38 protein-coding genes are annotated in these 47,761 nt (G+C 71.1%); 8 read left to right on the plus strand and 30 right to left on the minus strand.

The window, feature by feature from the left end; all coding sequences use genetic code 11:
• Positions 1-165 precede the first annotated feature (165 nt).
• The 4 genes from ACFWP5_RS28565 to ACFWP5_RS28580 form a co-directional block, all read right to left on the minus strand.
• Entirely contained in the window at positions 166-1,263 is a 1,098-nt protein-coding gene (locus ACFWP5_RS28565) for a PDZ domain-containing protein (protein ID WP_384162455.1), read from the minus strand.
• Between the two features lie 53 nt (positions 1,264-1,316).
• The gene (locus ACFWP5_RS28570) at positions 1,317-1,481 is read right to left on the minus strand and encodes a hypothetical protein (RefSeq protein ID WP_384162458.1); all 165 of its coding nucleotides are present in this window, start codon (positions 1,479-1,481) and stop codon (positions 1,317-1,319) included.
• Between the two features lie 173 nt (positions 1,482-1,654).
• The gene (locus tag ACFWP5_RS28575) at positions 1,655-2,116 is read right to left on the minus strand and encodes a molybdenum cofactor biosynthesis protein MoaE (protein WP_384162461.1); all 462 of its coding nucleotides are present in this window, start codon (positions 2,114-2,116) and stop codon (positions 1,655-1,657) included.
• A gap of 113 nt (positions 2,117-2,229) precedes the next feature.
• Entirely contained in the window at positions 2,230-3,342 is a 1,113-nt protein-coding gene (locus ACFWP5_RS28580; protein WP_266772347.1) for an SDR family oxidoreductase, read from the minus strand.
• A gap of 192 nt (positions 3,343-3,534) precedes the next feature.
• Here ACFWP5_RS28580 and ACFWP5_RS28585 point away from each other — a divergent pair, with 192 nt between their 5' ends.
• On the plus strand, positions 3,535-4,974 hold the full coding sequence (locus ACFWP5_RS28585) for a zinc-dependent metalloprotease (RefSeq protein WP_384162464.1): 1,440 nt from the start codon (positions 3,535-3,537) through the stop codon (positions 4,972-4,974).
• Positions 4,971-5,492 carry an NUDIX hydrolase gene (locus tag ACFWP5_RS28590; protein ID WP_384162467.1) on the plus strand — a complete coding sequence of 174 codons (522 nt, stop codon included), beginning with the start codon at positions 4,971-4,973 and terminating at the stop codon, positions 5,490-5,492. Before ACFWP5_RS28585 ends, ACFWP5_RS28590 begins: the two co-directional genes overlap by 4 nt.
• Positions 5,493-5,568: 76 nt before the next feature.
• On the opposite strand, the gene ACFWP5_RS28595 is transcribed toward ACFWP5_RS28590, so the two are convergent.
• From ACFWP5_RS28595 to ACFWP5_RS28610, 4 genes are all read right to left on the minus strand, one after another.
• A complete protein-coding gene (locus ACFWP5_RS28595; protein WP_384162470.1) occupies positions 5,569-6,324 on the minus strand; it encodes an AIM24 family protein in 756 nt (251 codons plus the stop codon).
• A gap of 17 nt (positions 6,325-6,341) precedes the next feature.
• Positions 6,342-7,022: an AIM24 family protein gene (locus ACFWP5_RS28600; protein WP_384162473.1), complete on the minus strand. Its 681-nt coding sequence runs from the start codon at positions 7,020-7,022 to the stop codon at positions 6,342-6,344.
• A gap of 11 nt (positions 7,023-7,033) precedes the next feature.
• Complete coding sequence (locus ACFWP5_RS28605) at positions 7,034-8,716, minus strand: TerD family protein (protein ID WP_384162475.1); 1,683 nt, start codon at positions 8,714-8,716, stop codon at positions 7,034-7,036.
• Positions 8,717-8,829: 113 nt separating this feature from the next.
• Positions 8,830-9,426 carry a M48 family metallopeptidase gene (locus tag ACFWP5_RS28610; RefSeq protein WP_384162478.1) on the minus strand — a complete coding sequence of 199 codons (597 nt, stop codon included), beginning with the start codon at positions 9,424-9,426 and terminating at the stop codon, positions 8,830-8,832.
• Positions 9,427-9,645: 219 nt separating this feature from the next.
• Between ACFWP5_RS28610 and ACFWP5_RS28615 the strand changes: the two genes are divergently transcribed.
• Together ACFWP5_RS28615 and ACFWP5_RS28620 are read left to right on the plus strand one after the other, a co-directional pair.
• Entirely contained in the window at positions 9,646-10,872 is a 1,227-nt protein-coding gene (locus ACFWP5_RS28615; RefSeq protein WP_384162481.1) for a ThiF family adenylyltransferase, read from the plus strand.
• Positions 10,865-12,247 (plus strand): ABC1 kinase family protein, encoded by a 1,383-nt coding sequence (locus ACFWP5_RS28620; RefSeq protein ID WP_384162484.1) that lies wholly within the window; start codon positions 10,865-10,867, stop codon positions 12,245-12,247. The genes ACFWP5_RS28615 and ACFWP5_RS28620 overlap by 8 nt, the downstream gene beginning before the upstream one ends.
• 25 nt (positions 12,248-12,272) lie before the next feature.
• Here ACFWP5_RS28620 and ACFWP5_RS28625 read toward each other — a convergent pair whose 3' ends face one another.
• From ACFWP5_RS28625 to ACFWP5_RS28645, 5 genes are all read right to left on the minus strand, one after another.
• The gene (locus ACFWP5_RS28625; RefSeq protein ID WP_384162487.1) at positions 12,273-12,482 is read right to left on the minus strand and encodes a hypothetical protein; all 210 of its coding nucleotides are present in this window, start codon (positions 12,480-12,482) and stop codon (positions 12,273-12,275) included.
• Between the two features lie 135 nt (positions 12,483-12,617).
• On the minus strand, positions 12,618-12,944 hold the full coding sequence (locus ACFWP5_RS28630; protein ID WP_366489738.1) for a hypothetical protein: 327 nt from the start codon (positions 12,942-12,944) through the stop codon (positions 12,618-12,620).
• Positions 12,941-13,309: a WhiB family transcriptional regulator gene (locus tag ACFWP5_RS28635; protein WP_019058340.1), complete on the minus strand. Its 369-nt coding sequence runs from the start codon at positions 13,307-13,309 to the stop codon at positions 12,941-12,943. The genes ACFWP5_RS28630 and ACFWP5_RS28635 overlap by 4 nt, the downstream gene beginning before the upstream one ends.
• 173 nt (positions 13,310-13,482) lie before the next feature.
• A complete protein-coding gene (locus tag ACFWP5_RS28640; protein WP_384162490.1) occupies positions 13,483-13,803 on the minus strand; it encodes a hypothetical protein in 321 nt (106 codons plus the stop codon).
• Positions 13,804-13,971: 168 nt separating this feature from the next.
• A complete protein-coding gene (locus ACFWP5_RS28645; RefSeq protein ID WP_384162493.1) occupies positions 13,972-16,167 on the minus strand; it encodes an ATP-dependent DNA helicase UvrD2 in 2,196 nt (731 codons plus the stop codon).
• Positions 16,168-16,351: 184 nt separating this feature from the next.
• On the opposite strand from ACFWP5_RS28645, the gene ACFWP5_RS28650 reads away from it, so the two are divergent.
• Complete coding sequence (locus ACFWP5_RS28650; RefSeq protein WP_318018708.1) at positions 16,352-16,609, plus strand: mycoredoxin; 258 nt, start codon at positions 16,352-16,354, stop codon at positions 16,607-16,609.
• A gap of 72 nt (positions 16,610-16,681) precedes the next feature.
• Here the strand turns inward: ACFWP5_RS28650 and ACFWP5_RS28655 are convergent, their stop codons facing one another.
• From ACFWP5_RS28655 to ACFWP5_RS28680, 6 genes are all read right to left on the minus strand, one after another.
• A complete protein-coding gene (locus ACFWP5_RS28655; RefSeq protein WP_384162496.1) occupies positions 16,682-17,284 on the minus strand; it encodes a class I SAM-dependent methyltransferase in 603 nt (200 codons plus the stop codon).
• A gap of 31 nt (positions 17,285-17,315) precedes the next feature.
• On the minus strand, positions 17,316-18,260 hold the full coding sequence (gene nudC / locus ACFWP5_RS28660; RefSeq protein WP_384162499.1) for an NAD(+) diphosphatase: 945 nt from the start codon (positions 18,258-18,260) through the stop codon (positions 17,316-17,318).
• A 155-nt stretch (positions 18,261-18,415) separates the two neighbouring features.
• Entirely contained in the window at positions 18,416-19,828 is a 1,413-nt protein-coding gene (locus ACFWP5_RS28665) for a dipeptidase (protein WP_384162502.1), read from the minus strand.
• A 10-nt stretch (positions 19,829-19,838) separates the two neighbouring features.
• Positions 19,839-23,423 carry a UvrD-helicase domain-containing protein gene (locus ACFWP5_RS28670; protein WP_384162505.1) on the minus strand — a complete coding sequence of 1,195 codons (3,585 nt, stop codon included), beginning with the start codon at positions 23,421-23,423 and terminating at the stop codon, positions 19,839-19,841.
• Positions 23,424-23,523: 100 nt separating this feature from the next.
• Positions 23,524-26,976 (minus strand): ATP-dependent helicase, encoded by a 3,453-nt coding sequence (locus ACFWP5_RS28675; RefSeq protein WP_384162508.1) that lies wholly within the window; start codon positions 26,974-26,976, stop codon positions 23,524-23,526.
• Between the two features lie 311 nt (positions 26,977-27,287).
• Entirely contained in the window at positions 27,288-27,722 is a 435-nt protein-coding gene (locus tag ACFWP5_RS28680; protein WP_384162511.1) for an MGMT family protein, read from the minus strand.
• Between the two features lie 186 nt (positions 27,723-27,908).
• On the opposite strand from ACFWP5_RS28680, the gene ACFWP5_RS28685 reads away from it, so the two are divergent.
• The 3 genes from ACFWP5_RS28685 (at position 27,909) to ACFWP5_RS28695 (ending at position 34,007) form a co-directional block, all read left to right on the plus strand.
• Positions 27,909-30,674, plus strand: coding sequence for a YbhN family protein (locus tag ACFWP5_RS28685; RefSeq protein WP_384162514.1), 2,766 nt, complete (start codon positions 27,909-27,911; stop codon positions 30,672-30,674).
• A gap of 96 nt (positions 30,675-30,770) precedes the next feature.
• Positions 30,771-32,315: an alpha/beta hydrolase gene (locus ACFWP5_RS28690; protein ID WP_384162517.1), complete on the plus strand. Its 1,545-nt coding sequence runs from the start codon at positions 30,771-30,773 to the stop codon at positions 32,313-32,315.
• A 138-nt stretch (positions 32,316-32,453) separates the two neighbouring features.
• Positions 32,454-34,007: an alpha/beta hydrolase gene (locus ACFWP5_RS28695; RefSeq protein WP_384162520.1), complete on the plus strand. Its 1,554-nt coding sequence runs from the start codon at positions 32,454-32,456 to the stop codon at positions 34,005-34,007.
• An 80-nt stretch (positions 34,008-34,087) separates the two neighbouring features.
• Here the strand turns inward: ACFWP5_RS28695 and moeZ are convergent, their stop codons facing one another.
• The 11 genes from moeZ to ACFWP5_RS28750 form a co-directional block, all read right to left on the minus strand.
• Positions 34,088-35,266, minus strand: a complete 1,179-nt coding sequence (gene moeZ, locus ACFWP5_RS28700; protein WP_384162523.1) for an adenylyltransferase/sulfurtransferase MoeZ — start codon at positions 35,264-35,266, stop codon at positions 34,088-34,090.
• A gap of 63 nt (positions 35,267-35,329) precedes the next feature.
• Positions 35,330-36,079, minus strand: a complete 750-nt coding sequence (locus tag ACFWP5_RS28705; RefSeq protein ID WP_384162526.1) for a spherulation-specific family 4 protein — start codon at positions 36,077-36,079, stop codon at positions 35,330-35,332.
• Positions 36,067-37,026 carry an NAD-dependent epimerase/dehydratase family protein gene (locus ACFWP5_RS28710; RefSeq protein ID WP_384162529.1) on the minus strand — a complete coding sequence of 320 codons (960 nt, stop codon included), beginning with the start codon at positions 37,024-37,026 and terminating at the stop codon, positions 36,067-36,069. The genes ACFWP5_RS28705 and ACFWP5_RS28710 overlap by 13 nt, the downstream gene beginning before the upstream one ends.
• Before the next feature lie 143 nt (positions 37,027-37,169).
• Positions 37,170-38,702: a hypothetical protein gene (locus tag ACFWP5_RS28715; RefSeq protein WP_384162532.1), complete on the minus strand. Its 1,533-nt coding sequence runs from the start codon at positions 38,700-38,702 to the stop codon at positions 37,170-37,172.
• Positions 38,699-40,435: a DUF3492 domain-containing protein gene (locus ACFWP5_RS28720; RefSeq protein ID WP_384162547.1), complete on the minus strand. Its 1,737-nt coding sequence runs from the start codon at positions 40,433-40,435 to the stop codon at positions 38,699-38,701. The genes ACFWP5_RS28715 and ACFWP5_RS28720 overlap by 4 nt, the downstream gene beginning before the upstream one ends.
• Before the next feature lie 281 nt (positions 40,436-40,716).
• A complete protein-coding gene (locus ACFWP5_RS28725) occupies positions 40,717-42,318 on the minus strand; it encodes a dipeptide ABC transporter ATP-binding protein (RefSeq protein ID WP_384162535.1) in 1,602 nt (533 codons plus the stop codon).
• Positions 42,315-43,313 (minus strand): ABC transporter permease, encoded by a 999-nt coding sequence (locus ACFWP5_RS28730; protein ID WP_384162537.1) that lies wholly within the window; start codon positions 43,311-43,313, stop codon positions 42,315-42,317. Before ACFWP5_RS28730 ends, ACFWP5_RS28725 begins: the two co-directional genes overlap by 4 nt.
• On the minus strand, positions 43,310-44,413 hold the full coding sequence (locus tag ACFWP5_RS28735; protein WP_384162540.1) for an ABC transporter permease: 1,104 nt from the start codon (positions 44,411-44,413) through the stop codon (positions 43,310-43,312). The genes ACFWP5_RS28730 and ACFWP5_RS28735 overlap by 4 nt, the downstream gene beginning before the upstream one ends.
• A 4-nt stretch (positions 44,414-44,417) precedes the next feature.
• Complete coding sequence (locus tag ACFWP5_RS28740) at positions 44,418-46,136, minus strand: ABC transporter substrate-binding protein (RefSeq protein WP_384162543.1); 1,719 nt, start codon at positions 46,134-46,136, stop codon at positions 44,418-44,420.
• 193 nt (positions 46,137-46,329) lie between these two features.
• Positions 46,330-46,422 carry an Ms4533A family Cys-rich leader peptide gene (locus tag ACFWP5_RS28745; RefSeq protein WP_317886218.1) on the minus strand — a complete coding sequence of 31 codons (93 nt, stop codon included), beginning with the start codon at positions 46,420-46,422 and terminating at the stop codon, positions 46,330-46,332.
• Between the two features lie 56 nt (positions 46,423-46,478).
• Entirely contained in the window at positions 46,479-47,570 is a 1,092-nt protein-coding gene (locus ACFWP5_RS28750; RefSeq protein ID WP_384162550.1) for a DUF3152 domain-containing protein, read from the minus strand.
• Between the last annotated feature and the right edge of the window lie 191 nt (positions 47,571-47,761).

Below are 47,761 nucleotides of genomic sequence, written 5' to 3' on the forward strand. Positions count from 1 at the left end.
ACAACGCTGTGATACTCCCCGACCAGCGCAACCACACCCAACCGACCCAATTCGTCTACGGCCGCCACGGCCCTCTTCGGATCAGCCGCCGTATCTCGCCGAACTGACCGCGAAGCCCCGGGATGTCTCGTCGCTCACCCGAGGTCTTCTTAAGAAGAGGCTTGTTCAGCCCTTGGTGGTGCACTTCGGCAGGCCGTCGGTCTTGCCGCTGTTGATCAGCTTCAGGGAGCTGATCGCGTCCTTGATGGTGTTCACCTTGACGAGCCTGAGGCCGCCGGGGGTGTCCTTGGCGGCCTCCGCGCAGTTGTCGGCGGGGGTCAGGAAGTACTGGGCGCCCTTGCTGCGCGCGCCGACCGTCTTCATCGAGATGCCGCCGATCGGGCCGACCTTGCCGTCGTCGTCGATCGTGCCGGTGCCGGCCACGAACTTGCCGCCGGTGAGGTCGCCCGGGGTGAGCTTGTCGTAGATGCCGAGCGCGAACATCAGGCCGGCGCTCGGGCCGCCGACGTCGGCGAGCTTGATGTCGATGGTGAACGGGAACGTGTGATCGGTTCCGGCCGAGATGCCGACGATGGCGCGCTTCGTACCGGTGTCGTCGGAGGTCGCGGTGGTGATCGTGATCTTCTTCGTCGCGGTCGCCGTCTTGTTCGCCTTCACGGCGGCGGCCTGCTCCTTGGCGGGCACGATCGTGAACACCACGTTCTCGCCGGGCTTGTGCTTGGTGACCAGCTTCGCGACGTCGTCGGGCTGCTTCACCGTCGTACCGTCGACGGCCTTGATCACGTCACCGGCGTGCAGCTTGCCCTCGGCCGGGGTGCTCTTGACGACCGTCGAGACGATCACCCAGGACTTCACCGGGACGCCCAGCTGGTTCAGGGCGGCGACCTTGGCGCTCTCCTGGGACTGGCTGAACTCCTCGGCGTTCTCCTGGGTCGACTGCTGCTCCGTCTTGCCGTCGGGGTACAGCGTGTCGTGCGGGACGATCTTGTCGTCGTGGGCGAGCCAGCCGTACACGGCCTCGATGAGGTTCATGTTGTAGTCGGCGCTGGTGACCCGGACCGTCGTCATGTTCAGGTGGCCGCTCGCCGCGTAGGTCTTGCGCCCGGTGATCTGCAGCACCGGCTCGCCGTCGTGGTCCCCGAGCGTGTTCACCGTCGGGCCCGGCGACATCTCCGCGTACGGGACGTTGATGAGGACTCCCGCGCACAGGAGCGCGATCAGCATCAGGGTGGAGGCGAGCATCGTCGCGGTGCGGCGTGGCATGGCACGACAGTACGGGACGGTTCTGTCAGCGCACCGTCAGGGCCGCCTTCCGATCACGTGCCGGAGTGGGACTTCTCCATCGCCTCGCGGAAGCGGGCATAGCCGTCCAATTCCGGGCCGTCGCTCCGTGCCTTGCGGGTCCGGTTGGCCCAACTGCCCCACAGGCCGGCACCTATCGCGGCCATCAGCGGAATCAACAACCAGGCGAGTGCCGCCATGCCGACCTCCCAACCCCGGATGAGTGACCTCAACTGACTGATCAGCAGGTTAACCAGCCCCACTGACAACGCTCGTGCCCAGGGGGCGGTTACGCAACCGGAGGGCGGTGGGAAATCCTTCAACGTAGGTGAGAAATGGGTGAGCGATCGTCAGCGGGCGCGGTGAGTGGGCATCAGCAGGCGCCGACCCACTCCTCGGTGCCGTCGGAGAACTTCTGGTGCTTCCAGATCGGCACCTCGTGCTTGAGGTCGTCGATCAGCTTTCTGCACGCTTCGAAGGCCTCACCCCGGTGCGGACACGACACGCCGACGACGACCGCCAGGTCCCCGATGCCGAGCTCCCCCACACGGTGGACGGCGGCCAGCGCCCGCACCGGATACTCCGCGACGACCTTCTCGGCGATGCGCCGCATCTCCGCCTCGGCACTGGGGTGGCACGAGTACCCCAGCTCGTCGACATCGGCCCCGCCGTCGTGATTCCGCACGGTCCCTACGAAGAGGGCGATCCCACCGGCGGCTTCGTCCCCCACGGCCCGGAAGACCTCGTCCACGGAGAGCGGCGTCTCCCGGATCCCGATCAGCTTGATGGGATCCTGCGCGGCCTGCTCACCGGGATGGTCGATCGTGGGTGCCATGCCTCCATCGTGCCTCACCCCGCCGACAGCGAGGAATAGCACTTTCACCAGGCACGCGCGTGTGCCTGTTTGGAGCGTCCTACAGGTGCACGCGTCCTAAAGGAGCACGCTTCTCAGATCCGCCGCCGGGCTTTCCGCGCCCGCCGTACGACCGCCGCCGCGCCCAGCAGCGCGACCGTCGCGCCCGCGGCACCCGCCGCCGTCGCGTCCTTGCGGCCGAGCCGTCGTCCGACGACCGTGTGCCGCCCGGAGACCTCCTCCAGCAGCTCCGCGAGCACTTCCTCGTTGGTCCACTGCGGCCGCCAGCCCGCGTCGTGCAGCCGGCTCCCGCTCACCACCCAGGGGTACATCGTGTACGCCAGGTCGCCCGCCGGGGACGGGGTGAGCCCGATCCGGTGCAGCCGGGCCGCCGCGCCGAGCGCGACCGCGGACGGCAGCTCCATCCGGCGGATGCCACTGAGCTCCTCGACCTCCTCCTGCTCCAGCCACCCGTCGCACCCGACGGCCAGCTCCCCCTCGACCTTCTCCAGGACGGCGTACTCCAGGGCACTGCACAGATCCTCGACGTGGCAGAACTGCCAGGCGGGCCGCGACCCGGCCACCACCAGCAGCCGAGGCGACTCGAAGTACCTGGTCAGCGCGGTGTCGGTGCCTCCGACGAGCACTCCGGGGCGGACGACGGTCACATTGAGCCCGGGATGCGCCCGGGGCGCGCGCCGCGCGAGCCGCTCGACCTCCAGCAGGTCGCCGACGCCGGTGGCTTCCGCGGTGGCGCGCAGTTCGGCGTCCTCCGAGAGCGGCAGTTCGTTGTCGGGCAGCGCTCCGTAGACCATGGCCGAGGTGCACAGCACGACCCGGTGGACACCGGCCGCCGCGGCGGCGGTCAGCACGGTCTGCGTCCCCCGCACGTTGTACGCCGAACGGGCGGCCGGGTCGGTCTCCAGATCGAGATCCAGCGCCAGATGGACGACGACGTCCGCGCCGCGCAGCTTCTCCGCGATGGCCGGATCCCGTACGTCGAGGATGTGCCACTGCGCCGCCGCGCACTCCCCGCGCCGCTCGTCGATGGCGATGACCTGCTTGATCTCCTCGGAGGCGGCGAGCCGCTCGGTCAGCAGCGCCCCGATCCCGGACGCGGCGCCGGTGACCGCGACGACGGGCCCGCGCACGGCGGGACTGGTTGAGTGGTTTCGCGCTGCGCGAACCTGCGGATCTGGGGAACTCACCGGGCGTCTCCAGCGGTTGTCTTCAGTACGGATGCGCGTGACGCGTCCGGACCAGGTGGCATCCATCCTGCCGCAGGCCGGGTCTCGGCGAAGCATCGAGGCCCGATCGGCCCGCGGTGTCTACGCTGGGTGGTGTTGAAGGGCAGTCGTGCCGTCGGAGAGAACCGGCGGCCTTAACAGCCGAGGAATCCCGTGAGTGACACCCCATTCGGATTCGGCCTTCCGCCGGAGGAGCCGGACGACGGCGACGAGGGCAAGAAGAAGGACCAGGAGAGCGGTGGTGGTCAGGGACCGGCCAACCCGTTCGGTTTTGGCGGGCTGCCCGGTGCCGGGGGCTTTGGCGGCCCCGGTGCGGACAATCCGCTCGCAGCCATGTTCGGCTCCCTGAACCCCAACGACCTGGGCGCCGCGTTCCAGCAGCTGGGCCAGATGCTCTCGTACGAGGGCGGCCCGGTGAACTGGGACATGGCCAAGCAGATCGCCCGCCAGACGGTCTCCCAGGGCACCCAGGACGGCGTCAAGGACGCGAGCATCGGCCCCGCCGACCGCAGTGCGGTCGAGGAGGCCGTCCGGCTGGCCGACCTGTGGCTGGACGACGCGACCTCGCTGCCGTCCGGCGCCGGCACCGCCGTGGCGTGGTCCCGCGCGGAGTGGGTCGAGGCGACCCTGCCCGCGTGGAAGGAGCTCGTGGACCCGGTCGCCGAGCGCGTCGGCGCGGCCATGGGTGACGTCCTGCCGGAGGAGATGCAGGCCATGGCGGGCCCGCTGATCGGCATGATGCGCTCGATGGGCGGCGCCATGTTCGGCACGCAGATCGGGCAGGCCGTGGGCGTGCTCGCGGGCGAGGTCGTCGGTTCGACCGACATCGGCCTGCCGCTCGGCCCGGTCGGCAAGGCCGCGCTGCTGCCGCTGAACATCAAGGCGTTCGGCAAGGACCTGGGCGTCCCGCAGGAGGAGGTGCGGCTCTACCTCGCCCTGCGCGAGGCGGCCCACCAGCGCCTGTTCGCGCACGTCCCGTGGCTGCGCTCGCACCTGTACGGCGCGGTCGACGGGTACGCGCGCGGGATCAAGGTCGACACCGCCAAGCTGGAGGACGTGGTCGGCCAGTTCGACCCGCAGAACCCGGAGCAGCTGCAGGACGCCCTCCAGCAGGGCATGTTCCAGCCGGAGGACACCCCGGAGCAGAAGGCCGCCCTGGCCCGTCTGGAGACGGCTCTGGCGCTCGTCGAGGGCTGGGTGGACGCGGTGGTCCACGCCGCCGCGAAGCCGCGTCTGACGTCCGCCGACGCGCTCCGCGAGACCCTGCGGCGCCGTCGCGCGACGGGCGGTCCCGCCGAGCAGACGTTCGCCACGCTGATCGGCCTGGAACTGCGCCCGCGCCGGCTGCGCGACGCCTCCCGCCTGTGGGCCTCGCTCACGGACGCGCGCGGTGTCGACGGCCGGGACGGTCTGTGGGCCCACCCGGACATGCTGCCCACGGCCTCCGACCTGGACGACCCGGACGGCTTCGTGCACCGCGAGCAGCTGGACTTCTCCGAGCTGGACAAGATGCTCGGCGAGGCGGCGAGCGGCACCGCGGAGAAGCCGAACCTCAAGAAGGACGAGGACTCCAAGGACGACGACACCGAGTGAGCCTGTACGACGACGCGGTCCTCGTACTGAAGAACTACGAGGACCAGACGGACCTGCGCCAGGCCTACCTGGACCACCTGGCCGCTCACCCGGACGGCATGTGGAAGTCCTGCCACGCCGGCCATGTCACGGCGAGCGCCCTGGTGATCGACCCGGAGCACGGCAGGGTCCTGCTGACGCTGCACAAAAAGCTGCGGATGTGGCTCCAGATGGGCGGTCACTGCGAGCCGGAAGACACCTCGCTGGAGGCGGCGGCGCTGCGCGAGGCCACGGAGGAGTCCGGCATCCCCGGACTGACCCTGCTGCCGGGCGGCCCGGTCCGCCTGGACCGGCACCCGATCCCCCCGCCGTGCCACTGCCACTACGACGTCCAGTACGCGGTGCTGGCACCCCCCGGCGCCGTCCAGGAGATCAGCGACGAGTCCCTCGACCTGCGCTGGTTCCCCTACGACGAGGTGCGGTCCGTAGCCGACGAGTCGGTTGTACGGCTGCTGGAGGCGACGCGCGCCAGGCTCTGAGCGGGGTGCGGTAGGCGTTGAACGTGTAAGGGGCGCCCGCGATGGCGGGCGCCCCTTACGTTGGTTTTCCGGACGCTCAGCTCCAGGCGTTGCCCTGGTTCTGGGCGTGTGCGCCGTGCTGGCCCATGCCGAACTGGGCGGCGACGCCCTGGCCGATCGCGGCGTTCTGCGGCGGCAGCAGTTCGCTGGGCTGGACGAGCGCGTAACCGCTGCCCATGAAGCTCAGCTCCCAGCCCTCACCGGTGTTGCCGCGGCGGCGCCACACCCCGGAGGAGTGCGTCTGGGCCTGCATCTGGACGCGCAGACCGGTGGACCAGGCGACAATCGCGTCGGCGTCGCAGTTGACGTATTTGTCGGGCGTGACCTGCATCATCAGGGGCGCGCCCGAGGTCATCAGGGCGACCTTGCCGCGGCCGGTGATGTTGAGCTGGTACTTCCCCGAGCCGGAGATGCCGTACAGGCTGTCCACGGCGATGACCTCGTGGTGCAGCGAGGAGTCCATCGCGAGGACGTAGCTGCTGTCGACGGTGAGGCCGTCCTGTTCCACGTCCACTACGTGGATGTGCTGGGCGAGGTTGGCGAGAAAGACCGTGCCCTGCCCGTGGCAGCGCATCAGGCTGAGGCCCTCGCCGGTGTAGGCACGCGCGCGTCCCTGCTGGTTGCTCTGGTACTCGGCGTCGAACTCGACGAGCCCCTGGTAGGCGACCATGGTGCCCTTGCGGGCGAGGATGTCGTCGTGGCCCTCCAGGACGACGCGCAGCATCTGCTTGTTCTGCAGGCTGTAGCGGTCCTGGGACTGCGAGTCGTTGAACGCGAAAAGCGGGCTCTGCATGGTGTCGTGTTCCCCCCTCAGCCCCGGAACCGGAGACGGTCGGTGCTGTCCTCGCTGGGCTGGACGACGACGATGCCCGTCCCGGAGAAGGCCATCTGATAGGCCTCGCCGCTGCCGCGGCCGATCAGCGACTGCGCCTTGAAGCTGCGCTTGCCCTTCACCTTCAGGTTCGGGGACCAGGCGACGAGCGCGTCCGGGTCGACGTACGTCTCATCATCGCCGCCGCCGCAGTCGACGACGATCGGCTTGCCGCGGGAGGTCAGCGCGACCCAGCCCTGGCCGGTGATCTTGGTGTTCCACAGGCCCTGTCCGGCGAACTTCGCCAGCCCCTTGACCCGCTCCACGCCCCAGGTGAGGTGGGCGTCGAAGGCGAGCAGGTTGGTGGCGTTGACGGAGATCCCGTCGCCGTTGAGGTTGATCACGACGACGTCCGCGCCGTAGTCGGCGAGGTAGAGCAGCCCGTCCCCGGAGCACTTCATCAGGGGCGCGCCCTCGCCGGTCATCCAGTCGCGCGCGATCTGGCGCACGGCCGGTGGGTTGGGCTCGTACTGGATGAAGCCTTCGTAAGCGATCATCGAGCCCACGCGCGCGAAGAGGTCGCTTCCGGTCTGCATGGCGACCTTCAGCATGTTGTTGCCGTGGTTCTCCATACGGGCGGAGACGGGTGCGGGGGCATAGCCCGCGAGCGGCTGGTTCATGACGGGCTCCCTCAGACCTCGTACGGCTGGACGACGATGAAGTTGCCGGGGGCGGCCCGGAACTGCAGGTTGACGCTCTCCCCGGTGTCGCCCGGATAGGCGTTGCGGCGCATCCGGACCTGGCTGGAGACGATCACCTGGGCGGCCGCGGACCAGGCGACGACCGCGTTGCAGTCGGCGAACGTGGTCGGCGTGACCGGCAGCACGACGGGCGAGCCGTGGGTCTTCACGACGATGGTGCCGGTCCCCTGGAACTGCATCGTGAACAGCGCACCCCCTGGGATGCCGTGTCCCTCGATGCGTCTGACCTCGTACTGGAGGCTCTCGTCGAAGGCGAGGACGTTCTCGGCGGAGACACAGATCGCGTCCCCTTGGAGCTCTACGGGGTGCAGGTGCGTGGAGTTCTCGGCGAGGAACACCTGGCCCTGGCCCGTGCAGCGCATCAGCTGCATCTCCTGGCCGGTCGCGCCGCCCACGATCCGTCCGGCGAACCCGGCGCCCTTGTAGCCGAAGTCGACCTTGCCCTGGTAGAGCACCATGCTGCCCTGGCGGGCGAGCACGGGCTGGCCGCCGATGCCGAGGTCGACGCGGACGAGCTTCTTGTTCTGCTGCGTCCAGCGCTGCCCGGTGGGCGTCTCCTTGAACTTCTCCAGCGCGGCCGACACACCGGCGCCCTGGGGAGCGCCCTGGGGCACTCCGTAGCCGGCCGCCTGACCCGGGACCTGCCCGAAGGGAGGCTGCTGCTGCCCGTAACCGGGAGGCGCGGGTGGCTGACCGTAGCCGGGGGGCGGAATCGGCTGGCCGTAACCGGGCGGCGGGCCCGGCGCGTGCGGAGCCTGGGGCTGCGCGTAACCGGGCGGCGGAGGCGGGCTCTGGCCAGGGGCCTGCTGTCCGTACGGCGCCTGCGGCTGGCCGTAGGGCGCGGGCGCGGGACCCGGGGGTGGCACGGTGCCCGCTCCGGGCGGGGTCATGGGCGCGATGATGGTCGGCGCGGCGTGCACGGAGGGCGCGGGCGCCGGAGAGGGTGTGTACCCCTGCGCGACGGGCTGGGGGGCCTGGGCGGGTGCCGGGGCCGCAGGGGCGCCGAACGCGGGCGGGGCGAAGCCGGGGGCGGCACCGGACTGCGGCGGCGCGGGCTGCGACTGCTGCGGCTCGGGCGCCTCCTCCTCCGCGACCTCGCCGCCGAAGTTCTTCAGCAGCGCTTCGAGGCCACCGTCGAAGCCCTGGCCGACGGCCGCGAACCGCCAGACGTCCTTCAGGTAGAAGTCACCCAGCATCACGGCCCGCTCGGTGGTGAACTCCGAACCGTTGAACGAGTAGCGGGCCACCTCCTCACCACCCGCGACGATACGGACGTACCCGGGGGCGATCTGCGACATCTGCCCGGCGCCGTCGAGGGTCGCCGTGAACGCCAGTTTTTGGATCCGCGGCGGGACCCTGTCGAGCGTGACCCGGAAGGACTCCGAGTCGCCCGCCTGGGAACCCAGGAGCTGAATGGACTCCTCCGGGGACTTCGGCTGGTTGAAGAACACGAAGTACCGGTCGTCCGAGAGCCGCTCCTCGGCGTCGAGACCGAAGCAGCTGATGTCGAACGTCAGCCCGGGGCCGGTGATCTGCACACCTACGTACAGATCCGTGCCCGCGGTGAGGTCACTGATCTTGGCCTTGTGGCCGCGTTGGAATTCCCTGGCCATGCGTAACGACCGTCCCCCATCCCGATGCAACTGCGTCGCGTCAGGCTAACGGCAATCTCCGACACCGGAGGAAGTCGGTACAGACCCGGTACACAATCCCCCACAAGAGGGCCTCACTCGTCGCGGGCGCCCGGCGGATGGGGCAGCCGCTCGGCCGCGACCACGCCTTCGAGGTAGCCCTTGGCCCGCTCGGTGCGCGGGTACGCCTCCAGGAGCCGCCAGAACCGCGGACCGTGTCCGGGCACCAGGAGATGCGCCAGTTCGTGCAGCAGCACGTAGTCGACGACGTACTCGGGCATGCCCTGCAGCCGGTGGGAGAGGCGGATGCTGCCCTCGGAGGGCGTGCAGGAGCCCCAGCGCGTGTTCTGGTTGGTCACCCAGCGCACGGAGGTGGGCCGGGCGCGGCCTTCGAAGTACTGGGCCGACAGTCGCTCGGCGCGCTCGGACAGCTCCGCGTCACCGAGCACGCGTTTGCTTTCCTGGGCGGCCAGCTTGTCGAGCATGACGGTGACCCAGCGCTTCTCCTCCGCCTCGGACATGCGGGCGGGGATGAGCACGACGGTGCGATCGCCCTCGCGGTACGCGGAGACCGTTCTGCGCCGACGCGCGCTCCTGCGTACCTCGATCGCGCTCGCCCCCGAGCCGCTTGGCGGCTGGCTCGTCGTACTGCGCTGTGGTTTTCCGGCGCTGTGCAGTGGGTCGGCGGGCACGCCACGACGTTACCCTCTGCACACGCGGGAAGTCCCGCCCCTGGGACGGTTCGGTGTCGATCCCCCACCGAGCGTTTGATTTGTACGACGAATCCTCACCGCCTGTGGACAACTTTCGGCACCCGACGCCCGAGCCGGGCAGGCTGGCATCGCAGGCGGAGCACCGACCGGTTCCGCCGGCACACGGGACGTACTTCCTAGGGGCTACGGGGGGCTGTCATGCATCCGATGGTGAAGCCCGCGCTGCGGCGCGGCTGGCGCGATCTCAACACCGTGCAGTTCGGGATGACACCGGCGCACGCGATGACGCTGGGCCCGATGGACACGGCGACGGGCAGTTTCCTGGACCTGCTCAACGGCACGCGTGGACTGCCTCTCCTGCGCGAGGAGGGCCATCGGATGGATCTGTCCGAGGAGCATGTGGACCAGCTGGTGGAGGGGCTGACGCACGCGGGTCTGCTCGACGACGCGAAGGGCGGTGGCCCCGCGGCCGACGCCCTCCGCGCGAAGAAGGACGTCCTCGACCGGCTGCGCCCGGACCTCGCGTCGCTCTCCCTGATCACCGGCGAGCCGGGCGAGTCGATGGGCCGTCTGGCGGCGCGTCGCGAACTGCGTGTCCAGGTGAGAGGCGCGGGCCGGGTGGGCGCGGTGCTGGCCGCGCTGTTGTCGGGCGCGGGGGTCGGCGAGGTCGACGTACGCGACGGCGGTCACACCGAGCCCTGGGACGTCGCACCGGGTGGGCTGCCCGCGGAGTCGGTCGGCGAGCGCAGGGACGAGGCGGCACGCCGCGCGGTACGCCGGGCGGCACCGGACCGCCCGCCCCGCCGGACCTCGCACGCCACGGCGGAGGAGAGCGACCCCGGCTTCTCCCTGGTGATCCTCGCCCCGCGCGACGACGTCGCCGTGCACGCGCCCGACCCGGCCGCCGCCACTGGCCTGATCGTCTCGGGGACCCCTCATCTGTACGCCGGTGTCGTGGAGGGCACGGGAGTCGTGGGCCCGCTGGTCCTGCCCGGCGAGACGTCCTGCGCCGGCTGCCTGCACCACGCACGCACCGACCGCGATCCGACCTGGCCCCGCCTGGTCGCGCAGTGGCGCTCCGGCAAGCAGCCGCAGGTGCGGCCGTGCGACCTGACGCTGGCCACGACCGTCGCCGGGCTGGCGGCCGCGCACGCGCTCGCCTTCCTGGACGGGCAGTCGCCGTCGAGCGCGGGCGCTCGATGGGAGGTCTCGCTGCCCGGTCTGCACTGGCACGCGCGTCCGGTCTGGGCGCATTCCGCCTGCACGTGCGGAGCCGCGGAGAAGGGTGCGGAGAAAGGTAAGGCGGGACACACCTCTACGGACGAGGATCGACACGCGACAATGGCAGGGGACCGGCCGTCGAGGGATGTGCGCCGTAAGGCAGACTCGGCCCGGCCGGCCGGGACTTGGAGGGCGCATGTCTGATCTTCCGCGCAAGGCGGTCACCCGTACCGCCAAGCTCGCCGCGCTCCCGCTCGGCTTCGCCGGGAGAGCGACGTGGGGGCTCGGGAAACGGATCGTGGGCGAGTCCGCGGAGATCGTCGGCCGCGAACTGCAACAGCGCACGGCGGAGCAGCTGTTCAAGGTGCTCGGCGAGCTCAAGGGCGGCGCGATGAAGTTCGGACAGGCGCTGTCCGTCTTCGAGTCGGCGCTGCCCGAGGAGGTCGCCGGTCCCTACCGTGCCGCGCTGACCAAGCTCCAGGAGGCGGCGCCGCCGATGCCGACCCGCACCGTGCACGGTGTGCTCGTGGAGCGGCTCGGCGAGGACTGGCGCGAGTTGTTCCTTGAGTTCGAGGACAAGCCGTCGGCCGCGGCGTCGATCGGCCAGGTGCACCACGCGGTGTGGCACGACGGCCGCGAGGTCGCGGTCAAGGTGCAGTACCCGGGCGCCGGCGAGGCCCTCCTGTCCGACCTGACCCAACTGAGCCGTTTCGCCCGCCTCCTGGGCCCCCTCATCCCCGGGATGGACATCAAGCCCCTCATCGCCGAGCTCCGCGACCGGGTCTCCGAGGAGCTGGACTACGGCCTGGAGGCGCAGGCCCAGCAGGCGCACGCCGAGGAGTTCGAGGGCGACCCGGACGTCGTGGTGCCCGCCGTGGTCCACCAGTGCGACCAGGTCCTGGTCACGGAGTGGATCGACGGGATTCCGCTGTCGGAGGTGATCGCCGACGGCACCCAGGAGCAGCGTGACCGGGCAGGCCAGCTCCTGGCCCGCTTCCTCTTCTCCGGCCCGGCCCGCACCGGCCTCCTCCACGCGGACCCGCATCCGGGCAACTTCCGTCTGCTGCCCGCCGACCCGGACGGCAAGGGCGGCGACTGGCGTCTGGGTGTCCTGGACTTCGGCACGGTCGACCGCCTTCCCGGTGGCCTGCCGACGCCCATCGGTGACTCCCTGCGCATGACTCTCGACGGCGACGCCGAGGCGGTCTACGAGCTGCTGCGCACGGAGGGCTTCGTCAAGGAGTCGATAGAGCTCGACCCCGACGCCGTCCTCGACTACCTCGTGCCGATCATCGAGCCGGCCCAGGTCGACGAGTTCACCTTCAGCCGCGGCTGGATGCGCAGCCAGGCCGCCCGTATCGCCGACCCCCGCTCCCCCGCCCACCAGTTGGGCAAGCAGCTCAACCTGCCCCCGGCGTATCTCCTGATACACCGGGTGACATTGAGCACAATCGGCGTCCTGTGCCAGTTGGGCGCGACGGTGCGGCTGCGCGAGGAGCTGGAGGAGTGGCTGCCGGGGTTCGTGCCGGAGGAGTACGAGGAGTTCCTGGACGAGGAGGACCCCGCGGCGGAGGCGTGAGCCGGGCCGCGGGTGGCGCGCGGGCCTACCACCAGGCCGAGTCCAGCCGTCCCTCGATCGCCCTGAGGTTCTCCCTGGCGCAGGTGTCGCAGAAGTAGTGCCGGGTTCCGTTCTCCACGGAGCAGGTCCAGGTGGGCTGTGGGCCTTCGGGCCGGGTGCCGCAGCGGGCGCACACGAGGGGCCGGGGCTCCGCGGTGGAGGCGCTGGTGTCACTGCCTCCGGGAAGACTCGTCACGCGGCGACGATATCTCCGTGGCCGGGGATCGGCGGGCAGAACGCACCGCGGGGGCCGGTCCGTTCGGACGGACCGGCCCCCGCGTGGAGCTTTCGCCTCCCGAGGTCGGGAGGCCACCGCTTCAGGTGTGATCGGTTACTGCATGACGGCCATGGCGAGCGCACGGCGGGCACGCATCGAGGCGCGCTCGGCCCTGCGCTGCATCCGGCGGGCGGTCACCAGGCGCACGGCCCGGCGTTCCCGCTCGGCCTCGTGCAGGCGCTCGTGCATATGCGCACGGGCCAGCGCTTCTGGGATGAGTTGCATCTCTCGGGTCCTGTTCTGGCGCGACTCGGTCGCACCCGGGGTGGTGAAGTCTGGGATCGCGGAGCCCGCGGGCTCGCTGGGAGTGGACGGCTTCATCGGGGCCTGCTTCTTGGGGTCGTGCGTGAGGGGGCGGTCGATCGTTCCGAAGATGTTCATGCCGTGACCGGGTTCTTGCGCGGACGGCCACGCGGCCGCTTGCGGGCCACGACGACACCCTGGACGAAGAGCTCGCCACCCCAGACGCCCCAGGGCTCACGCCGCTCCTTGGCGCCGGCGAGGCAGGCCTCGATCAGCGGGCAGGTGCGGCAGAGGGACTTGGCGTACTCGACATCGGCCGGCGACTCGGCGAAGAAGACCTCCGGGTCGTAGGAACGGCAGGGGACGGGCACGCCCAGGTTCTCGATGGCGTCGTCGAGCGCGGTGAGCGTAGTGAGCGGAGTCAAGGTGGAGTCCTCCGTGAGGCCGGGCGGGGGGATCGTTTCGGAAGGCGGTACGGACGGGGCGTGCGCTTCGAGTTGCACGGTTGTTCTTCCTCGTCTGGTCGGTCCGGCCCTGTTGGGCCGGTTGTCGGCTTGGTACCGGGTTCTTTTCTTGTCCCGAGGCCCCTTCGCTCCGTCGTCCCCGTTCGGGGAAAACAGAAGGGCCGCGGATCCCGGATGGGGTTCCGCGGCCCTGAAGGCGCCGGCCTGATCAATCAGGCTGGATCACTCCAGGGTTCTGGCCCACGGAAGGCCCACATCTGGTGGTGCTGCGTCGTCGTCTGCTTCCGGCCCCCGGCACCGGCCGCAAAGGCATAGGCCTGCGCCTGTGCCGCTACTGCTTCCAGTGCCTTGGTCGGTCGCTCATTGCGCTCACGGATGGGAAGAACCGCGAGAGACACGGCGGACGCCGGACGGGCGGCGGAAATGCCGGACAGACCGGTGCCCAGGTTCGAAACGCCGAGCACGCACAGGGAGACGACCGAGGGATCGGTCATTTTCACGGTGCTGGCGGAGCTGGTGTTGATGCTGATCACTGGAATCGCCTCCTCTCGGCGTCTCGGGGGACCGGGGGTGAGACCGGTCCTTCGGATATGCAAGTACAGCACGGAATCAGGGCCTTCGAGAAGGCCCCCTGTTCCCGTGTCTAAGAACCTATGGGGATTGCTGGGGCATGCGCAAACTATTTTCTCGACGAGTTTGAATCAGTCCTCCCCGGCACACTCCGCAGGCTCCTGACCGCCGCAGATGGCCAGGACATCGGCCCCGTAGCGGTTGAGCTTGCGGACGCCGACGCCGGGGATCCGCGCGAGTTCGCCGTCGTCGTCGGGGACGGTCTCGGCGATCGCCATCAGCGTCTTGTCGGTGAAGACGCAGAAGGCGGGCTGACCGCTGCGCTGCGCCTGGACCTCCCGCCACTCGCGCAACCGCTCGTAGAGGCCCTCGTCCATGTCGGAGGGGCAGTCCTCGCAGCGCATCAGCTTCATCTCACCGGCTTCGGTGAGGGTGCGGCCGCAGACCCGGCAGCGGGCCACGGTGCGCTGCGTCCGGCGCGGTACGGCCTTGGGCGTGCCCGTGAAGCCGCGCTCGATGCCTCCGGGAGCGACCGTGCCGGGTCTGCCCGCAGCGCCGGTCGAGCCGGGGCGCAGGCCGTCCAGGAAGCGGCTGGGGCGGCGGTTGGGGCGGCCGCCGGGTGAGCGGGAGAGGGCCCAGGAGACGTGGAGCCGCTCCCTGGCGCGGGTGACGCCGACGTAGAGGAGGCGGCGCTCCTCCTCGATCTGTTCGTCGGTCTTCGCGTAGGTGATGGGCATCATGCCCTCGGCGACGCCGACCAGGAAGACGACGTCCCACTCCAGGCCCTTGGCCGAGTGCAGGGAGGCGAGGGTGACGCCCTGGACGGTCGGGGCGTGCTGGGCGTTGGCCCTCTCGTCGAGTTCGGCGACCAGGTCGGCGAGGGTGGCCCCGGGCTTGGCCGCGGCGAAGTCCTGGGCGAGGTTGACGAGGGCCGCCAGCGACTCCCAGCGCTCTCTGACGGCGCCGGAGCCGGCCGGGGGCTCGGTGGTCCAGCCCTCGCCGGAGAGGACGGCACGGACCTGGGAGGGCAGGTCGATGACGTCGTCCAGGAGGGAGTCGTTGCCGCCGAAGCGGGCCGCGCCGCGCAGGGCGATGCCGGCCTTGCGGACCTCGGGGCGGTCGAAGAACCGCTCGGCGCCGCGCAGTTGGTAGGGGACTCCGGCGTCGGCGAGGGCCTGTTCGTAGGTCTCGGACTGGGAGTTCGTGCGGACCAGGATCGCGATCTCGCTCGCCGGGACGCCCGCGTCCATGAGGTCGCGGATGCGGCGGGCGGCGCCCTCGGCCTCGGCGGGCTCGTCGGTGTACTCGGCGTAGACGGGCTCGGGGCCCGCCGTGCGCTGGGAGATGAGCTCCAGCCGATGGTCGGCGGCACGGCCGCTGGCCTGGGAGAGCAGGCCGTTGGCGAGGTGGACGACCTGGGGCGTGGAGCGGTAGTCGCGGACCAGCTTGACGACGGTGGCGCCGGGGTGGCGGGTGCGGAAGTCGAGCAGGTGGTCCGGCGTCGCTCCGGTGAAGGAGTAGATCGTCTGGCTGGCGTCGCCGACGACGCACAGGTTGTCGCGCTCGCCCAGCCACAGCTCCAGGAGGCGCTGCTGGAGCGGGCTGACGTCCTGGTACTCGTCGACCACGAAGTGCTGGTACTGCGAGCGGACCTGTTCGGCGATGTCGTGCCGGTCCTGGAGGACGGCGACGGTGAGCAGCAGGACGTCCTCGAAGTCGATGACCGCGCGGTCGCGCTTGACGTCCTCGTAGGTGGCGTAGAGCTGGGCGATCTCGGCGGGGGCGCGGGGGACGTCGCGGCCCGCCTTGGCCGCCGCGGCCGCGTAGTCGGAGGGCACGGTCTGGGTGACCTTGGACCACTCGATCTCCGCGGTGACGTCCCGCAGTTCGCCGCGGTCGAGTCGGATGCGGCAGGCGGCCGCCGCGTCGGCGACGAGCTGGATCTTGCGGTCGACGAGCCGGGGCATGCTGCCGCCGATCGCTTTCGGCCAGAAGTACTGGAGCTGGCGGAGCGCGGCCGAGTGGAACGTGCGTGCCTGGACCCCGGTGGCGCCGAGCTGGCGCAGCCGTCCGCGCATCTCGCCCGCGGCGCGGTTGGTGAAGGTGACGGCCAGCACGCTGGAGGACTGCAGGACCCCGGCGCGTACTCCGTAGGCGATGCGGTGGGTGATCGCCCGTGTCTTGCCCGTGCCGGCGCCCGCCAGCACGCACACCGGGCCGCGCAGGGCGGTGGCCACCTCGCGTTGCTCGGGGTCGAGTCCTTCGAGCACCGCGTCGGCCGAGTCCGGTACCTGCGGGAAGAGGGAGGAGTGCGTTGCTGCTGTCACACGGCCATGCTGCCAGGTCGCCGGAGACGGGTGAGTCGGTTGTCCACAGGGAGGCACCCGTAGTCGTACTAATGCGGCAGGCGTCACGTGCCGCGGGGCACCCCCGGCGGGAATTGCGGCCGTGTCGCGTACGTTCCTCCCACTGCGAGGACCCATCCCCTGAGCTGTTGAGGAGCGCGAGAGAATGTCGGGCACTGTGACGATGTACAGCACCACGTGGTGCGGTTACTGCCGTCGGCTGAAGAGCCAGATGGACCGCGAGGGAATCGCGTACAACGAGATCAACATCGAGCAGGACCCGGCTTCCGCGGCGTTTGTCGAGAAGGCGAATGGCGGGAATCAGACGGTGCCGACCGTTCTGGTGGTTCCCTCCCAGGGCGGCTCTGAGGTCGTCATGACGAACCCGAGCCTTGCCCAGGTGAAGCAGGCGCTCGGCGCCTGAACGGCGGTCGGCGCACACAGCTCCGAAGAGGGCGGCCCCTGATGTCAGGGGCCGCCCTCTTTGTCGTTCTCCTCACGCGACCGGCTTGTCCCACACGGCCACGTAGCGCCACAGGAGCCGACGTCGGAACCGGGCCCCGGGCAGGAGCCGCCGGACGTTGCCGCGGGCCTCTCCCCAGCACATGAGGGTGTCCTCGACGGGCATGCCGACCGGGCCGAGTTTCCCGCCGTGTCGTCGCGCCAGGAACCGGCTCACGGGCAGCCCGCAGCCGCTGATCACCCAGTCCAGGAACGTCCTGTTGTACGCCAGGCCGACGATCACCAGTCGGCCGCCGGGGGCCAGCAGGCTCACCAGTCGCTCCACGGCGTCCTCGAACTCCGTGTGGTGGACGACGGCGACCGCGCTGACGAAGTCGTACGTGCCTTCGTCGAGTGAGGTGCCGTCGAGGTAGTCCGCCTCTACGAAGGTGACGTTCTCCGGCACGTCCGCGCGGGCGAGCCGGATCATCTGCGGCGAGCGGTCCACTCCCGTCACTGACCCGGCCCTGCTCGCCAGCTTGCGGGCCAGCAGGCCGTCCCCGCAGCCGACGTCCAGGGCGGCGCGGCAGCCGGCGGGCACGGCGTCCACCACCACGGGGTGGTAGTGGACGTTGTGGTTCCAGTACGGCTCGGTCATCCGCGCCCCGCCATACGCGCTCCCGGTCGCCTCAGACGAAGGTCCGCGTCGGCAGCGGCTTGCCGTACCAGAGCTCGATCAGACGGGCCGCGATCGAGATGCCGTACGGGGGCAGCACCTCTTCGGACTCGAAGGCCGCGCGCAGTTCCTCGCGGGAGAACCAGCGGGCCTCGTGGATCTCGTCGCCGTCGACGTTGATGTCGGTCGAGGTGGCGCGGGCCATGAAGCCCAGCATGAGGCTGGACGGAAAGGGCCAGGGCTGGCTGGCGACGTACTCGACGTGGCCGACGGTGATGCCCGCCTCCTCGAAGACCTCGCGGCGCACCGACTGCTCGATGGACTCACCGGGCTCCACGAAGCCGGCGAGCGTCGAGAAGCGGCCCTCGGGCCAGTGCACCTGGCGGCCGAGCAGGATGCGGTCCTCCTCGTCGGTGACGGCCATGATCACGGCGGGGTCGGTTCGCGGGTAGTGCTCGGCGCCGCAGGCCTGGCAGCGGCGAATGTGACCGGCCGCGGCGATCACCGTGCGCTCGCCGCAGCGGGAGCAGAAGCGGTGCAGGCGCTGCCAGTTCTCCAGGGCGACCGCGTGCACCATCAGGCCCACGTCCCGGGGGGACAGCAGCAGGCCCGCCTCGCGCAGGCCCGCGGGCCGCGCCGACTGGTCGATACGGCCGGGCAGGGCGTCCTTCTGGAGGGCGAAGTAGCTGACGCCGTCGTCGTCGGTGCCCAGGAAGTAGCGGTGCGCCTCGGTGAGCGGTGCCTCGAAGGACGGGGTCATGACGAGTTCGGTGCTGCCGTCAGGTGTCTCGTCGATGAGGACCTGGCCGCCGGAGACCACGAAGCAACGGGTGGTGGGGTGGCTCCATGCCGCGGCGAGCCAGGCCTCGTCGAGCCGGTGGTGGGCGGCTCGGTCGATGCCGCTCGGGGCGGTGAGCGAGATGGGTCGGTCGGCTGTGTGGTCGGTCCAGGTGGTCACGGGTGCTTCCAACTCCCCCGGCAATGCGGATTGTTTCGGCGGGCGGTTCAGCGGGACGTACGGCAGGAGGCGACCGGGTCCGGCGGGGACGAGGTGTGCGGGGCGGTTCTTCCAGTGTGCCTCGCACGCGTAGCCGTTCCGGTCGCGCGGGTTCGTCAGGGCGCGCGGCGCCAGGTGTCGGCGAGGTCTCCCCACAGGTGGGCGGTGGTTTCTACACCCTTCAGGAGGAGGTCGAGTTCGACCTTCTCGTTCGGGGCGTGCCAGCCGTCGGAGGGGACGGAGATGCCCAGGAAGAGGACGGGTGCCCCGAGGACTTCCTGGAGGTCGGCGGCCGGTCCCGAGCCGCCCTCGCGGGTGAAGAGGACCGGTTTCTCGAAGGCGCGGCCCATGGCGCGGACGACGGACTGCAGGGCCGGGTGGTCCAGGGGCGTCAGGCACGGGCGCGTGGCCGCGCTGAAGGTGATCTCCTGCCGGATTCCGTCGGGCACCTGCTGGGCGGCCCAGGCGCGGACGGCCTTCTCGATGTGGTCGGGGTCCTGTCCCGCGACCAGCCGGAAGGAGAGCTTCACCATGGCCGAGGACGGGATGATCGTCTTGCTGCCGGGGCCCTGGTAGCCGCCGCCGATGCCGTTGACCTCGGCGGTGGGGCGGGCCCAGACGCGCTCCAGGGTGGTGTGTCCGGCCTCGCCGTGGGTGGCGTGCGACTTGGCGGTGCGCAGCCACTCCTTCTCGTCGAAGGGCAGCTCGGCGAAGAGCTCGCGCTCCTGGTCGGTGAGTTCGACGATGCCGTCGTAGAAGCCGGGGACGGCCACGCGTGCGTGCTCGTCGTGCAGCGCGGCGACGAGGCGGGCGGCGGCGGTCGCCGGGTTGGGCACGGCGCCGCCGAAGGAGCCGGAGTGGATGTCCTGATCGGGGCCGTGCAGCCGGATCTCACACTCGGCGAGGCCGCGCATACCGGTGCACACCGTGGGGGTGTCCTCGGACCACATGCCGGTGTCGGAGACGATCACGGCGTCGGCGGCGAGCCGGTCGGCGTGCTCCTCGACGAGCGCCCGGAAGTGCGGGGAGCCGGACTCCTCCTCGCCCTCGACGAGCAGCTTCAGGTGCACGGCCGGGGCGGTACGGCCGGTGGCGGCGAGGTGGGCGCGGACGCCGAGTGTGTGGAAGAACACCTGGCCCTTGTCGTCGGCGGCCCCGCGCGCGTAGAGGCGGTTCTCGCGGACGACCGGCTCGAAGGGCTCGCTGTCCCAGCCGTCCTCGCGGGCGGCGGGCTGGACGTCGTGATGGCCGTAGACGAGGACCGTGGGTGCCTCGGGGTCGTCGGAGGGCCACTCGGCGAAGACGGCGGGGGCGCCGGGGGTCGGCCAGACCTCGGCGGTCGGGAAGCCGGTCTCCCGGAGTCTGGCGGCGAGCCAGTCCGCGCTGCGCCGGACGTCGGGCGCGTGGTCGGGCTGCGCCGACACGGACGGGATGCGCAGCCACTCGGCGAGGTCGTCGAGGAAGGCTGCGCGGTGCTGCTCGATGTACGTGCGGACCGCGCTGACGGCACTGTCAACGGTGTGGCTCATGGTCACGAGCCTATCGGCCCGCACTGACATCCTCGGTGGGCGGTTCCTCACAGTTTGCTTGCGCGCCCGGCTCCTCCAGCAGCAGCCGCTCCAGCGCGGCCCGGTCCGGGAGGTTCTCCGGCCGTACGACCTCGCCGCCGCGCACGTACAGGAACGCGGCCGTGACCGCCTCCAGGGGCACGCCCTGCCGTTCGGCCCAGGCGAGCCGGTAGATCGCGAGCTGGAGCGGATCGGCGGTGCGGGCGCGGCTGGTCTTCCAGTCGAGGATCTCGTACGTCGCCCCGTCGCCGTCGCCCTGTTTGTAGACGGCGTCGATACGGCCCCGTACGACGCGGCCGGCGATCGCGAGCTGGAAGGGGGTCTCGACGCGGTAGGGCGTGCGCCGGGCGTACTCGGTGCGCTCGAAGGCTTCCTTGAGGACTTCGAGGTCGCGTTCGTCGGCGATCTCGGCCTCGCTGCCGGGCAGTTCGTCCGGCTCCAGCATGGGCAGGGTCAGCTCTTCGAAGCGTGATTCCACCCAGGCGTGGAAGCGGGTGCCCCGGCGTGCGGCGGGTTGCGGCGGGCGCGGCAGCGGGCGCGCGAGTTCCTGTACGAGCGCGTCCGGGTCGGCGGCCAGGAGCAGCAACTGGGTGGCCGTGAGGGAGGCCGGCAGGGGTACGTCGGTGACTCTCCGGCGGGCGCGCAGGAGTTCGCCGGTGAGGGCGTCGAGGTCGCGGTCCCAGGAGGCGATGGCACGGGCTTCCTCGGGGGTGAGGGGCGTGCCGGGCGCTTCCGTGGGGTGCGGGCGTGCGCCCCCTGGTGCACTGGAGTGTTCGGCGGAGTGCGGGGCCGTCGCCTGGTGCGGGACGGTCGGGCGGTCCCTGGTCCAGGCGTCCCAGTCGGCGGGGTCGTCCTCCGGGAGGGCGCCTTCGGCTTCGGCCTCGCCCTCGGCCTCGGTTTCGGGGAGGGACTCCTCGTAGGGAGGCTCCCCGAAAGGGGGCTCTTCATAAGGAGGTTCGTCGTCCACCGGCGGTGGGGGCCAGTCCGGGTCGTCGTGGGCGTTCGGGTCGTGCGTGGCCGCGGGGTGGCCCTCGTCGTGGGAAGCGAGGTACTCCAAGTGGTTCATGACCAGCTTGGCGGCCTTGTGGCGGTGGGCCATCGCCGCGTCGTCCAGGGGCAGCGGCCAGGCCTGGTCGGCGGTGGCCGTGTGCAGGGCGGGGTTCTCCTCGCCCTCCTCGGGCTGGTCCGCCCAGGCCTCGATCTCGCCGTACCCGGCCGCGCAGTGGTCGTACAGGGCCTGCAGGAAGTCGGAGGGGCCGCGGGGCTTCTTCTGGGTGGGGCCCCACCAGTGGCCGGAGCCGAGCAGCAGGGAGCGGGGGCGGGTGAAGGTGACGTAGCCGAGGCGGAGTTCCTCGGTGTGCTGGTGGTCCTTCATGGCCTCGCTGAAGGCCTTCAGGCCTCTGGAGTCCCAGGACGCGACGTCGGGCAGGGTGGCGGTGTCGCCGCGCAGCGCGTGCGGCAGGACCTTGCCCTGGGCGGTCCACTTCTCACGGCCCTGGCTGCTGGGGAAGGTCCCGGTGACCAGGCCGGGGACGGCCACGACGTCCCACTCCAGGCCCTTGGACTTGTGCGCGGTGAGCACCTTGACGGTGTTCTCGCCGCCGGGCAGGGCGTTGTCGAGGCCCTTCTCGTACTGGGCGGCGATGCGCAGGAACCCGAGAAAGGCGAGCAGGGACGCCTCGCCGTCGCCCGCGGCGAAGGAGGCGGCGACGTCCAGGAAGTTCGACAGGGTCTCGCGGCGGCGGGCGGCCAGGGCATGCGGGGACGCCGCGAGTTCGACCTCCAGGCCGGTGACGGCGAGGACGCGGTGCAGGACGTCCATCAGGGGGTCGGACAGGGAGCGGCGCAGGTCGCGCAGTTCGGTGGCCAGGTGGGCGAAGCGCACGCGCGCGTCCGGTGAGAAGGGCAGCCCGTCGTCGTCCCCGGTGCGGTCGGCGCCGTACAGGGGTGTCTCCAGGAACGTGTCGAGGGCGTCGGCGAGCGATATCACCTCGGAGGGATCGACCCCCTCGACGGCCTCGGCGAGTCGGCGGTCCGGGTCGTCGTCGGCCCCCACGCGCGCGTGGGACACCAGGAGTCGGGCGCGCCGGCCCAGGAGGGCGAGGTCGCGCGGGCCGATGCGCCAGCGCGGGCCGGTCAGCAGCCGGACCAGGGAGGCGTTGGCGCCGGGGTCCTGGAGGACTTCGCAGACGGCGACGAGGTCGGCGACCTCGGGCAGATGCAGCAGGCCGGAAAGCCCGACCACCTCGACCGGGACGTCGCGGGCGACGAGAGCACCCTGGATCTCGGCGAAGTCGGTGGCCGTACGGCACAGGACGGCGATCTCGCCGGGCGCCTTCCCGGTCCGTACGAGGTGGGCGATGGAGTCGGCGAGCCAGTCGATCTCCTCGGTGTGGGTGGGCAGCAGCGCACAGCGCACCATGCCGTCGCGCTCGGCGCCGGGGGCCGGGCGGAGGGCCTCCACGCCCGCGTGCATGGCGCGCAGGGGTTCCGCGAGGCCGTTGGCGAGGTCGAGGAGGCGGCCGCCGCTGCGGCGGTTCTCGCTGAGCGACTGGCGGGCGGCGAGGCGGCCGTCGGCGTGCGCGAAGTGCTCCGGGTAGTCGTCGAGGTTGGCGACGGACGCGCCGCGCCAGCCGTAGATCGCCTGGCAGGGGTCGCCGACGGCGGTCACCGGGTGTCCTGTGCCGGCGCCGAACAGGCCTGCCAGGAGGATGCGTTGGGCGACCGAGGTGTCCTGGTACTCGTCGAGCAGCACCACCCGGAACTCGTCGCGCAGGATGTCGCCGACCTCGGGGCGGGTGCGGGCCAGGGTCGCGGAGAGGGCGATCTGGTCGCCGAAGTCGAGCAGGTCGCGCTCGCGCTTGGCGGTCCGGTAGCGGCTCACCAGCTCGGTGAGTTCACGTCGTGCTGCGGCTGCCTCGGGGACCTTGCGCAGCTCGGCGTTGCTGAGCTTGCGGCCCTCCAGCCCGCGCAGCAGCTCGGCGTCGTACGCGCGCAACTCCTCGGGGCGTACGAGGTGTTCGGACAGCTCGCCGTCGAGGGTGAGGAGGTCGCTGACGAGGTCCGGGAAGGAGCGGGTGAGTGCCGGGTAGGGGCCGGGGGCCTCGCGCAGCACGCGCGCGGCGAGCTGGAAGCGGGTGGCGTCGGCGAGCAGGCGGGCCGTCGGTTCGAGTCCGATGCGCAGGCCGTGGTCGGTCAGGAGGCGGCCCGCGAAGGCGTGGTACGTCGAGATCACGGGCTCGCCCGGGGGGTTGTCCGGGTCGATGACGTCGGGGTCGGTGACGCCCGCCTTGATCAGCGCCTTGCGGACGCGCTCGGCGAGTTCACCGGCGGCCTTGTTGGTGAAGGTCAGGCCGAGGACCTGCTCGGGGGCGACCTGTCCGGTGCCCACCAGCCACACCACGCGGGCCGCCATCACCGTCGTCTTGCCCGACCCGGCTCCGGCCACGATCACCTGCGGGGCGGGCGGCGCGATGATGCAGGCCGTCTGCTCCGGGGTGAAGGGGATGCCGAGGAGCTCCTTGAGCTGATCGGGATCGGTGATACGGGCGGGCATGTCGGAGAGGCTAGCGGCGGCCACTGACAGTCGAGGACCAATCGCCCTCAGGGGCAGAAGAAGCGCAGGTCAACACATGTGGTGCGATACGTCACGCGAGTTACTCGACGACGTGTCGTCCCTCGGGCCGCGCGCTGCACGAGGCCCGGAACGCGCAGTGCGCGCAGTGCTGCCCGGCCGTGGGCGTGAACCGTTCGTCGAGGACCTTGCCCGCGGCCGTGGCCAGCAGCTCACCGGCCCATTCCCCCTCCAGGGGCTCCTGGGCCTGCACCTTGGGCAGGGTCTCGCCGCCGTCCCGTTGCGCGGCGCCCTGGCGCAGCTGGACGAGTTCGGCGCCGCCCGCCTCCGGGCGCACTCCGTCGAAGGCCTCGTCGACGGCGCCCTCGCGGACCGCGATCTGGTAGACGGCGAGTTGGGGGTGACGCTCCACCTCGCGGGCGGTCGGCGTCTGCTTGCCGGTCTTGAAGTCGACGACGTAGGCGCGTCCTTCGCCGTCCGCCTCGACGCGGTCCATGGAGCCGCGGATGCGCACTTCGTAGTCGCCCGCTTCGAGGGTGACGTCGAAGTCGTGCTCGCTGGCGACGGGCGTACGGCCGGTGCGGACGCCGTTGGAGTCGACGTGCCACTTCAGGAAGCGTTCGAGCGCCACGCGCGCGTTGTCCTTCTCCTGCGCCGACTTCCAGGGCGCGTCGAAGGCGAGCGCGTTCCACACGGTGTCGAGGCGCTCCATGAGGGCGGCGAGATCGGCGGGGGTGCGTCCGGAGGCGACCTCGTCGGCGAGGACGTGCACCACGTTCCCGAAGCCCTGGGCGGCGGTCGCGGGCGCGTCGGCCTTCACCTCCCGGCCCAGGAACCATTGCAGGGCACAGGTGTTGGCGAGCTGGTCGAGGGCGCTTCCGGAGAGCACGACGGGCTGGTCGCGGTCGCGCAGCGGCACCTTGCTCTCGGTCGGCTCGTACATGCCCCACCAGCGGTACGGGTGCGCGGACGGGACCAGCGCGCGGCCCTCCTCGTCGGCGAGCGCGGCCAGCCGGGCCAGGCGGCGCGCGGCGGCCTCCCTGAGGGTCTCGGACACGCGCGGGTCGACGGTCGTGGCGCGCAGCTCGGCGACCAGCGCGGCGACCGACAGCGGGCGGCGCGGGCGGCCGGTGACGTCCTTGGGCTCGACTCCGAGTTCGGTGAGGAAGCGGGACGGCTGGTCGCCGTCGTCCGCGGGTGCCTTCACGGCGGTGACGACGAGGCGTTCACGCGCGCGTGTGGCGGCGACGTAGAACAGGCGGCGTTCCTCGGCGAGCAGCGCTCCTGGGGTAAGCGGTTCGGCGAGTCCGTCGCGGCCGATGCGGTCGGCCTCCAGGAGGGAGCCGCGTCGGCGCAGGTCCGGCCACAGGCCCTCCTGGACGCCTGCTACAACTACCAGGCGCCACTCCAGGCCCTTGGAGCGGTGCGCGGTCATCAGGCGGACGGCGTCGGGGCGGACGGCACGCCGCGTGAGCGTGTCGGCGGCGATGTCCTCGGCGTCGATCTCCTCCAGGAAGTTGAGGGCGCCTCGGCCCCCGGTGCGCTCCTCCGCGCGGGCCGCTGTCGCGAACAGGGCGCACACCGCGTCCAGGTCACGGTCCGCGTTGCGCCCGGCCGCGCCGCCGCGCAGAGCGGCCCGCTCCAGGCGCCCAGGCCACGGTGTGCCCTGCCAGAGGTCCCACAGCGCCTCCTCGGCCGTACCGCCGCCCGCCAGACGCTCCCGCGCCTTGCGCAGCAGCGCGCCCAGGCGCTGGGCTCCCCGCGCGTACGTCGGGTCGTGCGCCACCAGCCGCTCCGGCTCGGCGAGCGCCCGCGTGAGCAGCTCGTCCGAGGGCGGCGGCACGGGGTTGCCCCCGGTCCGCTCCTCCTCGCGCAGCGCCCGGCCCAGGCGGCGCAGGTCGGCGGCGTCCATGGCGGCGAGGGGGGAGGCGAGCAGGGTGAGGGCCGTTTCGGTGTCGAGCCAGGAGGGGACGGCGGGCTCCTCGGAATCGGCTTCCGCCGTGGCCTGTTCGTTCTCGGCTTTCACCGTGGCCTGTTCGCCGTCGACTTCCGCAGCTTCCGCCACGGCGTCTTCTACGTCTACGTCGTCGGCCTCCCCTACGGCTCGTACGGCTCCGGTGTCGTCCTCGGGCCGTGCTGAAGCCTCCGCTGCCGCCACCGCCCGCAACGCCGTCAGCAGCGGTGCCACCGCGGGTTCATGGCGCAGGGGCAGGTCGTCGCCGTCGATGTCGAGGGGGACGCCGGCCGCCGTGAGAGCGCGTCGGATCGTGGGGATCGTCCGGGAGCCGGCGCGTACCAGGACGGCCATGTCGCTCCAGGGGACGCCGTCCTCCAGATGTGCCCTGCGGAGGATGTCGGCGATGTTGTCCAACTCCGTGCCGGACGTCGGGTAGGTGTACACCTCGACGCGGCCGCCGCCCCGGACCGGGGACAACTCGCGGTGGGCGCGCACCTTCTGTGCCGGAAGCCTGGTCAGGGGCATGCGCTGGGTCAGCAGACGGGTGGCGGTCAGCAGGGCGGCGGCGGAGCGGCGGGAGGTCCGGAGCACCTCTACGGGGGCCGGACTGCCGTCCGCGCGCGGGAAGGCGTTCGGGAAGTCCAGGATGCCGTTCACGTCGGCGCCCCGGAACGTGTAGATCGACTGGTCGGGGTCGCCGAAGGCGACTAGGGAGCGGCCACCGCCGGCGAGGGCCTGCAGCAGTCGTACCTGGGCCGGGTCGGTGTCCTGGTACTCGTCCACGAACACGGCGTCGTACTGCGCGGCGAGCCGCTCGGCGGCCTCGGGGCGGTGGGCGAGGAGCACCGCGCGGTGGACCAGTTCCGCGTAGTCGAGCACTCCTTGGAGGTCGAGTACGTCGAGGTACTCGGCGAGGAAGGCGGCGGCGGCACGCCAGTCGGGGCGGCCGATGCGGCGGGCGAAGGCGTCCAGGGCGCGAGGGTCCAGGCCCAGTTCGCGGCTGCGGGCGAGGACCGCGCGGACCTCGTCGGCGAAGCCGCGGGTGGTGAGACAGGCCCGCAGTTCGTCCGGCCAGCGCACGTGCGCGAGACCGAGCCGCTCCAGGTCGGGCTGGCCGGCGAGCAGTTCGCGTACGGCGACGTCCTGTTCGGGGCCGGACAGCAGCCGTAGCGGCTCGACGAACAGGTCGCTGTCCTGGTGGGCGCGGACCAGGGCGTAGCAGAACGAGTGGAAGGTGGTCGCGCGGGGCGCGCGGGCGGCGCCGATGCGCAGCGCCATGCGGTCGCGCAGTTCGACGGCGGCCTTGCGGCTGAACGTCAGCACGAGGATCCGCGCGGGGTCACCTCCTCGGGCGATCCGGGCCGCGACGGACTCCACGAGGGTGGTGGTCTTGCCGGTGCCCGGACCTGCGAGGACAAGCAGCGGACCGGTCTCGTGGTCAACCACCGAGCGCTGTGGCGCGTCCAGACGAGGGGGAGACGGCCGGGTCGGCGGGGTACGCACCAGTCGGTAAGCGCCACGGTTCCCCTGTCGCACCTGGGGGTGCGACAGGCGCCTGGTGGAGGAAGAGGAGCTCACGTGGTTCGCCGGTCCTGGTGGGTGTGCGAGGTGTCGGTGCCGGCGCGGTGCGCCGTCGTCGAGGGGCGGTGGTCGGGAGACGGGTGGGAAGACTGCCGCCCGTGGCGGGCGGGGGCTGCGGGGTGAGGGGGACACGTGCAGCCGACGCTACGCCGACGGGTCGTACGGAAGCAGGGCTTCCGCTTCTTCCCTCACGGCTCGCGCGACCCTCACGTCCCTCGCCCCTCGAACGTACGGCATGCCACGGACGTGCCGGGTTTCCCCCGTACGGGCCACAGGTCGCCCCGGGGCGCGTCCGATGGCGGAAGCTGTCAGGTGTGACCGTCCGCGCGCTCGCCGCCGTCCCATCGCGCCCGTTTCATGTCGACGCGCGGCAGGTGGCCCTCGGCGGCTCTGCTCGCCTCCTTCAGAGGAGTGCCCTCCGCGCGGTAGCTGTCGAGCGCCTCCAGTTCGTGGCCGGGGAGCAACACGCCGTCCGCGCGGACGACCCGCCACCACGGAATGGCTCCCCCGTAGAGGGCCATCACACGGCCGACCTGGCGCGGCCCGCCTTCCTCCAGCCATTCGGCGACGTCCCCGTACGTCATGACGCGCCCGGGCGGAATCCGTTCGGCCACGTCGAGGACCCGCTCCGCGTACTCGGGCAGCGCGTCCGCGTGCTCCGGGCGGGCAGCGCCGTCGTCGTACCCGGGACGGACATCTCCGTGCTCCGGACCGGTGTCGTCCGGAAGGCTCTCCTCGCTCATCCGCCCCATCCTGCCGCACCCCACCGACAATGCGACGCGCTGGCGACTGTGCGTATCCCTCGCCCCGGAGCGGCGCGTGGGGCAGACTGTGCGCCCCCGCATTTGCACCCTGATGCCCCCGTGTGTCGGTGGAGCATGCCACCATCGTGCGGGCGGTGACTGGTGATACGAGATCAAGAAGAGACGATGAAGCAGCAGGGTGTGCACCCCGAAGACGCGGAGGGCACCTCTGACGCTGCGTCGCGCCCGGACACCGCCGACGCCCACGAGCAGGACCCCGCGGAGGGGCCCGCCGAGACGCCCGCGCCCGGCCCCGCTCCTGACCCCGTGCCCGGCCTCGACGACTGCGGCGACGACCCGCATGTCGAAGAGGTCGAGGGCGACGAACCGCTGCTCCCCGCGCGCGTGCACCGCCCTTCCGATCTCATGCGCCTCCTGGTGGGCTTTCTCGCGATCGTCGTACTGCTCGCGATCGCCGCGTTCGCACACGGCACGACCTCGGGGCTCGAACAGGACATCAACAAGGGCACCGGGCAGGCGCCCGACCTGCTGATCAAGATCGCGGGGCTGGCGTCCAGCATCGCCATCCTCCTGGTGCCGGTCGCCTTCGCGATCGAGCGGCTGATCAAGCGGGACGGGCTGCGTATCGCCGACGGCGTGCTCGCGGCGGTCCTCGCACACGGAGTGACACTCGCCACGGACCTGTGGGTCGCCAAGGCCGCCCCGGGCTCGATCCAGGAGGCGCTCACCCAGCCCTCCCCCGGCGACATCCACGCCCTCACCGACCCGGTGCACGGCTATCTGGCGCCCGTCATCGCCTACATGACGGCCGTAGGCATGTCCCGGAGGCCGCGCTGGCGCTCCGTGCTGTGGATCGTGCTGCTGCTCGACGCCTTCTCGATGCTGGTCACCGGGTACACGACACCGTTCTCGATCATCCTGACGGTGCTGATCGGCTGGACCGTGGCCTACGGGACGCTGTACGCGGTGGGCTCACCGAACGTCCGGCCCACCGGACGGACGCTGATGGCGGGCCTGCGGACGGTCGGCTTCCACCCCGTGGGCGCGGCCCGCGAGGAGGCCGTCGACACGGAGAACGGCGACCGCGGCCGGCGCTACTTCGTGACCCTGGAGGACGGCCCGCCGCTGGATGTCACCGTGGTCGACCGAGAACAGCAGGCCCAGGGCTTCTTCTACCGTGCGTGGCGCAATCTGACGCTGCGCGGCTTCGCGACCCGCAGCAGCCTCCAGTCGCTGCGCCAGGCGCTGGAGCAGGAGGCCCTGCTGGCGTACGCGGCGATCGCGGCCGGAGCCAACGCCCCCAAGCTGATCGCGACCTCGGAACTCGGCCCCGACGCCGTGATACTCGTCTACGAGCACACCGGCGGACGCACGCTCGACTCGCTCGCGGACCAGGAGATCACCGACGATCTGCTGCGCCTGACCTGGCACCAGGTGCAGGCACTGCAGTCGCGGCGCATCGCCCACCGCAGACTCGCCGGTGACGCGATTCTGGTGGATCGTTCCGGCACGGTGATCCTGACTGACCTGCGCGGCGGTGAGATCGCGGCGGGTGAGCTGCTGTTGCGCATGGATGTCGCCCAGTTGGTGACGACGATCGGTCTACGGGTGGGCGCCGAGCGCGCGGTGGCCTCGGCGGTCGGTGTCCTCGGGCCCGACGCCGTGGCCGACTGTCTGCCGATGCTCCAGCCCATCGCGCTGACGCGCTCCACGCGCGCGACGCTGCGACGGCTCTCCCGGGAGCGCGCCCAGCGGGAGCGCGACGCGATCCTCGAGGCGTCCCGGCAGACCAGGCTGGCCCACGCGGAGGAGACCCCGGAGGGCTCCACTCCTGTACTGGAGAGGCCCGACAAGAAGGCCGTACGCGCGGAGCAGCGGGCCGAGAAGCGGGCCATCGACGAGGCCTTGGACGAGGCGCGCGAGGAGGATCTGCTCACCCAGATCCGGCACCAGGTGCTGCTGATCAGGCCCCAGGCGCCTGTTGAACCGGCCCGTCTGGAGCGGGTACGGCCGCGCACGCTGATCAGTTTCATGGCGGGTGCGATCGGTGCCTACTTCCTGCTGACGCAGCTCACGCACATCGAGTTCGGTCCGCTCGTCGCCAACGCCCAGTGGGGCTGGGTGGCCGCGGCCGTGCTGTTCTCGGCGCTGAGCTACTTCGCGGCGGCGATGGCCCTCCTGGGGTTCGTGCCGGAGCGCGTGCCGTTCCTGCGGGCCGTGGGAGCGCAGGTCGCCGGGTCTTTCGTGAAGATCGTGGCCCCGGCCGCGGTCGGCGGTGTCGCCCTGAACACCCGCTTCCTGCAGCGTGCCGGGGTACGGCCCGGGCTCGCGGTGGCGAGTGTCGGCGCGTCACAACTGTTCGGGCTGGGCTGCCACATCCTGATGCTGCTGTCGTTCGGCTATCTGACCGGCACCGAGAAGACGCCGTCCCTGTCGCCGTCCCGGACGGTCATCGCCGGTCTGTTGACGGTGGCGGTGCTCGTGCTCGTGGTGACCTCGGTGCCGTTCCTGCGGAAGTTCCTCGTCACGCGCGTGCGGTCGCTTTTCGCGGGAGTCATCCCGCGCATGCTCGACGTGCTGCAGCGGCCGCAGAAGCTGATCACCGGCATCGGCGGCATGCTCCTGCTGACAGCCTGCTTCGTGATGTGCCTGGACGCGTCGATCCGGGCGTTCGGCGACGATTCGACGTCGCTCAGCCTGGCCAGCGTCGCGGTCGTCTTCCTCGCGGGCAACGCGCTCGGTTCCGCGGCCCCGACCCCGGGCGGTGTGGGCGCCGTCGAGGCGACTCTGACGGTCGGTCTGATCGCTGTGGGCCTCCCCAAGGAGGTCGCCGCTCCGGCGGTGCTGCTGTACCGGCTGCTGACGCTGTGGATTCCGGTGCTGCCTGGCTGGCTGTTCTTCAACCACCTGTCCCGCAAGGGCTCCCTGTAGAGCACGCACACGTACGCACGTAGTGCACGCACGCGTGCGTACCTCGTACGGCCCGCGCCCCGAGCGCACCGCTACGTACGACCTCAGGATGGGATCATGCCGAACCCCTCCCGGCTGCGTGCCGCTGCCCTGACCGCCACCGTCGTCCTGCTGTCCGCCACGTTGGCGGGCTGCGGCGGCGACTCCAAGGACGAGGATCCGACGGCCCAGAAGCTGAGCTGGAAGGACTGCCCCGCCCCGTCCGAGGCCGAGGGCGGCGGCGCCGCACCGTCACCGCTGCCGAACGGCACCAAGTGGCAGTGCGCCACCATGAAGGCGCCGCTCGACTGGAACAAGCCCAAGGGCGACACGATCAAACTCGCTCTGGTCCGGGCGAAGGCGAGCGGCGACAAGAGCAAGCGGATCGGATCGCTCGTCTTCAACTTCGGCGGCCCCGGCGGATCGGGCGTCACCACGCTGCCCGCGTTCGGCGAGGACTACGCGACCCTGCGCACCCGCTACGACCTGGTGAGCTTCGACCCTCGCGGAGTGGGCCGCAGTGCCGGCGTCGAGTGCGAGAGCGATTCTCAACTCGACCAGTACTTCCAGCAGGACGCCACCCCGGACACCACGGCCGAGCGCACCAAGCTCCTGGCCAACACCAAGCAGTTCAACGCGGCTTGCGAGAAGAACTCCAAGAAGATGCTCCCTCAGGTGCGCACCACCGACGCGGCCCGCGACATGGACCTGATGCGCCAGGTCCTCGGCGACGACAAGCTGCACTACTTCGGCATCTCGTACGGCACCGAACTCGGCGGTGTCTACGCCCACTTGTTCCCCAAGCACGTGGGCCGCGCCGTCTTCGACGCGGTCGTCGACCCCACCCAGAACTCCGAACAGGGCTCCCTGGGACAGGCCAAGGGCTTCCAGCTCGCGCTCGACAACTTCGCCGACGACTGCACGTCGAAGACCACGGACTGCCCGGTCGGCGACACCGCGCAGGACGTCAAGGACCGCATCGCCAAGCTGCTCAAGGACCTGGACAGCAAGCCGATCCCTGGCATCTTCCCCCGCCAACTGACCCAGACGGCCGCCACGAACGGCATCGCGCAGGCGCTGTACTCCAAGGACTTCTGGGAGTTCCTCACCGAGGGGCTCGAACAGGCCTACAGCGGTAACGGCAAGGACCTCATGCTGCTGTCCGACTCGATGAACGGGCGCAGCGAGAACGGCGAGTACAGCAACATCACCGCGGCGAACGTCGCCATCAACTGCGCCGACGACAAGCCGCGATACACCGCCGACTACGTGGAGCAGAAGCTGCCCGAGTTCCGGGCCGCCTCTCCCCTCTTCGGCGACTTCCTGGCCTGGGGCATGGTCAGCTGCACCAACTGGGCCGTGCCGGGCGCCGCCGACCATCCGAATGTGAGCGCGGCCGGGTCGGCGCCGATCCTCGTCGTGGGCAACACCGGTGACCCGGCCACGCCGTACGAGGGCGCGCGGAAGATGGTGGACTCGCTGGGCAAGGGCGTCGCGGTCGAGCTGACGTACAAGGGCCAGGGGCACGGGGCGTACGACAGCAAGAACAAGTGCGTGCAGAGCGCGGTGAACGGCTATCTGCTGAACGGGAAAGTCCCGGCGGCCGGCACCGTCTGCTCCTGAACCCGCCCCTCGAAATCCGGGCAAAAGTGCAGGTCAAATGGTTATCCACAGGCCGTCTCGGGCTCGGCTCGCGCCGCCTACTATGGCCTGACCGCCATCCGCGGCGTGACGCGGACGGCCTGCGAGGGGGGAATGCACATGGCGCGATTCGTACGGTGGACGGCCCTGATGGCCGCCGCCGCACTGCTGACGGCCGGCTGTAGCGGCGGCTCGTCCGACGACGGCAAGGACGGCGCGGGCGCGGGGGACGCCAAGCCGTCCACGGCCGACTCGTCCTCTTCCACGACCGCGCTGCCCGCGTCGCTGACCGCGCAGAAGCTCGGCTGGGGACGCTGCAAGGCCACCGCCGACTCGGCCGCGCCGAGCAGCGACTGGCAGTGCGCGACGCTCAAGGTGCCGCTGGACTGGGCGAAGCCGGACGGCTCCACGATCGGGCTCGCGCTGATCCGCTCCAAGTCGACGGGCGGCGACCGCATCGGCTCGCTGCTGTTCAACTTCGGCGGACCCGGCGGGTCGGGCGTGGACTACATGCCGGCGTACGCCACCACGGTGTCCGCGCTGCACGAGCGCTACGACCTGGTGAGCTGGGACCCGCGCGGGGTCGCCTCCAGCGAGGGCGTCCGCTGCCGCGGCGACAAGGCGATCCAGGCCTCCGAGGACATCGACGCCACGCCGGACACACCGGCCGAGGAGAAGGCGTACTTTCAGGACGCCGCCGACTTCGGCAAGGGCTGCGAGAAGGCCGCCGGGAAGCTGATGGCGCATGTGTCGACGACCGACACGGCCCGCGACATGGACCTGATGCGCCAGGTGCTGGGTGACACGAAGATGCACTACTTCGGCATCTCGTACGGCACCGAACTCGGCGGTGTCTACGCCCACTTGTTCCCCAAGCACGTGGGGCGGCTGATCCTGGACGCGGTCGTCGACCCGAGCGCCAACTCGGTGGGCCACGCCCTGAACCAGACCCGGGGCTTCCAGCGCGCGCTGGACGACTACCTCAAGTCGACGGACCAGGACCCGGATCAGGGCTCGCGGAAGATCGCGGCCCTGCTGAAGCGGATCGACGCCAAGCCGCTGGCGACCTCCACCGGGCGGAAGCTGACCCAGACGCTCGCGCTGACCGGCATCGTCCTTCCGCTGTACAGCAAGGACAGCTGGCCCACCCTGACCAGCGCCCTGAACTCCGCGGAGGAGGGGGACGGTTCGGAGCTGCTGGCGCTCGCCGACGGCTACAACGACCGTGACAGCGCGGGGCACTACGGCACGACGACCCACTCCCAACGGGTCATATCGTGCTTGGACGACAAGCAGCGGCCGACGCCCGCACAGACGCAGAAGCTGCTGCCCGAGTTCGAGAAGATCTCCCCCGTGTTCGGCGACTTCCTGGGCTGGGACACGGCCGGGTGGTGTCACGACTGGCCGGTGGCCGGGCAGTACGACACTCCGGAGGTCAGCGCGCCCGGTGCGGCGCCGATCCTGGTGGTCGGCAACACCGGGGACCCGGCGACGCCGTACGAGGGTGCCCGCAAGATGGTCGACGAGCTGGGCAAGGGCGTCGGTGTGGAGCTCACCTGGAAGGGCGAGGGACACGGGGCGTACGGCAGCGGGAGCGACTGTGTCGACTCCACGGTGGACGCGTATCTGCTGAAGGGGACGGTGCCCGAGGACGGCAAGGTCTGCGCCTCGTAGCCGGGGCGGTCGGAGCGACGGGGGCAGCGGAAAGGGGCCCGGCACGTGTGGTGCCGAGCCCCTCCCGGGAAAGTGTGTGTCTAGTAGACGGGCTTGTCGGGCTCGATCTGGTTGACCCAGCCGATCACGCCGCCGCCGACGTGGACCGCGTCCGCGAAGCCGGCCGACTTGAGGACGGCGAGTACTTCCGCACTGCGGACGCCCGTCTTGCAGTGCAGGACGATCTTCTTGTCCTGCGGGAGCGTCTCCAGGGCGGTGCCCATGAGGAACTCGTTCTTGGGGATCAGCTTGGCGCCGGGGATCGAGACGATCTCGTACTCGTTGATCTCGCGTACGTCGATGATCTCGATGTTCTCGCCGTCGTCGATCCACTCCTTGAGCTGCTTGGGAGTGATCGTCGAGCCGGCGGCCGCCTGCTGGGCCTCCTCGGAGACGACGCCGCAGAAGGCCTCGTAGTCGATGAGCTCGGTGACGGTCGCGTTCGGTCCGCAGACCGCGCAGTTGGGGTCCTTGCGGACCTTGACCTGGCGGTACTGCATCTCCAGGGCGTCGTAGATCATCAGGCGGCCGACGAGCGGGTCGCCGATGCCGGTCAGGACCTTGATCGCCTCGGTGACCTGGATGGAGCCGATGGACGCGCACAGCACGCCCAGGACGCCGCCCTCGGCGCAGGAGGGGACCATGCCGGGGGGCGGGGGCTCCGGGTAGAGGCAGCGGTAGCAGGGGCCGTGCTCGGACCAGAAGACGGAGGCCTGGCCGTCGAAGCGGTAGATCGAACCCCACACGTACGGCTTGTTCAGCAGCACGGCGGCGTCGTTGACCAGGTAGCGGGTCGCGAAGTTGTCCGTGCCGTCGACGATCAGGTCGTACTGGCTGAAGATGTCCATCACGTTCTCGGCCTCAAGCCGCTCTTCGTGGAGGATCACGTTCACGTACGGGTTGATGCCCAGCACGGAGTCGCGCGCCGACTCGGCCTTCGAGCGGCCGATGTCGGCCTGGCTGTGGATGATCTGGCGCTGCAGGTTCGACTCGTCGACCTCGTCGAACTCCACGATGCCGAGCGTGCCCACGCCCGCCGCGGCCAGGTACATCAGCGCCGGCGAGCCCAGACCACCGGCGCCCACACAGAGCACCTTGGCGTTCTTCAGCCGCTTCTGCCCGTCCATGCCCACGTCGGGGATGATCAGGTGGCGGGAGTACCTGCGGACCTCGTCTACGGTGAGCTCGGCAGCCGGCTCGACCAGGGGTGGCAGCGACACGGGGACTCCGTTGGTCGGTCAATCACTACAGTTGTTCTCCCCGTAACACTGCCATGCCCTTCTTCATTCCGAGACACCCGTTCCGATCCGCGAGACGATCTCGTCCCAGTAGCCGGGCATGGTCTCCCAGGGGTCGGCGCGGCCGCCGTGATCGGTGCGGTCGGTGAAGTAGATGGTCGAGGCGCCCTGCCAGCGGGCGATGCGCAGCGCCTCGTCGAGATGACCGCGCGGGACGCCGTGCACGAAGTGGCAGAAGCGCTCGGGCGGGTAATCGGCGGTCCACTCGGCGACCTGCGACCAGCGGTAGTCGCTCCAGGGGCCGGAGAAGGTCACCAACTGGTCGGCGCACTCGGCGTATCCGGGGTACGGGTGGGTGCCGTGCCCCAGGACGATGTGGGCGCCGTCACGGATCTCACGGAGCGCGGTGACCGTGCGGCGGGCCTCGGGGAGCGCGGCCCGGTCGGTGGGGCAGCGGTCCAGGAGGTAGCCGTCGACCTGGTACCAGTCGCGATAGCGGTGCGCCTCGGAGATCAGGTCGCCGAAGGCGCGGGCGCCGTGGGCGGCGTCCAGGTGGCCGAGGACCCGGACGCCCGTGTTGCGGAGCCGCCCGGCCGCCTCCAGGCAGTGCGGGTCGGGGCGGGCGCCGGGGCCGGAGGAGACGTTGAGGACGACCCAGTGCAAGGGGGCGCCGGGGCGGGTGAGTTCGCCCCACTCGGTCGGGGCGACCAGGGGATGCGCGTAGCCGGGGATGCCGAAGCCGGTGCGGACGCCGGTGCTCGCGGTGCCCGGGGTCGTGCTGGTCAGATGCGGCATGCCGCCTCCATCCAGATGTCGGCGAGGGACTCTTCGAGGTTGATCCGGGGCCGCCAGCCGAGCCGGTCGCGCGCGGTGCGCACATCGGCCTGCTGCCAACTGCCGCAGCCGTCCGGGTACGGGTACGCGACCGGGGCCGCGTGGTCGGGGTCGGTGCGGGGGTGGCCGATGGCCGCCCTCAACGGGCCGGGCGGACCGTCGAGTTCGTGCAGGGCGCCGCCGTATCCGGCCACGCGGGCGAGGACGGCGGCGGCGTCGCGCAGCCGGATCGCGCGGCCCGAGCCGATGTTGATGACGCCCTGCGCGGCGGAGAGCGAGGCGGCGTGGACGGCGCGGGCCACGTCCCGTACGTCGACGAAGTCGCGTTGCGCGCCCAGGCCGCCGAGTTTGAGTTCGCCGTCGCCGGACTGCATGGCCCGGCGCATGGCTTCGGCGAGCCGGCCGAGCGGGGAACCGGCGGGGGTGCCGGGTCCGGCGGGTGAGAAGACGCGCAGCACCACGGCGTCGAGGCCGGAGCCCAGGACCAGTTCGGTGGCGGCGAGTTTGCTGACGCCGTACGGGCCGCCGGGGCGGGGTACGGCGTCCTCGGCCGTGGAGGAACCGGGCTGGCTGGGGCCGTACTCCGCGCCGCAGCCGATCTGCACGAGCCGGGCGCCGCAGCCGCTGCGGCGCAGGGCCTCGCAGACGGTGGCGACGGCGACGGTGTTGTGCCGGGTGAGTTCGCGGGCGCCGCCGCGGGTCGCGCCGGCGCAGTTGATGACGACTCCGGGGTGGACGGCGTCCAGGAAGCGGGTGAGCGCGCCGGGGCTGCCGGACGCGAGGTCGAAGCGGACGTCGGCGTCGTCGCCGCGGCCGAGCGCGGTGAGCTGGACGGCCGGGTCGGCGAGCAGGCGGTCGGCGACGAATCGGCCGAGGTAGCCGTTGGCTCCGGTCAGCAGGACCCTCATCGGACGGCTCCCGGGGCCGACTCTCCGGATCGGGAGGTGATCATCTGGTGTTCTCCTTCACAGGGTGATGCGGTTGCCTCCGGCGGTGGGGCCGGGCGCCTGCGGCTGGGTGACAGGTCTGGTCGGTGCGGGTCATGGCGTTGTCACCGCGGCTCGTTCGCCGGCGCGTGCGCGGAGGCTCTGGTCAGCGTGCGGGTGGTGTGGAACAGGAGGATCAGGGCGGCTGCTCCGCAGGCCAGAGCGGGGATGCCGCCGGGGCCCCAGGAGGCCAGGACGGTTTCCACGGGGGTGGCCAGGAAGCCGCAGCCGGGGAGCCGGCCGATGAGGTCCAGGGACAGGGCCGTCGCCTCCGTCGCGGCCGCCGCGCCGAGCGCGAGGGTCGGGGCGTGGGTGAAGCCGTGGACGGTGAGGAGGCGGGCGAGCAGCAACAGGGCGCCCAGGGTGATGGTCTGGGCGTACGCGGCGGGCTCGCCCAGGGCCGCGCCGCAGAGGGCGAGGAGGGCTGCCAGGGCGCACAGGAACAGGGCGAACGTGCCGAGCAGCAGCGGTCGTACGGAGTCGGCGAAGTCCTCAAGGCCACGGCTGGTCGCGAGCTTGCGCCGGGCGCGTACGGCGAAGTGGTGGGCGCACCAGGCCGCGGGGGCGCAGGCCAGGGTGAGGGCCAGGACCGGTGCGGTGGCCGTGGACCAGGCTCCCCCCGCGATGCCGGTCGGCAGGCCGTCGGGGCCACCGTCGTCCGCGGCGCGGAGCAGACCGTCGCCGAGGAGGGCGTAGGCCAGCAGCCAGTACGTCCACAGGCGTGTGCCCGGGGGCGTGCGCCACGCGTGCGTGCCGGGCGGGTTGCTCAACGGGCCGCGACCGAGGGCCATGCGCACAGCGAGCGCCACGGCGAGAACACCGACGACAGCCACCGTCAGCCGCAGCCGACCGTCCGTGAGCCGCACACCGGTCACCGCCGCGGCACAGAGCACTCCGGGCAGGAGGGCGAGTACGGCCCAACCGGCGCGGGGCGCTGGTTCCGCCACGGCGTCGGAGTGTGCGGCCGCCGCGTCGTCGCGGGGCACGCGTGCGTACATCTCCTCGGCGAGCGAGAACACGTCCCGGTGCCGGAACCGGGCGGCGGTCCGATCGGTGACACCGTGCGCCTCCAGTCCCGCGGCGATCTCCAAGGGGTCGACGGCCCGCTCGCACAGCTCGCGGTGACGGTGCATCAGCGCCTTCACGGGGTCGGCTGCACCGCGGCGGGTGGGGGCGGGCTTGCGGTCGGCTGCGCGGGGGGTGTGGTCGGGCGCCGTACGGGTGGGTGACGGCTCCGCGATGCCCGCGGGACGGGTGTCGGGACGGGCGATACGAGGAGCGGCGGACAAGGGGGCGGGGGCGATACGGGCGTCACCGGCCCCCGATTCACGCCGCCCGCTCGCGCCCCCCTGCTCCGGATTCCTCTCCCCCGGGTCCCGAACCCCCACCCCGCCCGGCACGTCGCCCGTCCCCTGCTCGCCCGGCACATCCCGCGCCGCCTCCTTCTCGCCTGGCACATCCCGCGCCCCCGACTCGCCCCGCACGTCTCCTCCCGTCTCCAACTCCTCCCGCTCCCCGAGCCACTCCTCCGACCGCGCGTCCCACGCCCCCGCGCTGCCAGGCGTCGCGGGGCGGTCGAGTTCGCCGAGGCCGCTCATCGGGCTGCCTCCGTCGTCGGCAGTGGCAACGCGGTCGGAGGTGTGGCGCGTACCGGTGCTCCCGTTGCCCAGGTGGGGCCGCCTCGGGCCACGACACGGGTCATCGGACCGGTCCAGCGGCCGAGGACGTGGGCCTCGGCGGGGGCTGCGAAGGGGAGGGGGTCGCCGGCCTCGTCGAGGACGACGCGGCGTACCGGGGAGTGCGAGACGATCTCCAGGTAAATGCTGTGAAATGCCGCGATGTTCTGCTCGACGGTGAACAGTTCGAGCGCTCGGGCGCGGGCGGCGGCGCCCAGGCGCTCACGGCGCTCGGGGTCGCGCAACAGGCTCACGCACGCCTCCGCGAGCGCCCGGGGATTGCGCGGGGGCACGACGAGACCCGTACCGCCGATGACCTCGACCACCGCGCCGACGTCCGTGGACACGGTCGCCCGGCCGCAGAACATGGCCTCGACCAGGCTGAGCGGGAAGCCCTCGACGACGCTGGAGAGGACGATCACCGTGCCGGCCGCGTACGCCTCGGCGAGCGTGGGGGCCTCCGGGCCGCCGATCTCCTCGAAGGACACCGGGTTGTCGCCGACCGCGTGCACACCCTCGGCCTCGTCGGGGAAGAGCTGTGCGGCCAGCGCCCGGCAGTGACCCAGGTAGGCCGCACCCTCGGCGCCGGCGGGCGCGCCGACGATCCGCAGGCGTGCCTTGGGCTCGTCCTTGCGGATCTCCGCGAAGGCGTGGAGCAGCGAGATCAGGTCCTTCGCGGGTTCGACCCGGCCGACCCACACCAGTGTGTCCGGGTCCGCGCCGTCGGGCGCCTCGCCGACCTCCGCGAAGCGGGACGCCTCCATGCCGGGGTAGACCGTGCGGAGTTTCGTACGGTCGGCGCCGCAGCGTTCCTGCCAGCGGCGGGTGTGGCTGTTGCCGGGGGTGATCAGCGTGGCCCGCCGGTAGATCTCGGCGGCCAGCCTGCCGTGGAAGGCGGAGAGCAGCGCCCGTACGGCGGGCGGCGCGTCCGCGGAGGCCAGGTAGTGCGTCCGCAACTGCACGCCGTACTCGGTCACGAGCAGGGGTACGCCGGCGAAGTGGCGGGCGAGCAGCCCTGGCAGGGCCGCGGTGCCGCCGGCCGTCGCGTGGCAGAGGTCCACGGAGCCGAGGGCGTCGTCCTCGTACCAGTCGAGCGAGAGGGGGCGCAGGGCGCGTTCCAACTGCGCGGCGACGGTGAGGAGTTCGGGGACGCGCGCCCCGCGTGCCGTGCGGAGTGCGCCGGGCGCACGACAGGCGCGTTCCAGCGCACGTACGGCGCTTTCGGAGCGCAGCGCGGCTACGAGTCCGCCCTCGTCGCGGGCGAGTTCCGCGAGCCCGTACAGCGCGTTGGCGAAACGGTCCGCCACATCGGCGGAGGACGCCCCCCGCTCACACGGCGCCCCTTCCGTCGAGGCCTGCCCGTCCCCCTCGCACAGCACGGCCGCCAGTTCCTCGTAGCACTCGCCGAACCGCCGGCGTGCGCGGCGCCCGAGGGTCACCCCGTCGTCCTCGGCGGTCCACAGCGGCGCGGTGCGCACCCGGCTGACCTGGGGCGGCAGTTCGAGCCAGCCCTCGACCTCCTGGCGCTCGCTGCGGCTGAGCGCGTAGATGTCGAACTCGTGCTGCCCGAGCCCGCGTACGAGCCGGTCGCACCAGAGTCTGGCGTCACCGCTCACATACGGATAGCCACCCTCCGTAAGCAGTCCTATGCGCACGGGCACACCCCCGATCTCCCATATGGGGAGCCGCCGTTGACCCGGCGGCTCGCAGCGGGACGAACGTATGCGGACAAGGCGGTGGCGCGACGGACGGTTGTCCATCGCGCCACCAAAAGGGGTGAACGGGCGTAACTTTCCCGTGCGGGCCGCGTTCCGTCGCGCTAAGAGATCAATCGCGCACGGAACGTCAGACCGCCGCCGTGCCGTCGCTACGGTGCCGTAGCGACGAGGCGGTCACGTCGCAGGGACGGCACCGTCCCGTCGTCGCGACGGGACCGTCACGCCGTCGCCAACTCCCGTCGGGCCGCCCTGCGTCGGGCCGCGACCTGGGGATCGAGGGCCGGTACGGCGGCCAGGAGCTGCTTCGTGTACGGGTCCCGGGGTGCGTCGTAGACCTCGTCGGCGGGACCTTGTTCAACGATCCTCCCGCGTCGCATCACCGCGACCCGGTCGCTGACCTGGCGGACGACGGCGAGGTCGTGGGCGACGAACACGAGCGCGAGGCCGAGTTCGCGCTGGAGTTCGCCGAGCAGGGCGACGACCTGGGCCTGTGTGGTGACGTCGAGCGCGGAGACCGGCTCGTCGCACACGATCACGCGCGGGTCGGCCGCGAGCGCTCGCGCGATGCCCACGCGCTGGCGCTGGCCGCCGCTGAACTCGTGCGGGTAGCGGTCGTAGTGCGCCCCTTCGAGCCCCACGCGCTCCAGCAGTTCGCGTACGCGCCCCCGGATGCTCTCCTCGTCGCGTTCTCCACGCGCGCGGAGCGGGTCGGCGATCGACTCGCCCACGCTGCGGCGGGGGTTGAGGGAGGAGACGGGGTCCTGGAAGACCATCTGGACGTCGGGGCGGACGCCGCCGCCGGGCTTGATCTCGCCGGCCGTCGGCTTCAGGAGCCCGACCAGCATCCGGCCGAGCGTCGTCTTGCCGCTGCCGCTCTCGCCCACGATGCCGAGGGTCTCGCCCCGGTGGACCGTCAGCGACACGTCGTCCACGGCCGCGAACGCCCGCTTCCCGCGCCCGAATTCACGCCGCAGGCCCGTCGCCTCCAGGACGACCTCCGCGGGCGCCGAGGACGCCTCCGAGAGGGCGCGCGGCGCGTCCACGCGCGGGACCGCGCCGAGCAGATCCCGGGTGTACGTCTCGGTGGGCGCCCCGAGGACGGTGCCCACCGGCCCGTGCTCGACGGCCCGCCCGTGCCGCATGACCAGGATCTCGTCGACGCTCTCGGCGGCGACACCCACGTCGTGCGTGACGAGCAGCAGCCCCAGGCCGGTCTCCTCGCGCAACGTGTGCAACAGGTCGAGGATCTGCGCCTGGACGGTCACGTCGAGCGCGGTCGTGGGCTCGTCGGCGATCAACAGGTCCGGTTCGCAGGCGAGCGCCATGGCGATGAGGGCGCGCTGCCGCATGCCGCCGCTGAACTCGTGCGGGCGCGAACGGGACCGCCGTACGGCGTCCGGAATTCCGACCCGGTCCAGTACGTCGACGGCACGCGCGCGTGCGGCCCGACGCGACACGCGCGTGTGCACGCGGTAGACCTCGGCTATCTGGTCGCCGATCGCGTAGTACGGGTCCAGGGACGACAGCGGGTCCTGGAAGACCATCGCGGCCTTCCCGCCGCGCAACAGCCGCAGGTCCGCGTCGGACGCCTCCTGTACGTCGATACCGGCCACGCGCACCGAGCCGCCGACGTCCGCCCCTGTGCCCCGGTGCAGCCCCAGCAGGGCCGAGGCGACCGTGGACTTGCCCGAGCCGGACTCGCCGACCAGGCCCAGCGCGGCGCCCTTCTCCAGCCGGAAGGAGAGGCCGTCGACGGCTCGCAGGGACCCGAACCCGACCGTCAGGTCGGTGACTTCCACCAGGACATCCACTGAGCTCATGCGAGGACCACCCGTCGGTCGGCCACCGCGTACAGCACGTCCGCGACGGCGTTGGCGATGACCACGAAGAAGCCGATGACCAGGACCATGCCGACGACCACCGGCAGGTCGACGACATTGACGGCGTGGACGAGTTCCTGTCCGATGCCGGGCAGTCCGAAGAGCGTCTCGGTGAGGACCGCGCCGCCGACCGCCGAGCCGACGTTGTTGGCGTTGAGCGCGATGATCGGCGCGACCGCCCCGCGCAGCGCGTGCCGCCCGATGATCGACCGTTCACCGACGCCGTACGCGCGGAAGGTGCGGATGTGGTCCTCGGCGAGCGTCTCCAGCATCGACGCCCGGGTGAGCCGGGCGAACGCGGCGGCCTCGATGAGGGCCAGGGAGAGCCAGGGCAACAGGAGGTTCCAGGCCCACTGTTCGGGGTCGTCGGTGAGGGCGACGTACTGCGGGAAGGGCAGCAGTTGCAGCTGCCCGCAGACGACGATCATCAGCACCAGGCCGATCACGAACACCGGGGTGGCGACGCCCGCGAGGGTGATGCCGGTCAGCAGGCGCTCGGTGAACCGGCCGCGCCGCCATGCGGACAGGACGCCGGTGCCGACACCCAGGATCAGCCACAGCACCATCGCGCCGAACACGAGCGACAGGCTGACCGGCAGCTTCGTCAGGATCAGCTTGGTGACCTGCTGGTCGCCCTGGTACGACAGCCCGAGGCAGGGCGCCGAGCAGTGCTCCACAGAGGTGCCCGTGGAGTAGTCCTGGCCGACGAGGATGCCCTGGAGGAAGTGCCAGTAGCGGAGGTACAACGGGTCGTCGAGCCTCAACTGCTGGGCAACTTGGTGCACTTGCTCCGGGGAGCAGCGCGGGCCGCAGGTGATCTGGGCGACGTTGCCCGGGGTGACGAAGAAGACCACGTAGACGATCACCGAGATGGCGAGCAGGGTGATCACGGTGCCGACGCCGCGGCGCAGGATGAACCCTCCGAAGCCGCTCATGACTTGGCCTCCTTGGTGCTCTCGCCCTTGATGCCCGCGCCCTTGGCGCTCGGGTCTGCCGCGGCCTTCTTGTTCACGTCCGCAGCCGTGGCCTTCTTGGAGCTCGCGTCCGCCTTGGCCTCGCGCTTGCGGCCCGTGCCGATGCGCAGGCGGGAGGCCGCGCGCGGGTCGAGGGCCGTGCGGATGCCGTCGCCCAGGACGGTCAGCGCCAGGACGGTGACGAAGAGGGCGCCGGCGGGCAGCAGCAGGTACTGCGGGGCGGCCTGGTACCAGACGTCGGCGGCGGTGAGCATCTGTCCCCAGGAGGGCGTCGGCGGCTTCACGCCGACGCCGAGGAAGGACAGCGCGGCCTCGGTGGAGATGTTGATCGGCACGAGGAGCGCCGCGTAGGTGATGACGGGTGCGGCCAGCCCGGGGAGCAGTTCGCGCCGGGCGATGCGCCAGGTGCCCCAGCCGCTGAGCCGGGCGGCGGAGACGTAGTCGAGCTCCTTCAGGGTGAGCGTCTGGGCGCGCACGATCTTCGCGATGTTGCCCCAGGCGATGAGCCCGATGACGAGCGCGACCAGCAGGGGCCGCGGGAAACTGCTGGGCACGATCGCCAGCAGGGCCAACGACATGATCATCAACGGCATCGCCACGATGATGTCGGTGATCCGGCTCAACAGTTGATCAACCCATCGGCTGCCGAGCGCGGCGGCGACACCGATCACGACCCCGATGGTGACCTGTACGACGGTCGCCCCGAGCGCGACGCCGAGCGAGACCCGGGCGCCGTACGCGAGACGGGCGAACAGGTCGCGGCCGGTCTGCGGTTCGACGCCGAGCCAGTGGTCGCCGGTGATGCCCCCGAAGGAGCCGGTCGGCACACCTCCGCGCGCGGAGTCGATGAGCGAGGGGTGGTAGGTGAAGGGGTCCTGGCCCTCGATCGCGGTGAGCAGCGGCGCGGCGAGCGCGACCAGGACGAGCAGGGCGACGACGACCGCCGCGACGAGGGCGGCGCGCTGCGCACGCAGCCGCCGCCAGAACTGACGGGCCCCCGAGGCCGCCGGGACGGAGATGCCCGTCCCGGCGGCCTGGGAGGCGACAAGTGCCTCGCTCATGGGGTTACTTGACCGCGACCTGGGAGATGTCCAGGACGCCGGTCCAGTCGCTGATCACGACGTTCTTGATGTCCTTGCCGACCAGTCGCTTGTAGACGGGGTGGAACAGCGGCACGGTCAGTGCCTGCTCGCCGATCTTCTTGTCCAGTGCACCCCACCGCTTGGCGGCCTCGTCAAGATTCGTCAACTTGTTGATCGAGTCAATCTCGGCATTGACCGACTTGTCATTGAGCAGGCCGGTGTTGAAGTTCGCGCCGTCCTTGACGATCTGGCGGCCGTCGAAGATCGGGGCGAGGAAGGGACCACCGGAGGGCCAGTCGGCACCCCAGTGGGCGAGGAAGAAGCCCGGCTCGGTCTTGACGCTGTGGATCTTGTCCTTGTAGTCGTTGATCTCCAGGCCCTGGAGCTTGACGGTGATGCCGGCCTTCTTGAGCGCGTCCTGGATCGCGGTCGCGATCTCGGGGCTGGTCTCGAAGTCCTTGTCGTTGGAGTGCGTCAGCGTGACGGTGATCCCCTTCGGGTAACCGGCCTCCTTCAGCAGCTCCTTGGCCTTCGCCGCGTTGCCGGACGCGCCCGCCGGGAAGAGGTCGTAGGGGTCGTACCCGAAGGACTTCTGGTTCGGCAGGAAGGTGGTCGCGGCCTCGGCCAGCGACGAACCGCCCGCCGCGTTCACCACCGACGACCGGTCGATGGCGTACGAGATCGCCTGCCGCACCTTGACGTTGTTGAACGGCGCGACCTTGGGGTTGAACGCGATGTAGTTCGTGTAACCGAAGTGCCCGGTGCCGACGCGCGCAGCGAGTTCCTTGTCGCCGGTCACCTTGGCGAGCTCGGCAGGACCGAGGTTGGTGTCGGTGGTGACAGCGGCGGCGTCCGCACCCTGGGACGACGACAGCCGCTGGTTGATCACGGACGAGTCGAGCCCCGACTTCACGTCGATCTTGTCCGGGTAGGCCTTGCGCTCGGCGTCCGTGGCCGTGGACCAGTACCTGTTGCGCTCCAGGACGATCGTCTCACCGTCGTTCTGGTTGCTGACGACCTTGTACGGGCCGGACGAGACCGGGTGCTCCTCGTACTTCGTCCCCGTGTCCTTCCCCTTCGGGACGGGCGTGAACTGCGTCTGCGTGGCGAGGTAGGGGAACTCGCCCTCGGGCTTGTTCAGGTGGAAGACGATGGTCCGGCTGTCAGGAGTCTCAATGGCGCTGAGCCCCTTCTTGTCCTTGTACGGCCCCTGGTAGTCGGCCGCGCCGACCAGCCAGTCCCGCAAGTAGGGCGCGCCGCCGGAGAGTTCGGGGGCGAAGGAGCGCTCGATGCCGTACTTGATGTCGGCCGAGGTGATCGCGGTGCCGTCCTCGTACTTGAGGCCCTTCTTCAGGGTGTACGTCCACACGGTCGCGTTCTCGCTCGGGCGCCCGGTGTCGGTGGCGAGGTCCGGGACGACCTTGGCGCCGGCCGCGCCGTTCTCGCGGTTGCGGGTGGTGAGCGTACGGAAGACGAGGGAGGGGACGTTGCCGCCGCCGGAGGTGTACAGGCGCGCCGGGTCGAAGTCCTCCTGGGGCTGCGAGTTCAGGACCGTGAGCGTGCCGCCCTTGTGCGGCGTGGAGTCGCCACCGGAGCCCTTGGCATCGTTGTCCTTCGGCCCGCAGGCGGCGGCGCCCGCCGCCACGGCCAGGCTGACGGATGCCACGGCCACGCGCCGGGCTATGACGGACGGTTGACGCATCGGAATGACGACCTCTCGGGGGACTTTCGAGGATCTCTCTCAGATCTCTCGAATAGTGAGACGGATGGACGAGGAGTGAGACGGAAGGGAACAGCCGTCTGCCCCGGCGTCAGGTCGTCGAAAAAGCCCTGCCAAGGTCACACGGGCAAGGGCGTGGTGGTGCGGGTCGCGACACGAACGCCAGGGGCGGTGTTCAGCGACAGAGGATGTCGGCCACACAGAGCGGGGTCACGCCGATGAGCGCCAGCTCGATGGCGGCGCGGTTCGCGACATGACTAGACCACATGCCAAAAAATATGATGGAAGTTGCGGCTCATGTCAATGTGACATAAGCGTCGCCTGTCAACTGCCCGGGTACGGCCAGGGGTTCGCCAGGCAGTGGATCCCGTCGTGATCGAGGAACTTGGTCTGCTGCTGCATGACCGGCGCCAACTCGCCGTCCTTGTCGCAGGTGACGTGCCCGTAGCCGAGACGATGACCGACTTCATGGTTGATCAACATCTGTCGATACGTGTACATCTTGTCCCCATACGTTGACGACCCCTGCGCCCATCGATACGCATTGATCATCACGCGTTCGGTGGCCGCCGAGTCGCACGACACATTGTCCTCGGTGGTGTCCAGCCCGGACTTGGCACACCACGTGGCAGTAGTACCAGGGCTGGCGAGGGTGATCACGAAGTCCGGTTTGCCCGTGTAGATGCGCTCGAAGGTACGGGCGCCGTTGTGGGCCCAACTCCGCTTGTCGTTCAGCGTCTTCTGCACGGCCTGCGCGAAGAGCGTCCCGTCGAGCCCGAGCCCCTGCTCCACGTCCACGCGGTACGTGTACTTGCGCCCCTTCCCGGGCGCCTTGTCGACACCGGGCACCGCGTCGAACTTGTCCGGCCCCTTGAGCTTGGCGCCGAGCGGGTACTTCTCGGCCATCTTCTGGGCATACGTCAGGGTCACCAGGCGCGGAGAACTCGACGGGCTTGCCTGCGGCGAGGCCGTCCCTCTCGCGTCCCGGGCCCGGTCGGTGGCCGCCTGCGACCGCACTCCGTCGCTGTCACCGTCCTTGGCGACCTGCCCGGCCACGATGACGGCCAGCACGGTGGTGACGGCGGCGGCCGCGATACCGGTGTACGTCCGTCCCTTACGGCCCTTGGCGGGCTCGGGATCGAGGTCGACAGGAGGCGTGTCCTCGGCTTCGGTGTCGCTCTCGGGGGTCCAGTCGGTGACGGAGCCGTACGGGTCGGAGGGGTGCGTCGCGACACCGGTCCGGGGCGCGAGGACGTCGTCGTCCCCGTCTCCTTCGAAGGCGTCGACGTAATCCTGCCGGGGCCCACGACCGCCCTGCCCGCGTCGCCGAGAGCCGGCTTGAGGGGCCTGGCGCTGCCGGGGTATGGGCAACCCCGGTCCCGAACCGGAGGGCGTACCGGCGGCGGTCTGGTGCACACCGGACGCGCCGGGGATACCAGGTGAACCGGGCACACCGGACGCACCTTGAGAAGCGCCGAGGGGCCCACGCGGCCCGCCGGGCTCCCCACCGGTCCGCCCTCTCAACTCACCCCATCCACCCCCGGATTCAGGCTGCTCGGGATGACCGGCACGCGCGCGTGGAGTGCCATCAGACGAGCGGGGGACAC

It is taken from the genome of Streptomyces sp. NPDC058469, assembly GCF_042721125.1.
Classification (GTDB): Bacteria; Actinomycetota; Actinomycetes; order Streptomycetales; family Streptomycetaceae; genus Streptomyces.

Coding starts and splice junctions, on each gene's coding strand:
- ACFWP5_RS28655 (WP_384162496.1), bottom strand. CDS start 17,284: ATGACCGAGCCGTACTGGAACCACAACGTCCACTACCACCCCGTGGTG.
- ACFWP5_RS28715 (WP_384162532.1), bottom strand. CDS start 38,702: ATGAGCGGCCTCGGCGAACTCGACCGCCCCGCGACGCCTGGCAGCGCG.
- ACFWP5_RS28620 (WP_384162484.1), top strand. CDS start 10,865: ATGTCTGATCTTCCGCGCAAGGCGGTCACCCGTACCGCCAAGCTCGCC.
- ACFWP5_RS28630 (WP_366489738.1), bottom strand. CDS start 12,944: ATGAACATCTTCGGAACGATCGACCGCCCCCTCACGCACGACCCCAAG.
- ACFWP5_RS28600 (WP_384162473.1), bottom strand. CDS start 7,022: ATGAACCAGCCGCTCGCGGGCTATGCCCCCGCACCCGTCTCCGCCCGT.
- ACFWP5_RS28685 (WP_384162514.1), top strand. CDS start 27,909: ATGAAGCAGCAGGGTGTGCACCCCGAAGACGCGGAGGGCACCTCTGAC.
- ACFWP5_RS28565 (WP_384162455.1), bottom strand. CDS start 1,263: ATGCCACGCCGCACCGCGACGATGCTCGCCTCCACCCTGATGCTGATC.
- ACFWP5_RS28710 (WP_384162529.1), bottom strand. CDS start 37,026: ATGAGGGTCCTGCTGACCGGAGCCAACGGCTACCTCGGCCGATTCGTC.
- ACFWP5_RS28665 (WP_384162502.1), bottom strand. CDS start 19,828: ATGAGCCACACCGTTGACAGTGCCGTCAGCGCGGTCCGCACGTACATC.
- ACFWP5_RS28740 (WP_384162543.1), bottom strand. CDS start 46,136: ATGCGTCAACCGTCCGTCATAGCCCGGCGCGTGGCCGTGGCATCCGTC.
- ACFWP5_RS28690 (WP_384162517.1), top strand. CDS start 30,771: ATGCCGAACCCCTCCCGGCTGCGTGCCGCTGCCCTGACCGCCACCGTC.
- ACFWP5_RS28725 (WP_384162535.1), bottom strand. CDS start 42,318: ATGAGCTCAGTGGATGTCCTGGTGGAAGTCACCGACCTGACGGTCGGG.
- ACFWP5_RS28745 (WP_317886218.1), bottom strand. CDS start 46,422: ATGTGGTCTAGTCATGTCGCGAACCGCGCCGCCATCGAGCTGGCGCTC.
- ACFWP5_RS28695 (WP_384162520.1), top strand. CDS start 32,454: ATGGCGCGATTCGTACGGTGGACGGCCCTGATGGCCGCCGCCGCACTG.
- ACFWP5_RS28735 (WP_384162540.1), bottom strand. CDS start 44,413: ATGAGCGAGGCACTTGTCGCCTCCCAGGCCGCCGGGACGGGCATCTCC.
- ACFWP5_RS28705 (WP_384162526.1), bottom strand. CDS start 36,079: ATGCCGCATCTGACCAGCACGACCCCGGGCACCGCGAGCACCGGCGTC.
- ACFWP5_RS28615 (WP_384162481.1), top strand. CDS start 9,646: ATGCATCCGATGGTGAAGCCCGCGCTGCGGCGCGGCTGGCGCGATCTC.
- ACFWP5_RS28605 (WP_384162475.1), bottom strand. CDS start 8,716: ATGGCCAGGGAATTCCAACGCGGCCACAAGGCCAAGATCAGTGACCTC.
- ACFWP5_RS28575 (WP_384162461.1), bottom strand. CDS start 2,116: ATGGCACCCACGATCGACCATCCCGGTGAGCAGGCCGCGCAGGATCCC.
- ACFWP5_RS28680 (WP_384162511.1), bottom strand. CDS start 27,722: ATGAGCGAGGAGAGCCTTCCGGACGACACCGGTCCGGAGCACGGAGAT.
- ACFWP5_RS28570 (WP_384162458.1), bottom strand. CDS start 1,481: ATGGCGGCACTCGCCTGGTTGTTGATTCCGCTGATGGCCGCGATAGGT.
- ACFWP5_RS28730 (WP_384162537.1), bottom strand. CDS start 43,313: ATGAGCGGCTTCGGAGGGTTCATCCTGCGCCGCGGCGTCGGCACCGTG.
- ACFWP5_RS28650 (WP_318018708.1), top strand. CDS start 16,352: ATGTCGGGCACTGTGACGATGTACAGCACCACGTGGTGCGGTTACTGC.
- ACFWP5_RS28670 (WP_384162505.1), bottom strand. CDS start 23,423: ATGCCCGCCCGTATCACCGATCCCGATCAGCTCAAGGAGCTCCTCGGC.
- ACFWP5_RS28595 (WP_384162470.1), bottom strand. CDS start 6,324: ATGCAGAGCCCGCTTTTCGCGTTCAACGACTCGCAGTCCCAGGACCGC.